The sequence below is a fragment of the Sphingopyxis sp. A083 genome (genome assembly GCF_001468495.1).
Classification (GTDB): Bacteria; Pseudomonadota; Alphaproteobacteria; order Sphingomonadales; family Sphingomonadaceae; genus Sphingopyxis; species Sphingopyxis terrae.
In genome coordinates, this window is the sequence record NZ_LNSK01000009.1 from 52,711 (window position 1) to 110,381 (window position 57,671).

Here is a 57,671-nt window from a genome sequence, read left to right on the forward strand (position 1 = left end):
GGCATGACTTTCAGGCGGGCAAAACTGCGCGGCGACGCGGCGACGTTCATGGCATCTCTCTCCAACCGTTCCTGTTTTCGGCGGCGAATAGGCGCCTTCGCCGCCGCCGAGTCAAGGCAGGCGCTCCGGCCCGCGACGGAACCACAGGCGGCGTTCGCGGGTCTTGTAGGGCGGAAGACCTGCACTCCACCCGGCCGCTCCCCCGGCCTTTCCCCCGACAGGTCAGGAGAGACGATATGAAAAAAGCAACGATGCTCACCCTCGCCCCCATCGCCGCGGCGACCGCGCTTGCGGGCTGCGCCTCGACCGGCAGCTATGGCTATGACGACGGCGGCTACGGCTATTACGACAACAGCTATCACGACCGCTACGGCCGCTACGACTGGAACAACCCCGATCCGCGCTACGGCGGCTACTACGCCGACAATTATTACCGCAACGACCGCCGCTACCGCGAACGCCGCATGTCCGACGGCGATCGCATCTATCGCGGCCGCGACGGCAAATATTATTGCCGCCGCTCCGACGGCACCACCGGGCTGATCGTCGGCGGGATCGCGGGCGGCGTCCTGGGCAACGTCATCGCGCCGGGCGATTCGAAGACGCTGGGCACGGTGATCGGCGCCATCGGCGGGGCGGTCGCGGGCAATGCGATCGACCGCGGCAGCAAGAAGGACGACGTGCGCTGCCGCTAAGCGTCTCCGCCGGGCCGGCCTGTGCCGGCCCGGCGCACTGCCTCAATTCTCGAGCGTGTGTTCGAGCGTGATTTCGCAGTTCAAAAGCTTCGAAATCGGGCAATTGGCCTTCGCATCGGCGGCGATCGCAGCGAAGCGGTCTGCCTCGATCCCCGACACCCGCGCCGTCAGCGTCAGTGCCGATTTGGTCACCGTGAAGCCGTCGCCATCCTTGTCGAGCGTTACATCGACCTTGGTATCGATCTGTCCATCGCTGAACCCTGCCCGTGCCAGTGCGAAGGACAGCGCCATGGTAAAGCAGGACGCATGCGCCGCCGCGATCAGCTCTTCGGGATTGGTGCCGGGCCCGTCCTCGAAGCGCGAAGCAAAGCCATAGGGCTGCGCATCGAGCGCGCCGCGCGCCGTCCAGATATGCCCCTTGCCGTCCTTGCCGAACCCTTCGTACCGCGCCGAACCGCTGTTGACCGTCATCGCTTTGCTCCTTCTGATGGCTCTCTCTTTGCAGGAAGCCCGCAGCGCCGCGATGGTTCCGGATCAGCGGGCAACACCGGCCTTGTCGAGTTCGCTGCCCAGCCGGCCGGTCAGCCACAGCGCCCACATGCGAAAATCGGCGGCGAGGCTCCACAAGGGATAGGTAAAGGTCGCGGGACGATTCTTCTCGACCCCGAAATGCGCCGCCCAGGCAAAGGCATAGCCCGCGACAGGAAGCGCAGCGAACAACCACCAGCGCCCGGTCGCAAGCGCGGCTACCGCCAGCAGCACGACGAGCGATGTCCCCACATAGTGGAGCGCCCGCGTACGCGGCTTGCTATGCTCGCTTAGGTAGAAGGGCCAGAATTCGGCAAAACTGCTGTAGGTGCGCGCCATGACGGCACGATGCGCACGGTCGCGGTGCGGGTCAAGCCCGGCAACGCCCTACCCCGCGCGGTTCAACCGGACGAGTGCAGCGTCGAGCGCTTGCAGGAATTGCGACCGGTCGGCCTTCGAAAAGGGCGGCGGCCCGCCGATCCCGGCGCCCATGCCGGCGCGCAGGTCGGCCATGATCGCGCGCGTCGCGATTGCCGGTCCGATCGAGGCTGTAGTGAAGGGCTTGCCATTCGGCGCCAACACGGTCGCCCCCGCCTTGAGCGCGCGGTCGGCGAGCAAGATATCGGCCGTGACGACGATGCTGAGCGCATCGGCCGCCGCCGCGATCCAGTCGTCGGCAGCATCGAAACCGTCGGACACGGTTATCCGCTCGATCAGCGGGTGGTCGGGGACGCGCAGACGGCTGTTGCTGACGACCTTCACCGGGACTTCGTGGCGCCAGGCGACGCGGTAGATTTCGTCCTTCACCGGGCAGGCGTCGGCGTCGACCAGGATCGTCGGCGCCCCGCTCATCCGGCGATCCCGTCCCACAACAGCTTCGCACCCAACAAGACCATCAACCCGTAGATGATCACATAGAAGCGCGCGCCGTCGATCCGCTTCAGCCAGCGCACCGTCAGCAGCGTCGCGACGATCGCCAGCGGCATCAGGAGCAGGGCCGCGACGATCACCTCGTGCGGGAAAGCGCCGAGCGCCAGATAGGCGGGAACCTTCATCCAGTTGACGATCGCGAACAGGATGGCGCTGGTCCCGATAAAGCTGAGGTGCGGCAGCTTGCGCGGCGTCACCCACATCTGGAACGGCGGGCCGCCGGCATGCGCGATCTGGCTGGTGAACCCCATCAGCCCGCCGAACAGTGTCCCCACCCAGCCCGGCGAGCGCGACGCCGCGACGATGCGTCCGCCGCGTTCGACCCACAGGCGATAGAGGCCAAAGGCGAGCGTGATCGCACCGAGCGCCGCCATCAACTGCGCCTCATCGACGCGGTCGGCATAATAATATCCGGCCGCAACGCCCGCCGCCGCACCGGGGAGCATCCAGCCGATGACCCAGCCGTCCCACGTCTTGCGAAACGACCATACGCTGATGACGTCCTGCACGATCAGGATCGGCAGCAACAAAGCCGCCGCGGTGGCCGGCGGCAGCACCAGCGCCGCCAGCGGTGTTGCGAGCGCGCCGACCCCGGCCAGCCCGCCCTTCGCCATGCCGAGCAGGATGACCGCGACGATCAGCACCGCGAGCGTCAGCGGATCGGCGAGGATGCTCATGCGGCCGGCGGGTCGACCGGGTCGGGCAGCCGCCAGTCTATCGCGCCCCGGCCGTGCGCCTCCAGAAAGGCATTCGCCTGGCTGAACGGCCGCGACCCGAAAAAGCCGTTATGCGCGGACAAGGGCGACGGGTGCGGCGCGCGCAGGATCAGGTGCGGGCCGTCGGCGCCCAGTCCCGGTACGTTCGCAGCCTTGCGCTGCGCATGGCTGCCCCACAGGATGAAGACCTTGGGCGCGGGGTCGGCAGCGACCGCCGCGACTGCGGCGTCGGTGAACTTCTCCCACCCCTTGCCCTGATGCGACGCCGCCTGCCCGCTTTCGACCGTCAGCACGTTGTTGAGCAGTAACACGCCTTGTTCGGCCCAATGCTTCAGATATCCGTGCCGCGCCGGCGGGATGCCGAGGTCGCTCGCCATTTCCTTGTAGATGTTGACGAGGCTGGGCGGCGTGCGCACGCCCGGCTGGACAGAAAAACACAGCCCGTGCGCCTGTCCGGGTCCATGATAGGGATCCTGACCCAGAATGACGACGCGGACATCCTGCGGCGGCGTCGCGTCGAGTGCCGCAAACCAGTCGCGGGGGCGGGGAAAGATTGTCTTCCCCTTCGCCCGCTGTTCGCCCAGAAAGGCCCTGAGCTGCGCCATATAGGGCTGGTCGAACTCGCCGCCGATGCGCGCGAGCCAGTTGGGATGCAATTTGACATCGGCCATGCGGGCGCTTGACCAGAGCCGCGCCGCCTTGTCCAGCGCCCATTCCGTCGCTAGGCGGTCTGCAACGGGCAAGGCGCCGGAGGAGTGGGCGAATGACGCAGGAACGGGATGACGCGATCGGCGATGCCTTGACATTGCTCGAGGCCGTGGTGCGCTCCCGCCTCGCCGCGGGCGACGCCGGAACCTCCTACGTCGCCAGCCTCGCCGCCAAGGGGCGCGGAAAGATTGCGCAGAAGCTTGGCGAAGAAGCGACCGAAACGGTGATCGCGGCACTGACCGAAGATGATGCGGCGCTGACCGGCGAGGCCGCCGACCTCGTCTTTCACCTGACCGTCCTGCTGGCCGAGCGCGGCATCGGCTGGGATGCGGTTGCCGCCGAACTCGCCCGCCGCCACGGCATTTCGGGCCACGCCGAAAAGGCCGCGCGCGCGCAATAGCTGTAAGCCCCAAACGGTACGAGCCCAGGAGTCCCCATGCCCATCGACGCCACCCTGCCCTATGACGAGAATAATATCTTCGCGCGAATCCTGCGCGGCGACCTGCCGTCGAAACCCGTCTATGAAGACGAATTCGCCTTCGCCTTTCACGACATCAATCCGCAGGCGCCGCTCCACATCCTCGTGATCCCCAAGGGCGCCTATGTCAGTTGGGACGATTTCTCGGCGCGCGCCAGCGATGCCGAAATCGCGGGTTTCATCCGCGCCGTCGGCAAAGTTGCGCGCGACCAGCAGCTCGTCGAACCCGGCTACCGCCTGCTCGCCAACATCGGCGGCCATGGCGGGCAGGAAGTGCCGCATCTCCACGTCCATATTTTCGGCGGTCAGTGGCTCGGCCCGATGCTCGCGCGCTGAGTTTTCCCATGCTGCTGTGACCCATGTCACAGCGATGCCCCGCCCTCCGGCTAGGCGGGACCGGTACGCGGGGCATGCTGGACAGTTGCACCTGTTTCCAGCAGGATAATGGCGGGTCCAGACGGGGAGACGACTCGATGACGACGGGATGGCGTGGGCTGGCGAACCGGCTGGCCGGCAAGATGCGATTCGCGCTCATCGTGCCCGTCGCGGTCGCGCTTGCGGCCGCTGGCGGCGACACCGTCCCGCAGGTCACGCTCGCCACGCCGGGCAGCGCCGGAAACGGCGACGGCACGATCAGCCGCTTCACCCTGCGCTTTTCCGAAGACATGGTGCCGCTCGGCGATCCGCGCGCCAAGGCACCCGCGACGAACGACTGCAAAGTGCCGTCGACCGGACGCTGGGTCGATACGCGCACCTGGGTTCTGGAATTTGCCAAATCGCTCCCCGGCGGTGTCAGCTGCCATCTCGAACTGCGCGCCGACCTGCGCACGGCGCGCGGCGTCAGCGTCGTCGGCAACGACCGGTTCGAGATCGACACCGGCGGTCCGTCGGCGCGCGCCGTCCTGTCGGGCGACCGCTATGACGGGATCGAGGAAGACCAGATATTCCTCGTCGCCACCAACGTCGCGGCCGATCGCGCCTCGGTGGGCCGCTATGGCTATTGCGCCGTCGATGGCATCGGAGAGAAGATTCCGCTCGACGTGCTGCCGCGCGAAACGACCACCGAAATCCTGACCGGCGTCGGCGACGGCGACTGGCGGCGACAGCAGTTCAGCTACGATGCCGGCCTGCCGCTGCGGCTGCCCGCAGCAGGCGCCGATCGCGAAGCGATGCTAGACCGGATCGTCCCGGTCAAATGCCGCCGTCCGCTGCCCCCCGGCCGCGAAATGGCGCTCGTCTGGGATGCCCGCATCGCCCAGCTTGGTGCGCCGAGCCGAACCGCCGGCCGCGATCAGCGCTTCGACTATGATGTGCGCCCCGCCTTCACCGCCAAGATGGCATGCAGCCGCGTCAATCCGCAAGCGGGCTGCAACCCGATCAAGGATGTCGTGCTGAGCTTCGCCGCCCCGGTCGCACGCGCGGCCGCGCTCGCCGCGACGCTGAAGACCTCTGACGGCAAACAGCTGACGCCCAAAGCGAGCGACGACGACAAGAACGATGCCTGGCTGACGCAGGTGCGCTTTGCGGGGCCGCTGCCACAGAATGTCGACGCGACGATCGTGCTGCCCGCCGACATTCGCGACCAGAGCGGCCGTGCGCTGCAGAATCAGTCGAACTTTCCGCTGAAATTCCACATCGACCGCGCTCCGCCGCTGGTCAAGTTCGCGGCCGACTTCGGCATATTGGAGGCAAGCGAGGGCGGCGTCCTGCCGGTTACCGTGCGCGGCGTGGAGGCGTCGTTGGTCCAGCGCGGGATCAAGATGCCCGCTGCGACCCTGCGCGTCGGCGATGACGACGCCGCGGTCGCGCGCTGGCTGAAGCGCGTCGAGGATGCCGGCAAGACCGACTTTCGCGATGAGAAGAACGCGAAGGGCGAGGATATCAGCGTCAATTATACCGGCACGACGTCGGTATTCGATGGCGCGCCCGCAGGCGGCGAGCGGCGCGACCTGCAACTGACCCCGCCGGGTGGTGGCAAGGAGTTCGAGGTCGTCGGTATCCCGCTCGCCGAAAAGGGCTTTCACGTCGTCGAAATCGCCAGCCCCGAACTCGGCGCCGCACTGCTAGGGCGCAAGGCGACCCGCTATGTCGCAACCGCTGCGCTCGTCACCAACATGGCGGTGCATTTCAAATGGGGCCGCGAATCCTCGCTCGCCTGGGTGACCGCGCTCGACACCGGCTTGCCCGTGGGCGGCGCCGATGTCCGGATCACCGACAGTTGCACCGGGCGCCTGCTCGCGCGCGGCACCGCCGACAAGGCCGGCCGGCTCGCCTTCCCCACCGGCCTGCCCGAGCCCGAAACCTATTCGAGCTGCGAAGAGGATGCCGACCCCGCGAACAGCGAAGGTCATGCGCTGATGGTGTCGGCGCGATCGGGCGACGATTACAGCTTCACGCTGACCGATTGGGGCGACGGCATCCGTCCCTATGATTTCGACCTGCCCTATGGCTGGTCCGAACGCGACGATCTGTTGCACACCCTGTTCGACCGCTCGCTGGTCAAGGCCGGCGAAACCGTCAACATGAAGCATGTCCTGCGCCGCCAGGTCGGCCAGGGCTTCGCCATCCCCGCGGCGATGACGGGCAAGCTGCGCCTCGTCCATCGCGGTTCGGACACCGAATTCGACATGCCTTTCGCGATCGACGCCAACGGCAGCGGCGAAAATGTCTGGAATGTGCCCGCATCGGCGCCGATGGGCGATTACGACCTCGTCTTCGTCACCAAGGACAAGAAGGGCGAGGAAAAGACGATCTGGTCGTCCGAATCGATCCGCGTCGACGAATATCGCCTGCCGACGATGAAGGCCGCGATCACCGGCCCCAAGACCGCGTCGGTACGGCCGACGCAGGTGCCGTTGTCGCTGTTCGTCGGCTATTTGTCGGGCGGCCCGGCGGCCAATCTGCCGATCGAGATCCGCACCGATTTCACCCCGCGCTGGTCACCGCCCGAAGACTATCGCGACTGGGATTTCGACGGCAAGCCGGTGAAGGAGGGCATCGTCCAGCTCGACGACAGCGGGGACGAACCCGAACCCGACATGCCGCTCGCGCGCTCGACGCCGCTCGTGCTCGATGCCAACGGCAGCGCGCAGACCAGCATCACCGTCGATCAGCCGATCGTCGAACCGACGCAGATGGCGGTCGAGATGGACTATGAGGATGCCAATGGCGAAACGCTGACCAGCCGCCGCGGCATCATGCTCTACCCCTCGGCGGTGCGCCTCGGGCTCAAGACCGACGGCTGGCTGATGCGCGACAACGACCTGCGGCTCAAATTCATTGCGCTCGATCTCGACGGCAAGCCGATCTCGGGCCAGCGCATCCAGGTCGCGCTCTACAATCGCGAGATACTGACCGCGCGGCGGCGCCTGATCGGCGGCTTCTATGCCTATGACAACCAGATGCGCACGACCCGGCTCGGCACCAGTTGCACCGCAACGACCGACAAGCTCGGCCGGGCGAGTTGCGCAATGGCGCCCGGCGTGTCGGGCGAGGTGACGGTGGTCGCAACCACGGTCGATGCCGATGGCAACGAAGCGCGCGCGGTCCGCTCGGTCTGGCTCGCGGGCGATGACGATTGGTGGTTCGGCGGCGACAATGGCGACCGCATGGACGTGATCGCCGAAAAGCCGCGCTATGCCGCTGGCGACACGGCGGTCTTCCAGGTCCGCATGCCCTTCCGCGAGGCCACTGGTCTCGTCACCGTCGAACGCGAAGGCGTGCTGTCGAGCTTCGTCGTGCCGCTGAAGGGCACCGACCCGGTCGTGAAGGTCAAGCTACCCGCGACCTATGCACCCGACGTTTATGTTTCGGTGATGGCGGTGCGCGGCCGCGTAACCGGCGGCGAAAGCTGGTTTCGCAAGATGAAGCGCGCCGTCGGCTTCAAGATCGAGAATAGCGAAGGCGCGCCGCCGACCGCGCTCGTCGATCTCGCCAAGCCGAGCTATCGCCTCGGCATCGCGCGCATCAAGGTCGGCTGGGAAGGACATCAGCTCGACGTCAAGGTCAAGGCGGACAAGGCAAAATATGCGATCCGCGACAATGCCAAGGTCGCGATCGAGGTGCGCACCCCGAACGGCAAACCCGCGGCGGGCGCCGACGTCGCCTTTGCCGCGGTCGATGAAGCGCTGCTCCAGCTTTCGCCGAACAAGAGCTGGGAACTCCTCGATGCGATGATGGGCGAACGCCCGCTCGACGTGCTCACCTCGACCGCGCAGATGCAGGTCGTCGGCAAGCGTCATTATGGCCGCAAGGCGCTGGCGCCCGGTGGCGGCGGGGGCGGCGACCTCAGCGGCCTGACGCGCGAGGATTTTCGTCCCGTGCTGCTGTGGAAGGGCCATGTCGCGCTCGACAGCAAGGGCCGCGCCGTCGTCGACGTGCCGCTTTCCGACAATCTTTCGGCCTTCCGCCTCGTCGCGATCGCGACCGACGGCGCCCAATATTTCGGCACCGGCGAAACGAGCGTCCGCACCGTTCAGGATCTGGGCGTCTTTGCGGGCCTGCCCGACCTTGTCCGCACCGGCGACACCTATGATGCGCGGTTCACGCTGCGCAACGGCACCGATCAACCGATGGAGGTGGTCGCCAATGCCACGCTGTCGCCCGCAATCGCGACCGCGCCGCCGCTCACCGTCATGATCCCGGCGGGCGGTGCGGTGCCAATCAGCTGGTCGATGACCGCGCCCGCCCAGCCCGGCCCGCTGCAATGGACGGTCGAAGCGGTGTCGAAAAATGGCAAGAAGCGCGACCGGCTCGTCTTCGACCAACAGGTCGAACCGGCGGTACCGATCGAAACCTGGGCCGCCAGCCTTGTTCGCGTCGGCCCGACCAGCAGCCTGCCGATCGGCGTGCCCGCGGGCGCTTTGCCCGGCGGCTATGTCGATGTCGCACTCGCGGGAACGCTCGCACCGCCGCTCGCCGGAGTGCGCGATTATATGGCGATCTATCCCTATAATTGCTTCGAACAATCGACCTCGCGTGCGATCGCGCTCGGCGACCTCGGTCGCTGGCAGGCGCTGGCAGGCGCCCTGCCCACCTATCTCGATAAGGATGGGCTGCTGCGCTATTGGCCGAATGACCGGCTCGAAGGTTCGGCCGAGCTTACCGCCTATGTCATGGCGGTGACCGCGGCGAACGGCTTTGCGATCCCCGAAGAGCCCAAGGCACGGATGATCAAGGCGCTGCAGGCGGTCGTCGAAGGACGGCTGACGCGCCGCGGCTACGGTCCCTATGATCTGCGCCCGGTCCGCATCGCCGCGCTGGCCGCGCTGGCCCGCAACAATGCCTCGAGCGCGCAGCTCGTCGCCGCGATCGACGTCAAGCCCGTCGATATGGCGACCGGCACGCTTGCCGACTGGCTCGTCGCGATCGAACGGACGCCGGGGGTCCGCGGCGCCGCCGCGCTGCGCACCGCGGCCGAAGCCGAACTGCACAAGCGGCTTGTCTACGAAGGCACGCGGCTCGACCTCGTCGACGATGCGAAGGCGCCGTGGTGGATGATGACCAGCGGCGATGAAATGGCGATCAAGGCGCTCGAAGCCGTGCTCAGCCGCAAGGGCTGGGAAGAGGATGCGGGCAAGATGATGGTCGGCGTCGCACAGCGCCAGCGGCGCGGCCATTGGGATACGACGCCTGCCAATGCCTGGGGCGCCATTGCGGTGCGCCGCTTCGCCGAGCTCTATCCGGCAAGCGCAATCACCGGCGTGACCCGTATCGCGCTCGGCGGCGGCAGTGCGGCGCAGAGCTGGCCGCTTCCCGCCGACGCCGCGCCGCTCAGCCTTCCGCTGGTCAGCGGCGCGATGAGCCTGAAGCAGGAAGGCACCGGCAATCCGTGGGCCACCGTCAGCGTGCGTGCGGCCGTCCCGCTCAAGGAGCCGCTCGACGCCGGCTACCGGATCAAGCGGTCGGTCAGCATCGTCAAGGCGGCGAACAAGGACCGGCTGGCCCGCGGCGACGTGATCAAGGTACGGATCGAAATCGTCGCAAGTGCGGGCCGCACCTGGGTCGTCGTCAACGATCCGGTCCCGCCCGGCGCGACGATCGTCGGCAATCTGGGCGGACAGTCCGAGATGCTCGGTGCCCAAGCAACCGGGTCGAACTGGCAGCCGAGCTATGTCGAGCGGGGCCGCGACAGCTGGCGCGGCTATTATGGCTGGATGCCCGCCGGCACCCATGCGGTGGAATATGTCCTGCGCCTCAACGGCTCGGGCCGCTTCACCCTGCCCCCAACGCGCGTCGAGGCGATGTATTCGCCCGCAATCCGCGGCCAATGGCCGAACGGTACGATGACGGTCGCGGCCGCGGCGCAGTGATGGGTCTGCAGCCCAACATGTTCCTCCCTGTCGCGCAGCGATGGGGCGGTGGCAGCGCGCAGCGCTGACGGAGGGGCTTTTGACGCACCCTTGCGGCCCCTCCACCATCCTTCGGATGGTCCCCCTCCCCATGCCCTTGGCACGGGGAGGATTTTTCAGGCGTTTCGATCGATGACGACAACCCCGAGCCGCCGCTGGTTCGATATGCTGGCGTGGGTGGCGCTCGCCGCGCTCGTCCTCGCCACCGCCGCGCATCTGGTCACGCGCCCGCCAGCGATGCCAGACTATGATGCGGTGCGCGCTGCATGGAAGCCGAGCGAAGCATGGCTTTACGACCGTGAGGGGCGATTGCTCGACAGCGAACGCGTCAATTTCGAGCGCCGCCGCCTTGCCTGGGCACCGCTGAAGGACATCAGCCCGGCGGTGCGCGGCACGGTGGTCACGGCGGAGGACAAGCGCTTCTGGTCACATGCCGGGGTCGACTGGCTGGCGATGGCGAGTGCCGTACGCGCCCGCTGGACCGGCGGACGCTCGCGTGGGGCCTCGACGTTGCCGATGCAGCTTGCGGCCTTTCTGGCGCCCGAACTCGCGCAGCCCGGCCAGCGCGGCTGGCTCGCCAAGCTGCGCCAGATGCGCGCGGGACAGGAACTCGCGGCGCATTGGACGCACGACCAGATGCTCGAAGCTTACCTTAACCTCGTCCCGCTCCGCGGCGAAATTCAGGGCATCGGTGCTGGTGCCGAAAATCTGTTCGGCAAGCGTCCGGCCGACATGAACCGAACCGACGCCGCTTTGTTCGCTGGCCTGCTCCCCAATCCGGCGGCAAGTCCCGACGCGCTCGGCGCACGCGCCTGCCGCATCGCGCATGCCGCCGATTGCGGCGCGATCCGCGCGGCGGCAGGCGTGCTGACCTCGGGCGAGCGCGCCGCGCGTTCCGACCCGGCGCTCGCACCGCACCTCGCGGTGCGCCTGCTCGACAAACCGGGCAAGCGCGTGACCTCGACCATCGACCGCGACGTCCAGACCGCCGCGACCGTCGCGATGCGCCGCCAGCTCGCCGGGCTCGGTCCCGATCGCGTCCGCGACGGCGCGGTCGTCGTCCTCGACAATGCCACCGGCGAGGTGCTCGCCTATGTCGGCGGCGTCGGCCTTAAGTCCACCGCGGCGCAGGTCGACGGCGCCAATGCGCGGCGGCAGGCAGGTTCGACCCTGAAGCCACATCTCTATGCGCAGGTGATCGAGCATGGCTGGCTGACCGCCGCTTCGATCCTCGACGACAGTCCGGTTCAGCTCGACACCGCCTCGGGCCTCTATGTTCCCAAAAATTACGATCACAGCTTCAAGGGACCGGTCAGCGTGCGCAGCGCGCTCGCCTCGTCGCTCAACGTCCCCGCCGTGCGCACGCTCGTCATCGACGATGTGCAGGAATTTCGCGACCGGCTCTGGGCGCTCGGCTATCACGGGCTGGTCGAGGACGGCGAATATTATGGCTTCAGCCTTGCCCTCGGCTCGGCGGAAGTCAGCCTTGTCGAACAGGCGAACGCCTTTCGCACCCTTGCCAATCTCGGCCGCTGGTCGCCCGTCCACTTCATCATGGGAGAACCGCGCGGCGAGGAACGCCAGATCGTCAACCCCGGTGCCGCCTTCATCGTCGGCGACATATTGGCCGACGCGTCGGCGCGCACCGATGCCTTCGGCGCCGACAGCGCGCTGCGTCTTCCCTTCTGGGCCGCGGCAAAGACCGGCACGTCGAAGGGGATGCGCGACAATTGGTGTATCGGCTTTTCGGATCGCTACACGGTGGCCGTCTGGGTCGGCAATCTCGAGGGCGATTCGATGCGCGCGGTGTCGGGCACGTCGGGCGCGGCGCCGGTCTGGCGCGACGTGATGCTCGCGCTCCACGCGGGCCGGCCGGGCAAACCGCTGGCGATGCCGAGCAATGTGGAGGCGCGGCGGATCAGCCTTCCCGGCACGCGCGAACCGCCGCGACGCGAATATTTTCTGCGCGGCACCGCGCAAAGCGAAATGGCGGCCGCCCCGGCCGCCGCGCGCCGCCCGCGCATCACCAGCCCGGTCAGCGGCAGCGTCTATGCGCTCGATCCCGATATTCCGATCGATCGGCAGCGCATGGCGGTGATCGTCAGCGGCGACGTGGCGGGGTACCGCCTGCTGCTCGACAAGGCGGTGCTCGGCGACGCCGACGCGGGCCAACAGCTTTTGCCGCGCCCCGGAAGCCATATCCTGACCCTCGTCGACCCCGGTGGACGGATGATCGACCGCGTCCGCTTCACCGTGCGATAAAGCGGACTGTCACACCTCTGAAATTAAGTTGCGCTGCCGCGAGGAGCGGTTAGTCTGCCCCGCCAGGAGACGGGCCCGTCCGGGGCCTCAAAGGGGATATTTGCATGATATTTGGTCGCGTCAAACCGCTCGACGCCATCTTGGCCACGGCCGAGAAAAAGTCGCTGCACCGAACGCTCGGTGCCTTTCAGCTCACCATGCTCGGCATCGGCGCCGTCATCGGCACCGGGATTTTCGTCCTGACCGCAGAGGCGGCGCAGAAGGCGGGTCCGGGCATGATGGTCAGCTTCGTCATCGCCGGTTTCGTCTGCGCCTTCGCCGCACTCTGCTATGCCGAAATGGCATCGATGGTCCCCGTTTCGGGATCGGCCTATACCTACAGCTATGCCGTCATGGGCGAACTCATCGCGTGGATGGTCGGCTGGGCGCTGATCCTCGAATATGCGGTCGCCGCGGGCGCGGTGTCCGTCGGCTGGTCGGGCTATGTCGTCGGCCTGATCGAGCATAGTTTCGGGATAGACATACCCGCCAAATTCGTGCTCGGGCCGTTCGACGGCGGGCTGATCAATCTGCCGGCGATGTTCATCGCGGGTGTCGTCACCTTCCTGCTGGTAATCGGAACGCGCGAATCCGCGACGGTCAATGCGATCCTGGTCGTCATCAAGGTCGCGGCGCTGACGCTGTTCATCGCGCTCGCCGTTCCCGTGATGAACATGGAGAAATTCGAGCCTTTCGCGCCGCTCGGCATCGGGGGTATCGGCGCCGCGGCCGCCTCCATCTTCTTCGCCTATGTCGGCTTCGACGCGGTCTCGACCGCCGCCGAGGAGACCAAGAATCCGCAGCGCAACATGCCGATCGGCCTGATTGGCAGCCTTGCGATCTGCACCGTCTTCTATCTGCTCGTCGCCGCCGGCGTCATCGGCTCTGTGGGCGCGCAGCCGGTCGGTATCGACGCCGCTGCGAAACATGCCCTCGAACCCGGCAGCCGCGAACTGGCCGCCGCGTGCGGCGCGATCGGCGATCAGGCCGTGGTCTGTTCGAAAGAAGCGCTCGCCTGGACGCTGCGTGAAATCGGCTGGCCCCAGATCGGCAATCTGATCGGCCTCGCCGCCGGCTTGGCGCTGCCCTCGGTCATCCTGATGATGATGTTCGGCCAGACCCGCATCTTCTTCGTGATGAGCCGTGACGGCCTGTTGCCCGCCACCTTCTCGAAGATCCATCCCAAGTTCAACACGCCGCATGTCATCACGATCCTGACCGGGATCGCAGTGGCCCTGTTCGCCGCCTTCTTCCCCGTTGGACAGCTGGCGAATATCTCGAACTCGGGGACGCTCTTCGCCTTCGCTGCGGTGTCGATCGCGGTGATGGTGATTCGTCGCACCGATCCGGGCCGCCACCGGCCGTTCCGCACGCCGTTCATCAACGTCACGGCGCCGATCGCGATCGCAGGCTGTCTCTATCTTTTCTACAACCTCGATCAGAAGAGCATCAATCTCTTCCTGATCTGGGCGGCGGTAGGCCTGGTGGTCTATTTCGCCTACAGCCGTTCGCGTAGCCACGTCGGCCGCGGGATCGTCGAGGTGCATGAGGACGACGCCGATGCGCCGCCGCCGCCGGTGCCCCCGGCGCCGTCGTTCGACTGACGCGGCATCGACAGGCTAACGGGAAAGGGGGCTTCGGCCCCCTTTCTTTTGGTTGGATCAATAAGGGCTTTTGGGGGCAGTCCCAGGCCGCGTGAACAGCTTGCCGCGCTCGGCCCAGAAGACCAGCGCCAGCCCGGCGATGCCCGACACCAGAAAGGCATACGCAAGCGGCAGGGTCGTACCGTTATAAAGCTGCCCGATCAGCGCGCCCATCACCGCGGCCAAGAGCGTCTTGCAGAAGCTCTGATAGGAGGAGGCGACCCCGGCCATATGGCCGAAATCCTCCATCGCGATCGATCCGAAATTGCTGCCGATGAAGCCGATCAGACCCACGTTGACCATCATCAGCGCAGTGAACATCCACAGCGTCTCGGCGCCGCTCAGCGCAACGACGATCTGCACCGTCGCGGTCGCCATGAAGGCAAAGACCGCGCTCTGCGACACGCGCCGCGCGCCGAAGCGCTCGACAATCGCCGCATTCGAGAAATTGGCGATCGCGATACCGGCGGCAACGCAGGCAAAGACGAGCGGAAACCAACTTTGCGCGCCGAACACCTCGGCGATGATCTGCTCGCTGCTGTTGAGATAGCCGTAAAGCGCGCCCTGCATCATCGCCGACGCGATCATATAGCCCGCCGCCCGGCGGTGCCGCGTCACCGTCGCCCAGCCCGCGATCATCGTGCGCGCATCGAGCGGCCGGATATCGTCCGGATCCAGCGTTTCGGGCAGGCGGCGCAGCCAGAGCAGCATCACGACGCCCATCACCGCCAGCACGATAAAAATCGCGCGCCAGTTCGCGACCGCCGTGATGCCGGCGCCCATCGTCGGCGCGATCGCGGGGACGATCATGAACACCAGAAAGATCATCGACAGCCGCTTCGCCATCGCGTCGCCCGAAAAGAGGTCGCGAATGACCGCGACGACGATCACGCCGAGCGCTGCGCTGATCATGCCGTGCCCGAAGCGCAGCGCGAGCAGCAGCGGGAAGCTGTTCGCCAGCCCGCAGCCGATCGAAAAGGCGACATAGGCGAACAGGGCGGGCACAAGCACACCCTTGCGGCCGAAGCGATCGGACAGCGGCCCGTAGAACAGCGAACCGATGCCGATGCCGAGCAAATAGGTCGAAATCACATATTGCCGGTCGTTCGCGACCGCGACCCCCAGCCCCTCGCCAATCGCGGGGAGCGCGGGCAGCATCGAATCGATGGCGAGCGCATTGAGCGCCATGACCATCGCCATCATGAACACCATTTCCCGGTCGCCGGGCATGCGGGACCGCGGGGCGGATTCGGTCATTTTGTGCATTGCGAAAGGCCTATGCGCCTCCGACACGGTTTTGGATAGCCCCGCGCCGCCGAAAAGCTATGCAATGCAGCAACATCGGCGCAGTGGGCGGTCTATGACGCCCCATCTGCCCACAAAAAAAGGGCCGCTCCAACAGAGCGGCCCCTCTCATTTCCGATATCCGGACGATCAGGCCTGACGGGTGCCCGTCATCGCCATCGAACCGAACGGGCCGGCCTTGATCGTGCCGGTCAGCGTGTCGCCGTCGATCGTCGCTTCGCATTCGAGCGTCATCGGCATCGGCACCTTCATGTTCATCGTCCACGTCAGCTTGTTGCCGTCGACCTTGCCATTCTCGACATCGAGCGAGCCCATCGCGCCGGCATTCTGGCCGGTGAAGCTGTCGCCATTGCTGTTCACGGTGAAAACCGACTTCTGGTCGCCCATCGGCGACTTGGTAACGCAGTCATAATTGCCATCGACCTGAGACATCGAAACTCTCCTACTGAAACTAATGTTAGTTAGCGGGCTTCGCTGTTTCCACGGGCAGGCCCAATCCGTCAAGCTGCGGTTTCACCACCGCGGCATCGCCGACGACAACATAGACGAGGTCGCCGGTGCTCAGCTCCTTGCGCGCTGCGGCATCAAGCTCTTCGGCCGTCATCGCCTCATATTTCGCCGGCAGCGTTTCATAATAATTGTCGGGCCGGTGATATTTGGCGATCGCACGCAAGCCGCCGAGCACGTCGCCCGATGTCTCGAAGCTGCCCGGCAGTTCGCGTACGCTGCCGTTCGTCGTGCGTTCCAGCTCTTCGGCGGTTACGCCCTTGTCGCCGATGAACGCGGTCAATTCCTTCTGGAATTCACGGATCGAGTCGCCGGTGCGGTCGGCCTGCACCGGCGCCACCGCCACCCAGGTCACGCGGTCGGCTTCGCCCGAAACGCGCGAGCGCACGCCATAGGACCAGCCCTTGGTCTCGCGCAGGTTCATGTTGAAGCGCGAAAGGAAGCTGCCGCCGAAAATATCGTTCGCCTGGCGCAGAACCTCCAGATCGTCGCCGCCTTTCACGTCGAGCACCTTGCCCGCGATGATGATCGACTGCGGCGACTTGGGCCGATCGACGAGCAGGATGCGCGGCTGCGGCTTGGGAATCGCGATCTCGAAATGCTTTTCGGGTTTCGCGGTCTTCGGCGCCTTCCAGTCGCCGAAAGCGGCGTCGAGCTGCTTCGTGACGTCTTTCAGAGTCGTGTCACCGACGACGAAGATGCGGGCATTGTCGGGGCGAATCCACGTCTGATGGAATGCCGCGAGCTGGTCGCGCGTCGCGGCTTTGACGGCCGCTTCGTTGCCGAGGCCCGACGGCGGGATGCCATAGGGATGATCGGCGCCGTAAAGCACCGGCATCAGCACGCGGCTGGCGATCGCATTGGGATTGTTGAGTTCGGCGTTCAGGCGGTTGAGCTGCTGCGCGCGCACCCGCTCCAGTTCCTTGCCGTCGAAGGCCGGGTTACGGATATAATCGGCGAGCAGGCCCAGCGACGCGCTGAGGTTCGGCTTGAGCGCGAACAGGCTGAACACCGTTTCGTCGGCGTTCGCCGAGCCGTCGATCTGGGCGCCGAGGCGTTCCTTCGCTTCGGCGAAGGCGATCGAATCCTTGCTCGTCGTGCCTTCGTCCATCAGGCTGAGCATCAACGACTGGGTGCCGAGCGCATTGTGCGGATCGGCGGCATAGCCGGCATCGAAGCTCACCGCGACCTGCACCGTCGGCACCGCGGCCCGGCGCGCGAAGACGACTTCCATTCCGTTCTTCAGCTTGGCGCGTTCGATTGCCGGAAATTCGAGCGCCTTGAGGTCCGTCACCGCAGGAAGCTGCGAACGATCGGCGATCGAGGTCGCCGTGCCGACACCCGTGTCGGGGCCGACATCGCCCAGCGCCGCATTCCAGTAACGGTCGGGCGATACCGCCGCCGCCGGCTTGCCGTCGGTGAAGGCGCCGCCGCGATTTTCACCGCCTTCGGTGCGCTCGCCGGGCGAGTAGGTCAGCGAGAAGGCCGGACGCGACATCCATTTGTCGGCCACCGCCTTCGCCTGCTCGGGGGTCACCTTGGCCAGCCGGTCGAGCTCGGTCTTGTAATAGGCGGGATCGTTCGAATAGAGCGCGCCTTCCGCCAGCGTCACCGCCTTGCCGCCGAAGCCGCCGACCGATTCCAGCCCCGAAATCGTGCCGCCGAGATAGCTGGCCGCGGCGCGCTGCAATTCGTCCGCAGTCGGGCCGGTCGCCAGGAAATCGGCGATCTGTGCGTCGAGCTTTTCGCCGACGACCTTCGGATCGACGCCCGGCTTCACGTCGGCCTGAACGATCAGGAAGCCTGCATCCTCCAGCGTTTGTGCGAACGCCGCGACGCTGACCGCGACCGGGTCCTTGCGGACGAGCGCATTGTCGAGCCGCGACGACGACAGCCCGCCGAGCACCGCGGTCGCCATTTGCAGCGGCACCGATTCGGGGTCGTTGAGGCCGGGGATCGCCCACATGCGATAGATGCGCGTGGTCGGGATGAGATCCTTGACCTCCTTGGCGAGCGGCGCGGGGAGCGTCGGAACTGCGGTTTGCGGTGCTTTCACTTCGGGGCCGCGCGGAATGTCGCCGAACCATTCGGCGACCTTGGTCTTTGCAGTGGCAAGGTCGATGTCGCCCGCCAGCACGAGCACGGCATTGTTCGGGCCGTAATTGTCGCTGAACCACTTCTTCACATCGGCAAGGCTCGCCGTGTTGAGGTCGGCCATCGAACCGATAGTGCTGTGATGATAGGGGTGCCCCTTCGGGAAGAGGTTTTCGAAGATTTCGTACCGCAGCAGGCCATAGGGATTATTGTCGCCCTGGCGTTTTTCGTTCTGGACGACGCCGCGCTGGTTATCGAGCTTTTCCTGCGTCACTGCGCCGAGCAGATGGCCCATGCGGTCGCTTTCGAGGAACAGCGCGCGGTCGAGCGCGCCGGTCGGCACCGTTTCGAAATAGTTGGTGCGGTCGGTATTGGTCGTGCCGTTGAAATCGGTCGCGCCGACCTGTTGCAGCGGTTCAAAGAAGTCGCCCGGCGAATTTTCCGAACCGTTGAACATCAGATGTTCGAACAGATGCGCAAAACCCGTCTTGCCCGCGGGTTCGTGCTTCGATCCGACGCGATACCAGACCGACACCGCGACGACCGGCGCCTTGTGATCTTCGTGCACGATCACGCGCAGTCCGTTGTCGAGCGTGAAGCTCTGGTACGGAATATCGACCGCCTTCACCAGTTCGGAAATCGGCGCGGGCTGCGCCTCCTTGGCTTTGGCAAGGGCGGGGCCGGCCGCGACGAGCGACGTCGATACAGCCAGGGCGACGGCAAAGCGATGGAAGCGGGTCATGGATATCCTCTTGAAACCGGGGGCACGAAACGCGCCGGTGACGAGCATGCCGGACGGCACTGTATCAACGGTTTAGGACAGCTCTGCTGCGCTTTCAAGGCCGATAGAATCGCGCTCCGCTCGCGCGAAGCGCCGCCGGATCGAAAAGCACCGGCTTCAAACGATGCGCGACGAACAGAGGCGCTTGGTCGTTGTAATGCGGACTTTCCGGTCGCGTCGTCGCGGCACCGAAGGGCTGCACCGATTCCGAATGGACGCGTCCCGCCTTGTCCCACGTCACGAACATGATGAAGCTGTCGCCGTGCCGCACCTTCAGACGGCCGTCGGGTTCGACGTCCCACAGGGTCGAGGCGCGCACCGTATCGTTGCCGCCGTCGAGCGGCAGGTCGACCCGGTGGGCGCCTTCGCCATGGCGCAGCCGCAGCACGGTCCCCAGCGCGGGGTCGAGCGTCCCGAAATATGTCTGAAGATGCGCAGCGCTGTCGCGCAGCACCGTCATCGGATCGGGGTCGGCCTTGCGCTGATAGTGGCTGCCATTCGCAGGACGCAGCACGAGCAGCGCGAGCGCGTCGCCCTGCCCCTTGCCGTCCAGATTCCAGTCCCACGCGCGCAGGAGATATTGCGCCGCCGCGATCTGCGTATCGCCCTTGGCATCGAGAGCGAGCAGCCGGTCGATCCAGACCTTGGCATAGCCGCTCTTCGCGTAGGCGGTGTCATATTTGATCGTCTTCAGCCGCGCGGCGTCGATCGGTCCTGGCGCCCCGAACAGGTCGATCAGGCGCACCGCGCGATTGGTCATGTCGTCCTCGATCCCCATCAGCGGCGAAAAGGCGGCCGGATCGAGTTCGCTGCCCGGCCCCGCCGCGACCCACGGCGTATTGTTGGCGTTCATCACAAAACCCGAGCGCGGATTGACCAGCGCTGGCACCCGTTCGAACGGCAATGTCTTGGTCCAGACGTCGGCCGATGTGTCCCCGGGCAGCACGCCGCGCCAGTTGAAACCCGCCGGGCGGTCAGGGAACATCGCGTTGTAGAACAGGCCGATATTGCCCTTGGCATCGGCATAGATGAAGTTGGTCGCCGGAACCCCCTGCCCCGCCATCGCCGCGCGCCATTCGGCGAAATCCTTCGCCTTGTTCAGCCGGTAATATTGGGTGACCATCGCCGACTGGTCCATGCCGGCATAGCGAATGGCAAAGGCACCCTTGGCATTCTTGATCACCGGGCCCTGGACCGATCGCCACACGGTCTGCGGCACCGGCAACACGAAGGGACCATATTTGACGCGCAGCCACACGCGCCGCTTTTCCAGCGGCAGCCATTTGCCATCGAAGCGATATTTCTCGCCGCTTTCGTCGAGCACCAGCTTGTACACGTCGATCAGGTCTGGCCGGTTCACCGTGTTGGTCCAGCCCAGATATTTATTGTGGCCAAGGAAAGGGTAAGGCGAACCGGGAAAGTTGGCGCCCGCAAAATCCCACCCTTCGCCCGAATGGACGACCAGTTCGTACCAGGCGACCCCGCCGGTCCACGGCTGATGCGAATTGGAAACGAGCCGCGTCGCGCCATCGGGGGCCCGGCCCGGCGCCACCGCCATACCGTTCGACCCATTATGGTCGGGATCGCGGCCGACCGGGGTCAGCTCGCGCGGGACGAGCTTGCCGGCTGCATCGAGCGCCGGACCGCCTTCGCGGAACAATGGCTTGCCTTCGGTCAGGCGCCCCAGCACCGAATCGATCCCGAAGAAGAAGGGCGAACGCAGCACGAAACCGGCAACGACGTCCTCGCCGGTCACCGGGAACAGCCCCGACAGGCGCACCTCGTCGGGGTGCTTGTCGGCATAATGGTTGAGCCCCGCGGCATAGGCGGTGAACAGCGCGCGCACGTCGGCGGGCAGGTGCGGCCAGTCGCGTGCCGCGGTCTTGCGGATATCCAGCAGTTCCGCGACATAATCGATCTTGGCGCCATCGGCACCGAGCAGCGCGCCGGTGCGCCCGCGCGTCATCGCGATCACCTCTTGCAGCGTCGCAAAATCATCCTCCGAATGGGCGTAGGCGACGCCATAGGCGACGTCGGCATCGGTCTTGCCGAAGATATGCGGCACCCCGAACTTGTCGCGCGCGATCTGCACATCGGTCGGCCGGAACGCCGGTGCGGGCGAAGCCTCGGCGGTCAACGGGTCCCACGCCGCAAGACCCACCGCCACCGCGACGAGCAGGAGGACGAGGCCAAGGAAAAATTTACGCATCCGCTTTCCCGCTCCATATACTATGGCGACTGGGCGACCTCATGGCGGAAAATTTGCGGCGCGAAAAGCCATGCTCTTGTGTTGCAAATGGGCAACACTATCTCTGGTGACGAGAAAGGGGCTTATCCACATGAACCTCGAAAAATTTACCGATCGCGCCAAGGGCTTTTTGCAGGCGGCGCAGACGATTGCGATCCGCATGAATCATCAGCGGATCAGTCCCGAGCATATCGCCAAGGCGCTGCTCGAAGACAATGAAGGCATGGCCGCGGGCCTGATCCAGCGCGCGGGCGGTGACGTGCCGCGCGCGGTCGCCGGCATCGACGCGCTGCTCGCCAAGGTTCCCGCCGTGTCGGGATCGGGCGCGCAGGCGACGCCGGGGCTCGACAATGACGCGGTGCGCCTGCTCGATCAGGCCGAACAGGTCGCGACCAAGGCGGGCGACGGCTATGTCACCGTCGAACGGCTGCTGCTCGCGATGGTGCTCGCCTCCTCGACTCCGGTCGGAAAGGCGTTTGCCGACGCGGGCGTGAAGGCCGACGCGCTCAACACCGTCATCAACGAACTGCGCCGCGGCCGCACCGCCGACAGCGCGGGTGCCGAGGACAGTTTCGAGGCGCTCAAGAAATATGCCCGCGACCTCACCGAAGTCGCGCGGGAGGGCAAGCTCGACCCCGTGATCGGCCGCGACGAGGAAATTCGCCGCACCGTGCAGATCCTTGCGCGCCGGACCAAGAACAACCCTGTGCTGATCGGCGAGCCCGGCGTCGGCAAGACCGCGATCGCCGAGGGTCTGGCGCTCCGCATCGTCAATGGCGACGTCCCCGACAGTTTGAAGGACCGCCGCCTGCTCGCGCTCGACATGGGTGCGCTCATCGCCGGCGCCAAATATCGCGGCGAGTTCGAGGAGCGGCTGAAGGGTGTGCTCGACGAAGTGAAATCGGCCGAGGGCGAGATCATCCTGTTCATCGACGAGATGCACACGCTCGTCGGCGCGGGCAAGGGCGAGGGCGCGATGGACGCGTCGAACCTGCTCAAGCCGGCGCTCGCGCGCGGCGAGCTCCACTGCATCGGCGCGACGACGCTCGACGAATATCGCAAGCATGTCGAAAAGGACCCCGCGCTCCAGCGGCGCTTCCAGCCGGTGTTCGTCGGCGAACCGACCGTCGAGGATTCGATCTCGATCCTGCGCGGGATCAAGGAGAAATACGAGCTGCATCACGGGGTGCGGATCACCGACGGCGCCATCGTCGCCGCCGCGACGCTGTCGAACCGCTACATCTCCGACCGCTTCCTGCCCGACAAGGCGATCGATTTGATGGACGAGGCCGCGAGCCGCATCCGCATGGAGGTCGAATCAAAGCCCGAGGAGATCGAGACCCTCGACCGCCGCATCATCCAGATGAAGATCGAGGAAGCAGCGCTCGGCAAGGAAAGCGACGCCGCGTCGAAGGAGCGGCTTGCCGCTTTGCAGGGTGAGCTCGCCAATCTCGAGCAGCAGTCGGCCGAACTGACGCAAAAATGGCAGGCCGAAAAGGACAAGATCCACGCCGAGGCGAAGATCAAGGAAGAGCTCGACGCCGCGCGCTCGGCGCTCGACCAGGCGCAGCGCGCCGGCGATCTCGCGAAGGCGGGCGAGCTGTCCTATGGCACCATTCCCGGCCTCGAAAAGCGGCTGGCCGACGCCGAAGCGGCGGCGGGCAATGCGATGCTGCGCGAGGAGGTTACCGCCGACGATATCGCCGCGGTGGTCAGCAAATGGACCGGCATTCCCGTCGACCGGATGATGGAAGGCGAGCGCGAGAAGCTGCTCGGCATGGAAGAGACGCTCGGCAAGCGGGTGATCGGACAGGACGAGGCGGTGCGCGCCGTCTCGACCGCCGTCCGCCGCGCGCGCGCAGGGCTACAGGATCCGAACCGGCCCTTGGGCTCGTTCCTCTTCCTCGGCCCGACGGGTGTCGGCAAGACCGAACTCACCAAGGCGCTCGCGCGTTTCCTGTTCGACGACGACAATGCGATGGTCCGCATCGACATGTCCGAATTCATGGAAAAGCACAGCGTCGCGCGGCTCGTCGGCGCGCCCCCGGGCTATGTCGGTTATGAGGAAGGCGGTACGCTGACCGAAGCGGTGCGCCGCCGGCCCTATCAGGTCGTGCTGTTCGACGAGGTCGAAAAGGCGCATCCCGACGTCTTCAATATCCTGCTTCAGGTGCTCGACGACGGACGCCTCACCGACGGGCAGGGCCGCACGGTCGATTTCACCAACACGCTGATCATCCTGACCTCGAACCTCGGCAGCCAGGCGATCGCCGCGCTTCCCGACGATGCGCCGGTCGAGCAGGCCGAACCCGCGGTGATGGAAGTGGTGCGCGCGCATTTCCGGCCCGAGTTCCTGAACCGGCTCGACGAGATCGTGCTGTTCCACCGCCTCGCGCAGGCGCATATGGGCGGAATCGTCGATATTCAGGTCGCACGCGTCCAGAAACTGCTCGCCGACCGCAAGGTCACGCTCGACCTCACCGACGCCGCGCGCGCGTGGCTCGGCCGGGTCGGCTACGATCCCGTCTACGGCGCGCGCCCCCTCAAGCGCGCGGTGCAGAAATATCTGCAAGACCCGCTCGCCGACCTGATCCTGAAAGGCGAAGTCAAGGACGGATCGACGGTCAAAGTGGACGAAGGCGACGGCGGCCTTGTCCTGACGCCGGCATAAGTCGGGTCGACCCGGCGACCTACAAATCGGTCAATTGCTTTGGTTGACGGGCGCGCGCGTCATCGCTTCGGCGGTGTCGCGCGCGTCCTGATTACCCTGCGCCCACAATTGCTTCCATTCCTCATTGGTGTGGCAAACCCGCGCCTTTTTTACCCAAGATCCAATTTCCTCAATCTTGCGGCACTTGATGTAATAGGGATGGGTCGATGCCATGCCCTGGTTGAACGCCTTGATTTCGGCGTTGGTCATCGTCGAGGCCGGGCGATCGGGAGGTTTGCGGTCGGTGTACGCATCAGCCGCCCCCGGCGCGGATGCGACTGCCATCATTATCGCAACGGTGGTCGTGAAAATCGGCATTGTACCAACCCCTGTCCCGGCGCAGCGCGCTATTTTGGCTTGATCTCGGTCATCAGGCTATCCTTCGGCTCGACCGAATTGCTCCAACCTCGGGCAAGCATTTCCATCGAATCGCGTGCATCCTGATTGCCCCGATCGGTAATCACCCGCCACTGCGCATTCGTATTGCAGATGCGGTTCTTTTTCACCAGAGATCCGGGTTCAGCGATGCGCCTACATCGGATATACTCCGGATCGTTTGCTGAGCGGCCCTCATTATATGCGTCAATCTCGGCACCGCTCATGTCCGAAGGTGCTCGCGCAAGATTGGTCGGTTCGCTGGCGCTGGCCGCACTTGCCGCACTCAATGCTGCAACCAAAGTAATCCATCCTCGCATCGCCATTTCTCCCACATAACGGCTCGTATGGGCACCAGCGTCAGTTGGAGGTGCTCCCCTTGCTCGTCATGGCTTCGGCTGTATCGCGCGCATCCTGGTTGCCGCGCGCAATCACGTCCTTCCATTCGGCATTGGTGTGGCAAACGCGGGTCTTCTTGACCAGCGAACCGAGCTCCAACGTCTTGCGGCACTTGATGTAATAAGGATGCGTCTGTGCCAAGCCCTTGTTATAGGCTTCGATTTCCGTCGGAGTCATCAACGACGGCTTCTTCGGGGGCGGCGCACGGTCGGCCAATTCCTCGGCCGCAGCTGGCGCCGCTAGCAGGCCTGCCGCCACTGCCCAAGTCATGATCCTAAACATCCAAAAATCTCCTCGGCCCTTCAAATTTAGGCATTTATCCCCAGACCATATGATGCACGTCTCTCATTCCCAAGCGAAATATGCTCCTCCACCGCTATAGCTCATCTCGGTACGGCGTAGCCTGACGAATCGGCCGATGCGAAATATCGCACCAGCAAGTCACGCTCGGCCAGACTGAGATGCGGGTTCCATACGTCGAAGATCAGCACAGCGCGCAGTTCATCACTATCGTTCCAAGCCTCGTGCTCGATGGTGTCGTCAAAGGCGAAGGCGCGGCCCTCCTCCCAACTGCGCGTCTCACCTCCCACCCGAAAGCCGCATCCAGGCGGCACGATCAGCGGCAGATGGACAATTGCACGCGTGTTGGTGACGCCTGTGTGGGGCGGGATGCGTGTGCGCGGCTTGAGCATCGAGAAAAAGGCGCTCGGCGCTCGGCCCGGGATACGAGCGCCGGGAACGGCTGCTAGCGCGGCAGCGGTTGCCGGACAGCGGTCGAGCACCACTTGGTTCGCGGCGCCATATTCCCACAAGAAGCAGGCGCCCCAGTCAAGTCGATTGTCGAGGGGGGTCCAGATCGAATCGGGGGTTCCGGCATCCATTCGCACGTAAGGACGCAACGCATCTCCCGGGTCGTCGAGCAGTGAGAGTAGTTCGCTCCGAATGGCGTCGGTATGTGCCTCAATTTCAGTGAACCAAGGAAAATGCCGCCGGTCAAAAAATTCATCGGCGGGCAAAAATGGGTAATAGATGCCCGCACATTCATTTCGATAGATTCTACGCCGACCAAGATTGCTCTCGACGAATGCTCTTCCACGTCGCATGTCGGTTTCATCGAGTATATCACCCATTGATGCGATCGCGCCGGAGGCCGCGGCAAACATAGTATCGGTCGCCTGCGCCACGAAGGCCTGTCCGTGTGCCAGGAGCGGCAAGAGCGGATCGGGCACAGGATCGAGTTGCACCGCAAGCGCGAGCGCCGCGCTCCACGCCTCCAGCGCCGCACCGCGCTCCGCTCGTGATTCATGTCGTTCGGCCTTGCGGATCCAGGCGATCAGATCGCGGCGGTCAATCGCTAGAGCCGCTGCAAGTGCATCAAGTTCACGCTCTTCCTCTCCCAGCGCTCGCCATGCCGACGCGAGATTTCTCTGGAGCGCACCGGACCTAGGATCGGACGCAATCGCTCGGCCGAAGTGCGCCGCCGCCGCCGCCGGATCGTTGGCCTGCAAAGCCGCAATACCAAGACGATTGGCTTCCACGGCGGGCGCGGGCGGTTGTGTACTGGCCATGACCGATGCTTGCCATCGACTGCAGCAATCGGCAAGGTCGAACGATGTTGCATCCCGCTTCTGCCGCTGCCTTACGTGATCCCGAATGGCTCGCGCATCGGTACGATTCAAATCACGACGCGTTTCATTTCCGCCGCGTGCCGCGCGTCATCCGCCGGGAGGTCCCCTTTCTTACAGACATGCATTTGGGCGAGGAAGCAGCACCGCTCGTCCTGTCCCGCACCGCGTCTCGTCAGAGCGTAGAGCCGGCGCCCGTTCATTTCCTCTTTCATTCGGCCTATTGTGCCTCCACCATGCTGGTCCAGGCGATTGACCAGCCGGGCATTGCGTCCGGATTGTCCGAACCCGTGCTGCTCAATGACATGGTCGGATGGCGGCGCCGCGGCGCGGCGCCGCGCGATCACGCGCGGGTTATGGACGATGCGCTCGCGATGCTCGCGCGGCCCTTGACCGCTGGTGAAGCCGTAATCATCAAGCCTTCCAACATTTTCAATCCGCTCGCGCGCGGTGCGCTAACCCTGCGTCCGGGGGCACACGCCATTCTGCTATATGCGCCGCTGCGCGTCTTTCTTCTGTCGGTCGCGCGGAAGGGTTTATGGTGTCGGCTGTGGTGCAGGGAATTGTTTGAAGGCTATCTGGCAGACGACTTCCTGCAATTCGGTTTCGATGCGCGCGACTATTTCCGCCAGTCCGACCTACAAATTGCCGCCATGGGGTGGCTTGCCCAGCAGCGGGCTTTCGCGACCCTCATAGCTTGGGCGCCCGGCCGGATAGCTTCACTCGACAGCGAGGCACTGACCCGCGACCCCGTTCGGGCAGTTGCCGGGGCAATGGACCATTATGGCCTTACCGCTGACCGAGAGGTCCTGGCAGATCATCCAGCGCTGGCACGCAATAGCAAGTCGGGGGCGCCGTTTGCAGCCGGTGAGCGTCAGCGCGATCTCGCTGCCGCCGAAGCGGCGTACGGAGACGAAATCAATCAAGTCCTCGGATGGGCAGAAGCTGTCGCCGATCAGGCCGGTATCCCGCTAGTCCTCCCAGGGGCGCTACCTATACACTGATACACTATTGCGATCGGGCACCAGTGGTCGGGTTAGCCATGCCGTCATAAGCACAGCTTGCGGAGAAGGTTGCGCGCCAAGCCCGAGGCAAGGTCTTGGCGGCCGGCCTAAATAAGGTCGGCGGAAGCTGCCGCTCCTTATGGTTCTGACTGCCAAAGAAAAAGGGGCGAGCATTGCTGCCCGCCCCCAATTTCCTTCCAAGCAGAGAGTTCTTTAGAACTTCAGCTTGGCCGAGATCGCATAGCGGCGACCCAGCGCGTCGTAAGTCGACGGGAAGGTGTTGCCGCTGTTGTAGGTCGTCGAACCGATGGTGTTGCCAACGATCGGCGGCTTCTTGTCGAGCAGATTCTGGACCGTCATGGTGATGACCAGATTGTCGCTGACGTTGAAGCGGGTAGCGAGATCGAAATAATGTGCCGCCTTGATGTGACGGAACTTCGGATCGACCACGCAACCACCATCGTCGGTCGTCGTCGGGTTCGGACAGTCGCCCGGAGCTGCCTGTGCTGCAGCGATGTCCGCCGCGAGCTGCGCCGGCTCGAAGTCAACCGAGTCCATCCAGCGCCACAGCAGCGAGACGTCGACCTTGTCGAAGCCCAGCGTAAACCGCTGCGAGAACTGGAATTCCGGCTGAATCGAACCCGTGAACGAGCAGTTCACGCTGTAGTAACCGACGCATTCGCGGTTGAGCGAAGCCGGATCGGCGACGTTGGCGTTATACTTCGAGCTGTGCGTCCAGTTGCCGACGAACGACCAGCTGAGGTTCGCGAAGCCGACATCGGTGTTGTAGTTCATCAACAGGTCGACACCGTCGGTGAACAGACGGCCGAGGTTGTTGGTCAGACCGAACAGGCCGGGGGTCGTCGACGGGTCACCGTCAAGGCCGCCGGTGATCGGGTTACGACGGATCGAGGTACAAGCCGGATCGGTCGCGCTCGAAGCCGACAGACCGTCGAAGCAAGCGTTGATGATATCGCCCGGCAGCGGCGTGCCAAGCACGTCGTTGACCTTGATGTTGTAATAGTCGACCGACATGTTGAAGCGCGGCAGGAAGTCCGGCTGCCAGACAAGGCCCAGCGTCCAGGTATCTGCCTTTTCAGGCTTCAGGTTCAGGTTACCGCCCACCGTGATGTTGGCCTGCGCCGCCGTCGGGTTGGTGATCGAACCGATCGTACCGGCAGGAGCACCCTGCGCGATACAGACCGCGCGCAGATTGGCGTCGGCCACCGGAGCGCCACCGGCGCAGGGGTCGATACCGAGGTTGGTCAGACCAACCGTCTGCGGCGTGAACAGTTCGCCGATGTTCGGAGCGCGAACCGCGCGGCTGTAATTGCCGCGAAGTTTCAGACCCGCACCCGGTTCCCAGCTGCCGCCAGCCTTCCACGTGGTGGCATTGTAGCCACCAGCGCCGCGGATGCTGTAATCCGAATAACGGATGCCCGCTTCGAGGGTCAGGCTCTCGAAGAAAGGCTTGTCCTCGATCAGGGGGGCCACAATTTCGGCATAGGCTTCATAGACATCGTAAGCGCCGTCGATGTCGGGAGCCGCACCGCCAGCGCCACCGAGTTCACCCGCCGTCTTGGCGAGGAGATCCGAAGACTGCTGCGCGGTGTATTTGCGATATTCGCCACCGATCGCGAAGCCGATCGGCTGGACCGCACCCGGCGACGAGAAGCCAAGATCACCCGAAATGATACCGCGGACCTGCGCAAGCGAAGTGCGGTTTGTCGAGGTGCTCTTTTCCGAGAGGTACCGCGCGGCTTCCGGCGTGATCGACCCTTCGGGGCCGAACAGATTGACCGGAACGCAATCAGCATTGCCGCTCTGACAGGTCACACCATCATCGGACAGCGACGCTTCGCGGAAACGCGACTGCAGCGTGTAGCCGTTGATGCTCTGGATATTTTCCGACTCGCCATAGGCGCCCTCGAGGCTCCAATCGAGCGTGTCGGTGATGCCGCCGCGCGCACCGACGCGATAATCGAAGAAGGTCGTCTGATAGTTGCTGATACGCGGGCCCACTTCGGGCGTACGACGGTTCAGCGTGACGGTGACTTCGCGGTAGTTGGGATCGCTCCGGCCAGTAGCCGTAGCTGCCGCTGCGCACTCGGCCGGCGTAAAGCGCGGCGTATAAGCAGCCTGGCCCGAAACCGGATCCCCGTTGGCATCGACGCCATTGACCACCGGAGCGACGTTGAACGCACAGAACTGGTTGCGCAGCGCCGCAGGCAGATTCGGGTTGTTCAGATTGATCGCAACCGAGCCACCGAACGAACCCGACGGTGCAATGATCGTCGACACGGTGTTCTTCGAGAACATGCCCCGGGTGTACACTTCCACCGCATCGGACACTTCATAATTGGCCTGGCCATAGATGTTGAAGCGCTCGAACGGCGTCTGGAAGATGTTGAACGGGTTGAAGTTGTAGGTTTGGAACGTGCCGACCGCCTGGCCAGCACCATTGACCTGACGAACGCCGCCGTTGGCAGCACCGCCGGGCGTCAGAGCGAGAACCGGCAGCGTCGCCGGGTTCGTTGCGCTGACGGGCTGGGTCGGGTCAAAGTTCGGATTCGGCACGGTGCCCGTCTGCGTATACTGCGCGAGGGTGTTCGGTACGCCGCCGGTAAGCGGACGCGTGCCCGAGAAGCGCGAGGGGACAGACGTACCCGAACCGATGAACGTGTCCGAATAGCTGTCGAGCGTGTTGTCCGAGAAACCGCGCGCACCCTGATAGACAGGGTCGGCCTGCTGATAGCCGATGCTCAGCACCGCATTGCCGCGGCCATCGTCGAAGTTCGCACCGATCGTCGCGTCAACACGGAAGATGTTGCCGTCGCCCTTTTCAGTGATCTGTTCCGACGCGGTCATTTCAAAGCCGGCAAAATCGCGCTTGGTGACGAAGTTGACGACGCCGGTGATGGCATCTGCGCCATAGGTGGTCACCGCCGCACCGGTCAGCGCGTCGACGCGTTCGATCAGGGCAAGCGGAATGTTGTTGAGGTCGACACGGCCGTTCACGTCCGACGGCGCAACGCGGTTGCCGTTGAGCAGGACGATGTTACGGGTCGAGCCGAGACCGCGAAGATCGACGTAGGACGCACCGCCGTTGCCGTTGTTCACCGCCGAACCGATATTCGGAACGACGCCGGGCAATTCGCGAAGAACTTCCTCAGCGACGTTCGACTGCTTCAGTTCGATCGCGTCCGAAGTGGTGACGTTGACGGGCGTCGACTGTTCGAGGTTGGGGTTGCGGATCAGGGTGCCGGTAACGACGATCTCCGAACCCGGCGCAGCGGCGCCTTCCTCGGCGTCCTGCGCGAAGGCAGGAACCGAAGCAAGGGCAACGCCGATAACGATCGGCGCAGCGCCAAGCTTCAGCTTGGAATAGTGGGTTTTCTTCACAGTGCAGTCCCTTGCTACTGGTGGTGGTTATACCCGGGCCCCTATTTTCGCAGCGCAAAGCCAGCGAACAGACACCCCGATAGCGTGCGGGATGATCGTTCATTCATGTCGAGTAAAGGGAATTCCCCGCGCATCACGCGGTTTCGCAAGCGATTGTGACGAATTTGCAACAACGCAAATGAGCGTTCACACACTTCGAATAATCAACGGCCTTGGCGTGTAATTAAATTACGCTTCAGATCGAAACCCGTCGATTATCGCGTCATCGGCCCCGCGAGCGTGCCCGGGTCAAGCCGCGCGTCGCGCCATTTGAGGCCCCAGTGCATATGCGGTCCCGTCGCCCGTCCCGTCGCGCCCACCGTGCCGAGCCGTTGCCCTTGCGTCACATGGTCGCCGACCTTCACATCGAGGCGCTGGCAATGGAGAAAGGCACTGGTCAGCCCCATGCCGTGATCGACGATCAGCAAATTGCCTTCCAGCGTGAAGGGCGCATCGGCCGCGAGGACGACGACCCCGTCGGCGGGCGCGAAAAAGGGCGTGCCCGCGGGCACGGCGATATCGGTGCCGCTATGATAGCTGCCCGGCTTGCCCTGATAGACGCGCTGCGAACCGAAGAAGCCTGAAAGCCTCCCCGTCGCGGGCCAGCGAAATTGCTGCCGCCAGCCGTCCGATTCGACATGGCTCGCGCGCGCGGCGGCGATCTGCGCCAGTTCGGCGGGGCGGCGGCGTTCGAACTCGGCATCGCTCGATGCACTGCCGCGATAGGGCGCGTTGATATTTTCGATCCGCCAATTCCCCGCCGCAATGCTCAGCGTCCGCGCGACCGTGCGCCCGTCGGAAAGGGTCGCTACCAGTTGCTGGCTCGCCGGCGCATCGCGATCGAAGGCGATCAGGAAAGCGCCATCGCCTGCGACCGGAACGGGTGCGCCGTCGAGCGTCAACGTGCGCGTTCCGCCCGGCACCTGGCCGATCAGCGTCCCGCCCTGGATCATGCTGCCGCGAAAGGCGAAATCGGCGGGACCGGGAAGCGGCTTCGGGACCGGGGGTGCGTTCGGCACCGAAGGCGCCACGGCCGCGGGCGCCGCTGCTGCCTTGGGCGCCGGGGGACTGTCGGCCACGGCGGGTACGCAGCCTGCGGCCGCAAGGGCCAAGGTCAGCGAAGCAATCGCTCGGGGCGCTGCCCCGCGCGCGATCATGCGCCGCGCGCCGCGTCCAGTGCGGCCTGCACCGAAATCGCCGCGGTCGCATAGGGCTCCTGCCGCGCGACCGACCAATAGCGCAGCTCGTCGAGCCCGATCGGCACCCCGCTTACCGCGCACAGCACATGGTCGCCCGGCGACAGGATGCGAAATCCGTTCGGGCCATATTGCAGGCGGGCAAGGCGGTTGCGGCTGGCGATCAACATGGCGGGGTCCATCAAATTATCCAAGATATCGGGGTCAATATAGCGACCTGCGCGATTTCGGCCACCCCTGCGACGCTCAGAACAGCTCGCCCTGTCCCCGCCCCGGCGCGGCGGGAGGCTTACGCGCGGGCTTTGGGGTCGGCGCTGCGGAAGGTGCGGGCGGCACATCGCCGTCCGCCACCGTCACCGGCACCTCGCCATCGGCGAAGGCAAGCCGCAGATGGCCCGCGCCCCGCGCGCGCACGGCGCTCGGCACGATCGCCCCCTCGGCATCGCGCACCATCGCATAGCCGCGAGCGAGCAGCGCGCGCGGATCGAGCGAGGTCAGCAGCCGTGCAAGCCCCGCCAGCTTGGCGCGATCGCGGTCCCAGGCGCGCGCCAGCAGCGCCGGACGCAGCGCCGCGCCGCGCGTCGCCAACCGCTCGCCGGCGATCGCGAGCCGGTGGCGCTGACTGCGGTCGAGCCGGTCGGCGGCGTCGTCGAGCCGCTGGCGCTGGGGGGCATAGAGCGCCTCGCGCTTCGGCAGATGCCGCGCGAGCGCGGTCAGCCGTTCGCCCGCGAGCGTGCGGTGGCGCGTTGCCGCGCCCGTCATCCGGCTGCGCCACGTCGCAAGCTGCGCGATCAGTTCAGCGCGCACCGGCACCGCCATTTCGGCGGCTGCGGTCGGCGTCGGCGCGCGCATGTCGGCGGCATAATCGGCCAGCGTCACATCGGTTTCGTGGCCGACCGCGCTGATCGTCGGGATGCGGCAATCGGCGATCGCGCGCACCACAATCTCTTCGTTGAACGCCCATAAATCCTCGATCGAACCGCCGCCGCGCGCGACGATGACAAGGTCGGGGCGCGGCACCGGTCCGCCGGGCGCGAGCGCATCGAAACCGCGCACCGCATTCGCAACCTGCGCCGCCGCGCCTTCGCCCTGCACCAGCACCGGCCACACGATCACCCGCGTCGGACAGCGATCGGCGAGGCGATGGAGAATGTCGCGAATCACCGCCCCGGTCGGCGAGGTGACGACGCCGATGACGCGCGGCAGATAGGGCAAGGGCTGTTTGCCTTCGCGGTCGAAAAGCCCTTCGGCGCCAAGCCGCGCCTTCAGCTTTTCGAACAACAGCATCAACGCGCCTTCGCCCGCTACCTCCAGGCTTTCGACGACGAGCTGATATTTGGAGCGGCCGGGATAGGTGGTGAGCTTGCCCGTCGCGATCACCTCGATGCCATCTTCGGGCCGGAAGGCGAGGCGCGCCGCCTGCCCCTTCCACATCACCATGTCGATCAGCGCGTTGTCGTCCTTGAGCGCGGCGTAGAAATGCCCCGATGCCGCACGCTTCGCGCCCGACAGCTCTCCGCGCACGCGGACGCGCGCAAAGCCGTCCTCGACCGTTCGCTTGATCGCCGCCGACAATTGCGTGACCGACAGTGCGGGTGCATTGTCGCCCGCCGTCGCCTCGGCTAACAGCCGCGCTTCGGTGCCATCGTCGGACGGAAAAGGGACGCTCATGAATATCCTGCTGGTCGGATCTGGGGGGCGCGAACATGCGCTGAGCTGGCAACTGGCACATTCGCCGAGTTGCGCCAAGCTCTATGCGGCACCCGGAAACCCCGGGATCGAAGTCTATGCCGAATGTGTGCCGATCGCCGCCGACGATGTCGACGGGCTCGTCGCCTTCGTGCGCACCCATGCGATCGATTTCGTCGTCGTCGGCCCCGAAGCACCGCTCGTCGCCGGATTGGGCGACCGGCTGCGCGCGATCGACATTCCGGTCTTTGGCCCGTCCGCCGCCGCCGCGCAGCTCGAAGGATCGAAGGGCTTTACCAAGGATCTGTGCGCGCGCGCCGCGATTCCCACCGCCGGCTATGTGCGCTGCGCCAGCGCCGAAGCCGCACTGGCCGCACTCGCCGATTTCGCCATCCCCGTCGTCATCAAGGCCGACGGGCTCGCCGCGGGCAAGGGCGTGATTATCGCCGAGACGCGCGCCGAGGCCGAAGCCGCGATCGCCGACATGTTCGCGGGCGCCTTTGGCGGCGCCGGGGCAGAGGTGGTGATCGAGGACTTCATGACCGGCGAGGAGGCGAGCTTCTTCGCGCTGTCCGACGGCACCAATGTCATCGCCTTCGGCAGCGCGCAGGATCACAAGCGCGTCGGCGACGGCGACACCGGCCCCAACACCGGCGGCATGGGCGCCTACAGCCCGGCCCCGGTATTGACCAAAACGCTCGAAGCCGAGGTGATGGACCGCATCATCCGTCCCACCGTGGCGACGCTCGCCGCCGAAGGCACGCCCTATGTGGGGGTGCTATTCGCCGGACTGATGCTGACCGGCGAAGGTCCCAAGCTGATCGAATATAATTGCCGTTTCGGCGATCCCGAATGTCAGGTGCTGATGATGCGTCTGACCGGCGATTTTGCCGCGCTGCTTCATGCCGCCGCAACCGGGCGGCTGGCCGACGTGCCCGCGCCGACCTTTACCGGCGGCTATGCGCTGACCGTCGTGATGGCGGCGAACGGCTATCCGGGCACCCCCGAAAAGGGCGGCGCGATCCGCAACATCGCCGCGGCCGAAGCGGGCGGCGTGCGCGTCTTCCATGCCGGCACCGCGCGCGCGGACGGCGCGATCGTCGCCGCGGGGGGACGCGTGCTCAATGTGACCGCGACGGGCAAGAGCGTCACCGAAGCGCAGACGCGCGCCTATGCCGCGGTCGACAAGCTCGATTTCGCGAGCGGCTTCTGCCGCCGCGACATCGGCTGGCGCGAGGTCACCCGCGAGGCGCGCTGAGCGGTGCTGGACGCGCCACCCCCGTCGGCTTAGGCTGACAGTGAAACAGGGAGATCATCATGACGTGGCTTCAGGAAAATTGGATCATCGCGGTCGTCGGACTGGTCGTCGCGGTGGTCCTGCTGTGGTGGTTGTTCGGCCGCAAGCGCCCCGACGAAGCAGCGCCGCCCGCGGCGATGCCGGCCGAGCCGAAGAAGCCGCTCGAAGCGGCGAAGCCCGACATCGTCAAAGCCGAACCAGCGCGTTTCAAACCAAAGGAAGCCGCGCCCGCGTCGTTGCCTCCGGTGCCGGCTGCACCGCCCACAGCCTCCGATATTCCGGCGGAACCCACCGTCCCGCCCGCGCCCGTCGCGCAAGCGCCCGAGCCCGAACCGACCGCGCCTCCACCGGTCGCCCCTGCCCCGCCGGCAGAAGCCGCTCCCGCCCCTGCCGCCGCCAAAGCCGACAATCTGCAATTGCTGAAAGGCGTCGGGCCGAAAATGGCGACGCTGCTCGGCGGTCTGGGCGTGACCAGCTTTGCGCAGATCGCCGCCTGGACCGACGCCGATATCGCCGCGATCGATCCGCAGCTCGGCGCGTTTCAGGGCCGCATCGCCCGCGACAATATCGTCGACCAGGCCGGCTATCTGGCGAAGGGCGACAAAGCGGGGTTCGAGGCGAAATATGGTGCCCTCGGCGGCGAGCTATAAGGCGAAAAGCCGCCCTATAGCTCAGGCCGCGGCAACCGCCCCGGCGTGACCGGCAATCGCATCGGCCAGCGTATCGACCAATCCCAGCGGCAAATCATGCCCCATGCCGGGGATGGTGAGCAATCGGGCGCCCGGAATATTGTCTGCGGTATCGCGCCCGCCCGCCAGCGGCACCAGCGGATCGCCCTCGCCATGGATCACCAGCGTCGGCGCGCTGATCGACTTCAGCATCGGCCGCCGGTCGCCATCGGCGACGATCGCCGCCATCTGGCGTGCGACGCCCTGCGGATACCAGCCACGTTCGAAATCGCTGCGCACGCGCCGCTGCAACCGCTCCTCGTCGGGCGGGTAGCCGGGGCTGCCGATCACCTTGGCGGCGCGCACCGAATAGGCGATCAGATCTTCGGGATCGCCGCTCATCGGCCGGCTGGTCAGCACCTGCATCGCTTCCTTCTGCGCGCGCGGCAGGCGGGGGTTGCCGGTCGTCGACATCACCGACGTCAGCGACAGCACGCGGTCCGGATAGCGCGCGGCGATATGCTGCGAAATCATCCCGCCCATCGACAGGCCGACGATATGCGCCCGCGCGATGCCCAGATGGTCAAGCAAGGCCACGCCGTCGGCCGCCATGTCGGCGAGCGTGTAAGCGCTCCGCACCGGCAGGCGCAGCAGCGACTTCACGAACATCCATTTGAGATTGGGGACACCGGCCGCGTCGAAGCGCGTCGACAGGCCGACGTCGCGGTTGTCGTACCGGATGGTCCGAAAACCGCGCGCGTTCAGCGCGTCGACAAATTCGTCGGGCCACAGCGTCAGCTGTCCGCCCAGCCCCATCACCAGCAGAATCACCGGCGCATCGCGTGGCCCCTTGTCTTCGAAGGTGATGCTGATCCCGTTTACCGCTGCCTGCTCTGTCGTCATGCCGTCGCCGCTCCCCGATGGTCAAACCGCCACTGTGCCGCTGCGCGCGGCGCGGTCAAGAGGGCGCCCGTCGGCGAAAGCGAAACCGGGCCGGCTTCGTCGGAACCGCGCCACGCCGGATGCGCCAGCCGGCGCGCGCGCGCGACAGAAGGACGCGCCGCGCCGCATGCGCGCAAAACGGCAGCGCAAAGATCACCAGCGACAGGCCGATGATCCATCGTCCGGTGTGCGCCGTGTCGTGACACGCGTCCACGCAGTCGGACGCCGCCACCCCGGCGCCGAAATGAATCAGCAATGTCTTCAAGGTCGAAACTGGTCCCCACGACGCGCCTCTCCGCGCGTCACCGGATCCTTTACAGGATCAGCGTTAAGCGAGCGTTGCGGCTCCCACTGCCGCTATTTACCGCGATTCGGGGCGCCCCCTATACGTCGGAAGCGCCAAAGACCAGCGAATTGCTGCGCCGCGCAGGACGAAACCCGATGCGGCCCCCGCGACAGCGGCGACCGAGGTTGCGACGCCGAGCCAGGTCAGGACCAGAAACAGCCCGGAGGCGAGCGCCGCCGCGGTGACATAGATTTCGGGCCGCATGATGATCGACGGCACCCCGGCCAATATATCGCGGATCGTCCCGCCGACGCAGCCGGTGATGACGCCCATCATCAGCGCGGGAACCGGCGCCACGCCCCAGGCGAGGGCCTTGGCCGTCCCGAACACCGCATAAGCGGCGAGCCCGACCGCATCGGCCCATTCCAGAAGCTGCCCCTGCCACCAGCGTTCGGGAGTCACCCACACGACCAGCGCAATCGCGATGCACACCGCGCCGATCGCGCCGTCCTGAACCCAGAAGACCGGCGCGCCGATCAGCAGGTCGCGCACGCTACCCCCGCCGACCCCGGTGACGAGCGCAAAGAAGCTCGCCGTCACCAGCGTCTGGCGCAGGCGCACCGCCATCAACGCGCCCGACAGCGCGAAGACCGCGATGCCGGTCAGATCGAGAAGGCGAACGAGCGTCTGGGTGTCCATGGATCGGCGATGCTTCTTCGTCCCGCAGGCCGGCACCGGTGCCGGCAACCGCTTCGTCATGCGATCATCGGCGGCGCGGCGCAACGGAAATGGGGCGACGTCGCCGCCGCCCCATGCCCTACCCCAGTGGACGGGTAACTCAGATGTGGATCGGCTTTCCGGTCACCGCCATCGCGGCTTCCTTGATTGCCTCGCTGTGCGTCGGGTGCGCGTGGCAGGTGTAGGCGATGTCTTCGGACGTCGCGCCGAATTCCATCGCCTGCGCCGCCTGCGCGATCATCGTGCCCGCCGGCACTGCGATGATCCAGACGCCCAGGACGCGGTCGCTCTTGGCATCGGCGATCACCTTCACAAAGCCGTCGGGTTCGTGGTTGGTCTTCGCACGGCTGTTGGCGAGCATCGGGAATTTGCCGACCTTGACGTCGCCCTTTTCCCCACCAGCCTTCTCGACAGCCTGCTCTTCGGTCAGGCCGACGCCGGCGATTTCGGGCCAAGTGTAGACCACCGACGGGATGACGTCGTGGTTCACGATGCCGGTCAGCCCCGCGATATTTTCAGCGCAGGCGATGCCTTCATCCTCGGCCTTGTGCGCGAGCATCGGGCCGGGAACGACATCGCCGATCGCCCAGATGCCGTCGACGGCGGTGCGGAAATCATGATCGGTCTCGATCTGACCGCGCTGGTTCGTGGTCAGCCCCGCCTTGTCGAGCGCGAGGCCGTCGGTGTTCGGACGGCGGCCGATCGAAACGAGGACGACATCGGCTTCGAGCGTTTCGGCGTTGCCTCCCGCGGCGGGCTCGAGCGTCAGCACGGCCTTCTTGCCCTTCACTTCGGCCCCGGTGACCTTGGTCTTGAGCTTGAAGTCCATGCCCTGCTTCTTGAAGATCTTGTTCGCTTCCTTGCGAACGTCGCCGTCCATCCCGGGCAGGATCTGGTCGAGAAATTCGACCACGGTGACTTTCGCGCCAAGCCGGCGCCAGACGCTACCGAGTTCGAGCCCGATCACGCCGCCGCCGATCACGACCATATGACCGGGTACCTTCGCAAGTTCGAGCGCGCCGGTCGAATCGACGATCACGCCCTTGTCGTTGTCGACCTCGACGCCCGGAAGCGGAGTCACCGACGATCCGGTGGCGATGATGATGTTCTTGGCGCGATAGGCCTTGCCCGCAACCTCGACGCTGTCCTTGCCGGTGAACTGCGCATAGCCCTTCAGCCAGTCGACCTTGTTCTTCTTGAACAGGAATTCGATGCCGCCGGTCAGGCCCTTGACCGCATCCTTGCGCTGGCCGTGCATCGCGCCAAGGTCGAGTTCGGGCGTCACCTTGATGCCCATCGCCGCCATCGCGCCGCCCGCCGCCGCCTCGAAATATTCCGACGCGTGCAGCATCGCCTTCGACGGGATGCAGCCGACGTTGAGGCAGGTGCCGCCCAGCGTTTCGCGCCCTTCGGCGCACGCGGTCTTGAGCCCGAGCTGCGCCGCGCGGATCGCCGCGACATAACCGCCGGGACCGGCACCGATGACAAGGACGTCGTAGTCGTAATCAGCCATTTGTTGTTCCTTTACCCCTCGGGGGATGGGGAGAAATCTCTTAGAGGTCGATCAAAAGCCGCGTCGGATCCTCGATCGCTTCCTTGATCGTTTTCAGGAAGGTCACCGCCTCGCGGCCGTCGACCAGCCGGTGGTCATAGCTCAGCGCCAGATACATCATCGGACGGATCACGACCTGACCGTTGATCGCGACCGGGCGGTCCTCGATGCGATGGAGGCCCAGCACGGCCGATTGCGGCGGATTGATGATCGGGGTCGACATCAGCGAGCCGAACACGCCGCCGTTCGAGATGGTGAAGGTGCCGCCGCTCATGTCGTCCATCGTCAGCGTGCCTTCCTTGGCGCGCTTGCCGAAATCGCCGATCGTCTTTTCGATGCCGGCGAAGGACAGGCTTTCGGCGTTGCGGATCACCGGCACGACAAGCCCGCTCGGACCGCTGACCGCGACCGAGATGTCCATATAATTATTATAGACGATCTCGTCGCCGTCGATACGGCCGTTGACCGCGGGAATGTCCTTGAGCGCAAGGCAGGCGGCCTTGGTAAAGAAGCCCATGAAGCCCAGGCGCACGCCATGCTTCTTTTCAAACAGATCCTTGTAGCGGCCGCGCGCCTCGATCACCGCCGTCATGTCGACGTCGTTGAATGTGGTGAGCATCGCCGCCGTATCCTGCGCCGATTTCAGGCGGCGGGCGATCGTCTGCCGCAGGCGGGTCATCTTGACCCGCTCTTCCTGACGGCCCGGCGCACCCGTTGCAGCGGGTGCGGCGGCAGGTGCCGGGGCAGCCGCGGGCGCGGGTGCCACATCGGGGGCGGCTTCGGCGGCCGCCAGCACATCTTCCTTGGTCAGGCGGCCGTCCTTGCCGGTGCCCTTGATCTTGCTCGGATCGAGGCCGTGCTCGAGGACGAGGCGGCGCACCGCGGGCGACAGGGTGACGACGGCATCCTCGCCGCCGGTCGTCGCAGGAGCGGGCGTCGCCGCTTCGGCCTTCGCCGCGGGCGCAGGCGCGGGGGCGACGGCCTTGCCGTCGCCGGCCTCGATCGTCGCAATCACCGCGCCGACATTGACGGTATCGCCGACGGCGACGACCTGTTGCCCCATCACGCCGGCGACGGGCGACGGCACTTCGACCGCGACCTTGTCGGTTTCCAGGCTGGCAATCGGCTCGTCGAGCGCGACGGCTTCGCCGGGCTGCTTCAGCCACTCGCCGATCGTCGCTTCGGTCACGCTTTCACCCAGCGTCGGGACTTTGACTTCGGTGCTCATTGATGCAGTTCCTTAGGGCTTAAGCTCTGGCTCAGGCTTTATTCTTGTTGCGACGGATTTCGGCGCGGACATTGAGGCCCAGCGCGTCGGCGACGAGCGCCGCCTGTTCGGTCTGGTGGCGGCTCATCAGGCCGGTGGCGGGCGAAGCCGCGGCAGCCCGGCCGGCGTAACGGGCGCGCATGCCCTTGTGGCCGGCGTCGATCAGCGATTCCTCGATCAGCGGCTCGACGAAGAACCAGGCGCCGTTGTTGCGCGGCTCTTCCTGCGCCCAAACGACCTCTTCCAGATTCTTCATCTTCTTCAGGCGGACGGCCAGCGCCTCGCCCGGGAAGGGATAAATCTGTTCGATGCGGATCACCGTCGTGTCGTCGAGCCCGGCGGCGTCGCGCGCCTCCATCAGGTCGTAACCGACCTTGCCCGAACACAGGACGACACGCTTGACCTTCGCATCTTCCGGCGGGGTGCGGTCCGACATGATGCGGCGGAAATGCGCTTCGCCGATGAAGTCCGAGCGCTGCGACACGGCCAGCTTGTGGCGGAGCAGCGACTTGGGCGTCATGATGATGAGCGGCTTGCGGAAGGGGCGCAGCATCTGGCGGCGCAGGACGTGGAAATAGTTCGACGGGGTCGAAATATTGCACACCTGGATGTTGTCGCCGGCGCAAAGCTGAAGGAAGCGTTCGAGACGCGCCGAGCTATGCTCGGGCCCCTGCCCTTCATAGCCGTGCGGCAGCAGCAGCACGAGGCCGTTGGCGCGCAGCCATTTGGCTTCGCCCGCCGCGATGAACTGGTCGATCATGATCTGCGCGCCGTTGGCGAAGTCGCCGAACTGCGCTTCCCACAGCACGAGGCTCTTCGGATCGGCCATCGCATAGCCATATTCGAAGCCGAGCACGCCATATTCGGACAGCGGGCTGTCGAGCACCTCGAACCGGCCGTGCGGCACGGTGGTCAGCGGGATATATTTATGCTCGTCCTTCTGGTCGACCCAGACGGCGTGACGCTGGCTGAACGTGCCGCGGCCCGAATCCTGTCCCGAGAGGCGCACCTGATAGCCTTCGCTGAGCAGCGTGCCGAAGGCGAGGCTTTCGGCGGTGGCCCAATCGAACACCTCGGCATCGTCCTTGTTCGCGAACATCGCGGCGCGGGCGTCGATCACGCGGCGCAGCGTCTTGTGCACCTCCAGATCGTCAGGGATCGTCGTCATCGTGCGGCCGATGGCGTCGAACAGCTTTTCCGATACGCCCGTCGAAATGTTGCGCCGGGCATTTTCGGGGTCGGCGGGCGCGTGCAAGCCCGACCAGCGACCGGCGAACCAGTCGGCCTTGTTCGACTTGTAGGTCTTCGACGCTTCGAATTCGTCTTCGAGCCGCGCGACGAACTCGGCGCGGTGCGCTTCGGCATCGCCAGCCGAAACGACGCCCTCTGCCTCCAGCCGCGTGGCATAGAGGTCCGACACGGGCGGATGCTTGCGGATGATCGCGTACATCAGCGGCTGGGTAAAGCTCGGCTCGTCGCCTTCATTGTGGCCGAAGCGGCGATAGCACCACATGTCGATGACGATGTCGCGCTTGAACTGCTGGCGGAAGTCGATCGCCAGCTTGCACGCGAAGGTCACGGCTTCGGGATCGTCGCCGTTGACGTGCAGGATCGGCGCCATCACGCCCTTTGCCACGTCGGACGGATAGGGCGACGAGCGTGCGAACTGCGGGCTGGTCGTGAAGCCGATCTGGTTGTTGACGATGAAGTGAATGCAGCCGCCAGTATTGTAGCCGCGAATGCCCGAAAAGCCGAGGCATTCCCACACGATCCCCTGCCCCGCAAAGGCGGCGTCGCCGTGGATCAGCACCGGCAGCACCTGGCTATGTTCGGCCAGATCGTCGCGCATCACCTGCTGCGCGCGCACCTTGCCCAGCACGACGGGATCGACCGCTTCGAGGTGCGACGGGTTCGGGACCAGCGACATATGGACCGACACGCCGTCGAACTCGCGATCGGTCGAGGTGCCCAGGTGATATTTGACGTCGCCCGAACCGCCGACATCTTCGGGGTTCGCGGTACCGCCCTGAAATTCGTGGAAGATGACCTTGTACGGTTTCGCCAGCACATTGGCGAGGACGTTCAGACGGCCGCGATGGGCCATGCCATAGACGATTTCCTTCACCCCATATTGGCCGCCATATTTGATGATCGCCTCGAGTGCAGGGATCATCGATTCGCCGCCGTCGAGCCCGAAACGCTTCGTGCCGACATATTTGCGCGCGAGGAATTTCTCCCATTCCTCGGCCTCGATCACCTTGTTGAGGATCGCCTTCTTGCCGTTGGCGGTGAAGTCGATCGACTTGTCGGCGCCTTCCATCCGCTCCTGAAGGAAGCGGCGCTCCTCGACATCGGCGATGTGCATATATTCAAGGCCGACGTGCCCGCAGTAATTGGCCTGCAGGATCGACACCACCTCGCGAATCGTCGCCTTCTCGAGCCCCAGCGTGCCGCCGAGGAAAATCGGTCGGTCCTGGTCGGCCCCGACGAAGCCGTGATATTCGGGCGTCAGATCGGCCGGCAATTCGCGGTGGGTCAGGCCCAGCGGATCGAGCGTCGCGGCAAGGTGCCCGCGCACGCGATAGGTGCGGATCAGCATCATCGCGCGGATCGAATCGTCGGCAGCGCGCTCGACTTCGGCGTTAGAGAGCGGGGCCCCCGCCTTCGCCGCGGCCGCCTTGACCGCGACCTGCATCTGCTGCGGGTCGAGCGCGGCGGTCAGATCATCGCTGTCGATCAGCGGCCAGTTCTTCGGCGCCCAGCTCGGGCCGGCCTGGACTTCATCGACGTCGAAGCTTTGTCGTTCGAGGTTCATCTGCGATTCCACGGGGAGGAAGGGATGGGATATTCGGGGAAGGGAAGCCCGCCGGCATCAGGCGCCGGCGGGCCGTCCGATCAGACGCGTTCCTTCAGCACTTCGGCAAGCGTCGTGCCGAGTTCCGACGGGCTGGCCGACACGGTGATGCCGGCGGCTTCCATCGCCGCAATCTTGCTTTCGGCATCGCCCTTGCCGCCCGACACGATCGCGCCGGCGTGGCCCATGCGGCGGCCCGGCGGCGCGGTGCGGCCCGCGATGAAACCGACCATCGGCTTCTTGCGGCCGCGCTTGGCTTCGTCGATCAGGAACTGCGCCGCCTGCTCCTCGGCATCGCCGCCGATTTCGCCGATCATGATGATCGACTTGGTCGCTTCGTCGGCGAGGAAGAGTTCGAGCACGTCGATGAAGTTGGTGCCGTTGACAGGGTCGCCGCCGATACCGACCGCGGTGGTCTGGCCCAGGCCGGCGTTGGTGGTCTGGAACACCGCTTCATAGGTCAGCGTGCCCGAGCGCGAGACGACGCCGACGCTGCCCTTTTTGAAGATGCTGCCCGGCATGATGCCGATCTTGCATTCGTCGGGGGTCAGCACGCCGGGGCAGTTCGGGCCGATCAGCCGCGACTTCGAACCCGACAGCGCGCGCTTCACCTTGACCATGTCGAGCACCGGAATGCCTTCGGTGATCGCAACGATCAGCTCAATCTCGGCATCGATCGCCTCGAGGATCGAATCGGCCGCGAACGGCGGCGGCACATAGATGACCGACGCACTCGCCCCGGTCGTCGCCTTCGCTTCGGCGACGGTGTCGAACATCGGCAGACCGATGTGCGTCGTGCCGCCCTTGCCCGGCGTCACGCCGCCGACCATCTGCGTACCATAGGCAAGCGCCTGTTCGGTGTGGAAAGTGCCGGTGGCACCGGTCATCCCTTGCGTGATGACTTTGGTATTCTTGTCGATGAGGATAGACATATTCTAAGTCTCCCGGGGAGAGTCGGCCCGCCCGGCCTGCTTGACCGAGCGGGCCAGAAAAGATTCAGGCGAGGCTGGGATCCAGATTCTTGCACGCGTCGAGCAGTTCCTTGACCGCATCGACCGACACTTGCAGGCCCGCCTTGTCTTCGGCATCGAGTTCGATCTCGACGATCTTTTCGACGCCGCCCGCACCGATCATCACCGGCACGCCGACATACAGGCCATCGACGCCATACTGGCCATCGACATAGGCGGCGCAGGGCAGGATGCGCTTCTGGTCTCCCAGATAGGCTTCGGCCATCGCGATGCCCGAGGCTGCGGGAGCGTAGAAGGCCGAACCGGTGCCGAGCAGCGCGACGATTTCGCCGCCGCCGCCGCGCGTGCGCTTGACGATCGCGTCGATCTTGTCCTGCGACGACAGGCCCATCTTCACAAGGTCGGGGACGGGGATGCCGTTGACCGTCGAGTAACGAACGACGGGGACCATCGTGTCGCCATGGCCGCCGAGGACGAAGGTGTTCACATCCTTCACTGATACGTCGAATTCGTCGGCGATGAAGTGGCTGAAACGCGCCGAGTCGAGCACGCCCGCCATGCCGACGACCTTGTTGTGCGGAAGCCCTGAGAATTCGCGGAGCGCCCACACCATCGCGTCGAGCGGGTTGGTGATGCAGATGACGAAAGCGTCGGGGGCGTTCGCCTTGATGCCTTCGCCCACCGCCTTCATGACCTTGAGGTTGATGCCGAGCAAATCGTCGCGGCTCATGCCCGGCTTGCGGGCGACGCCGGCGGTGACGATGATGACGTCGGCGCCTGCAATGTCGGCATAATCGTTCGAGCCGGTGATCTTTGCGTCGAAGCCGGCGATCGGGCCGACCTGCGACAGGTCGAGCGCCTTGCCCTGCGGCACGCCTTCGACGACGTCGAACAGGACGACGTCGCCCAGTTCCTTCTGCGCGGCGAGCAGCGCCAGCGTCCCGCCGATATTCCCGGCTCCGATCAAAGCGATCTTCTTGCGTCCCATGGCGCGCGGCACTCCCTTCCTGGCAAAGCCCGGCAGTGATTTCCAGACCGGCGGGGCCACGGGCCAAAGCCGCCTGCCGATCCCAAAGACTCGCGACGCCCTACGCCGATTCCGTTAACGAAACAACCGCGAAAAGGACGAAAAACCGCGTTTTTATGCAAATAGTTCGCAATAGCGTTATTGCAAGATCGGGCACGATTCAGACCCTGAGCGCGGACGATCCTAAGCGAGTCATACCGGCCGCGTGAACATCGCTTGCGCCGGCCGGCCACAGGCGTAAGACAGGCGGTGGCGATCTTGGGGCGTCGCCAGGCGGGGCCGTGCGCCCTGCGCCTGCAAAAGGATCGACGCCACCATGACCAAGAGAGCTTTTGTCCCTGCGCTGTCCTGCGCCATCTTCCTGACCGCCGCCACAACGCCGCCCGCCCATGCCGGCGAAAAGACATGGAACGAAGCGGGATCGATCACGCGCGACGCCTTGGTGATCGCCGCGTTCGGCGTTCCGCTTGCCCAGAGCGACTGGGACGGAACGCTGCAAGCCGGCGGCAGCCTCGTCGTCGCCGCAGGCGTGACCGCCGGTCTGAAGCAGGCCTTTCCCGAGCGACGCCCCGACGGCAGCGACAACAAGGGCTTCCCCTCGGGCCATACATCGGTTTCCTTTGCAGCGGCGGCGACGCTGCAAAACCGTTATGGCTGGAAAGTGGGTCTCCCCGCGCAGGCGCTTGCCGCCTTCGTCGGATTGAGCCGCGTCGAAGCCCGAAAACATCATGTCCATGATGTGCTGGTCGGCGCCGCGATCGGCGAGGCATCGGGCTTTCTGATCACGCGCCGCGCGAGCGGTCGGGTCCAGGTCTTTCCGTGGGCCGATGCCGGGGGCGGGGGCGTCGCGATGACGATGCGCTTCTGAACGATCGCTGCGGGACGGCCACAGCCGCCGCTTAACGCTTCGTTACGCCGATGTTGATAGCGCGGGCGGGTGACGCGCGCGATCATCAGCTTCGATACCGAATTGTCCGCCGGGCTTCATCGCCGCGGCGCGAGCGCGCGCGCCAATTTCGAAAGCTCGGTCCTCGGGCGCTGCCGCGACGGCGATTTCGGCATCCATTTCCAGATGGATATGCTCGACCGTTTCGGCCTGAAGGGCGTCTATTTCGTCGACCCCATGCCCGCGCTCGTCCACGGCCCCGCAATCATCGATGCGATCGTCGGTCCGATCCTGGCGCGCGGGCATGAAGTGCAACTGCACCTCCATACCGAATGGCTGGAGTTTGCGCGGTTCAATCCGGTCGGCAAGCTGCGCGGCCGCAATATTGGCGATTTCCCGTTCGCGGCGCAAAAGAAGCTGATCGCGCTCGCCCGCGACATTTTGACGGGCGCCGGGGCGCCGCGGCCGACCGCGTTTCGCGCGGGCAACTTCGGCGCCAACGACGACACGCTGCGCGCCCTCGCCGCGCTGGGTTTCCGCTTCGACAGCAGCTTCAACGCCGCCTGGCAGGGACTGGGATGCGACATCACGCTCGATCCGGCCAATCTGGGCATGCGCGTCCATCATGGCATTTGCGAAGTGCCGGTCAGCGGCCTGCGCGACCGCGCGAACAGCTTCCGCCCCGCGCAGCTATGCGCCATGTCCGAAGAGGAAATGCGCGACGCGCTCGATCATTCGGCGGCGAGCGGCGCGATCCAGTTTTCGGCCTTCAGCCACAGTTTCGAATTGCTCAGCCGCGACCGTCAGGTTCCGAACGGGCTCGCGATCGCGCGGATGGAGGCGCTGTGCCGGGCAGTCGCCGACGATCCGCGAGTCAGCAGCGGGGGCTTTGCAACCCTGCCCGCGCCGCCGACCCGCCCCGGCCGCATCCCGGCCGCTGCTCCCAAGCCGCTCCGCACGCTGCGGCGCGTCGCAGAGCAGACGGTCGGACATATCGCGCACGAAATCCGCTATGTCCGCGATGTCGTCGCCCTGACGATCAACTCGTCACGGTGGGGCAAAGTGCTATGCGGCGTCATCCTGGCCGTGGCCTAGCGCCAGATATTCGCCGGACTGCATTTCGGCGAGGCGGCTCGCGGTGCGCTCGAACTCGAAGGCGCCGTCGCCGGCCACATAGAGCGCATCGGGCTCGGCCGCAGCGCTGGCGAGCAGCTTGACCTTATATTCGTAGAGCGCGTCGATCAGCGTCACGAAGCGCGCGGCCTCGTTGCGGTTCTCGGGCCCCATCCGCGGGATGCCGACGATGATTACCGTGTGAAAATGCCGCGCGACGGCCAGATAGTCCGATGCGCCGCGCGCCTCCGCGCACAGGCGCTTGAACGAAAAGACCGCCACGCCCTTCAGCGCCTTGGGTACATGTAGCGTCCGCCCGCCGCCGACGTCCAGATCGAGCGAGGGCACATGCGCGCGGTCCTCGGGCGGATAATCGGTCAGGCGAAAGAAGGCCGCCGACAGCGCCTCGGTCGCCGCCGCGTCGGCTGGCACGAACCAGCGCTTGCCGTCGCCGAGCCGGTGGCGCCGGTAATCGGTCGGGCCGTTAAGGCCCATCACATCGAGCCGTTCCTCGATCAGTGCGATAAAGGGCAGGAAATGCTCGCGGTTGAGGCCGTCCTTGTAGAGATCCGCGGGCGGACGGTTCGACGTCGCGACCACCGTCACCCCATGCGCGATCAACGCGGTAAACAGGCGCGAGAGGATCATCGCATCGGCGCTATTGTTCACCACCATTTCGTCGAAGGCGAGGCAGCGGACATTTTCGACCAGAGAGGCCGCAACCTGCGGGATCGGATCGCCGCTCTCGCTCTTGCGCACCTCGCGCATCCGCGCGTGGACGTCGAGCATGAAGGCGTGGAAATGGACGCGCCTTTTGCGCTGGATGGCCAGATGGTCGTAAAACAGGTCCATCAGCATCGACTTGCCGCGGCCGACGGCGCCCCACAGATAGACGCCGCGCGGCGCGTCGGGTTTGCGCCCGGCGATCCGCCACAAGATGCTGCCGCGCGGCGGCGCCGCCTGCAGATCGGATTGCAGCGCGGCGAGGCGTTCTGCCGCCGCCCGCTGTTCGGCGTCGGGCTTCAGCTCGCCCGCAGCGACCAGCGCGTCATAGGCGGCAAGCAATCCTGTCACTTGCGGCTTGCCTTGCGGATCGTCCCCGCAAAGCTCAGCACGATATGCTCGTCGTCCGGTCCCTGAACGACCAGCCCGCGCAGGAAGATCAGCCGCCCCGTCTCGCGCACTTGCTCGACCACCGCATCGAGCGGTTCGTCGAGGCGGCCGCCGCCGACGAACTGCGTCGACAGGTCGAGCGTCACCGAATGGCCGGCCTCGAGCGATCCGAACTGGTGCGAGGCGGCGAAGAGAGCAATGTCGACCAGCGCCAGCGTTACCGCGCCATGGACATTGTCGCCCAGATTGCTGTGTTTGCGCGTCGGCAGCATCCGCACGCGAGCGCGCGGCCGACCGTCCTCGGTCGGGCTTTCGAGGCGCACCGACAGCGGTTCGATAAAGGCGTTGAACCGGCTCGCGTCCTTGAGGTTCCAGCTGATCCAGCCGCCCTCCAGCGCCTCGGCACTGAAATGATCCGCGCGCTTGGGGTCCTCTATTCCGTCGTTCATGCCGTGCAATATCCGTCCAGTTTCCCCGAGCGTATCTGCTCGGCATAATAAATCGCCATCGCCTCGGCGCGCGAGGGGTCGGGGCCGATCCAGCGCGCCGCGTCCTTCAGCCAGCCGCCCGAACAGGCCTCAAGCGCGCCCTGCCCCTGCGCGCAAGCGATAAAATCGGTGAAGGCGCGTTTCCATCGGCCGAACTCGGCGATGCCCATGACCGGGCCGTGTCCGGGGACGACCTGGCGGGCGCCCGACGCCGCGACGTCGCCCAACGCTTTCAACCAGCCGTCGGGACAGGCGGTGTCGAGGAAGGGCACCGGCACGGTAACGAGGTCGCCAACTATCGCGCGCTTCTCGGCGGCATCGTAAATCCACAGGTCGCGCTCGGTGACCGCGTTGTGCGCGACGCGCAGCGAGAGCGGGCGCCCGGCGATCGTCATATCGCGCGATTCGTCGACGATCACGTCGGGCCGCAGCTCGGCGCCGCGCGCGATGGTCGCGAGGTCGCCCTCGATGTCCGCCCGCGCGCCGACCGGAATATTGCCCTCGGCGATCGCCTTGCGATATGTGTCGGCCGTCCGGGCGAGGAAGCCCGCCAGCGCCCCGTCGATCGCCGAGGTGCCATAGACCTTGATCCCGGGAAATGCAGCCTTCAGCGCCGGGTTGCCGCTTACATGATCGAGATGCCAATGGGTGTTGACGATCGCGACGGGCGTCATGCCGATCCCGCTCAACCCCTGCTTGACCGCGATGACATGGTCGGCGTGCCGTCCGGTGTCGATCACGAAGGCGCCTTCGGGCCCATAGAGGATCAGACTGTTGCCGTCGGGCTGGCTGAAGGGGTTGAAGTTGCCGCCGATCAGGAAGGTCGCACCGCCGATGCCATGCGCATAGGTGCGCGGCATTTCGGCATATTCGACCTTCGGATTAGCAGCGCAGCCGGCCAGCGCCAGCGCGACCAGCGCCGGCAGCCAGCGCTGCATCAAACCTGCCGCTCGGCTTCCAGCTTCTTGATCTCGGCGATCGCGCGTGCGGGGCTCAGCCCCTTGGGGCACGCGTTGGCGCAATTCATGATCGTGTGGCAGCGATAGAGGCGGAACGGATCTTCGAGATCGTCGAGCCGTTCGCCGGTATATTCGTCGCGGCTGTCGGCGAGCCAGCGATAGGCCTGAAGCAGGATCGCGGGCCCAAGGAACTTGTCGCTGTTCCACCAATAGCTGGGGCAGCTCGTCGAACAGCAGGCGCACAGGATGCACTCGTAAAGGCCGTCGAGCTTCTCGCGCTCTTCAGGCGACTGAAGCCGCTCCTTGCCGCTGGGCGTCGTCGACTTGGTCTTCAGCCACGGCTCGATCGAGGCATATTGCGCATAGAAATGGGTGAAATCGGGGACGAGGTCCTTGATGACCTCCATATGCGGCAGCGGCGTGATCTGGATGTCGCCCTTCAGATCCTCGATCGCGGTGGTGCAGGCGAGGCCGTTCTTGCCGTTCATGTTCATCGAACAGCTGCCGCAAATGCCTTCGCGGCACGAACGGCGGAAGGTCAGCGTCGAATCCTGCTCGCTCTTCATCTTGATGAGGGCATCGAGCACCATCGGGCCGCATTTGTCGGTGTCGATCTCGAACGTGTCGAAATGCGGGTTCTGGCCGCTGTCGGGATTGTAGCGATAGACCTTGAATTTTTTGACGTTGCTCGCGCCCTCGGCCTTGTGGACCGTGCCGCCCTTCTGGACGCGGCTGTTCTTGGGCAGACGAAATTCGGCCATATCGCGGGCTCCCTATGCAATCGCGGGCTGCGTAGCCCCATTGAACCGCCGCGACAAGGGGGTGTGCGGCGGCGCACGCGCGAAAGCGGTGGCAGCACGCCCTGCGAGCGGCTAGGCCCGATGGCGATGAGCGACGCCGCCGCCTCCTTTCGCCTTGCCGTCTATGATCTCGACCGCACCGTGCTGCGGACGCCGACGTTCACGCTCTTCCTTCTGTGGGCGGCCGCGCGCAGCGCGCCATGGCGCCTTCTGCTAGCGCCCGTTTTCCTCGGGCTGCTCGCGGGGCATGCGCTGGGCCTCTACAGCCGCGATGCGTTGAAGCCCGCGGCGATCGGATTGATGCTCGGGCGGCGGGTGCCGGCGGAGCGAATGGCGCATCTGGCTGCGGACTTTACCGCCTGGCGCGTTCCCGCCGACGTTCAACCGGGGGCCAGAGCGGCGATCGCCCGCGACCGCGCCGCCGGCTATCATTTACTGCTGGCAACCGCGGCCCCCGAATTCTACGCCGCTGCCTTGGCCGAGGCGCTGGGCTTCGATGCCTGCATCGCCACCCGGCATCGGCGCGCCGCCGACGGAAGCTGGCTCGCGGCGCTCGACGGCACCAATTGCTATGGGCCGGAAAAGGCGCGCCGCGTCGCCGAATGGCTTGCCGCCGACCCGCAACGCGCCGCGCACCATATGCGCGCCTATTCGGATCATGCGAGCGACGCCCCCTTGTTCGCGCTCGCCGACGAAGCCTTTGCGATCGGGCGTGGCGGCCGCATTGCCAAAGCGGCACGCGACAACGGCTGGACGCTGACGGATTTCGGGACGGGCTAGCGCCCCTCGACGAAGGCCTCCAGCGCCGCGGCGCCCCGCGCAACCGACGTCTCGCCCGCCCGGTGGTCCATCGTGTAGGCGAACAACCGATCCTGCTCGGCGCGGTGCAGCGCGGCACTTTCGCGCCAGTGCGGAATCCGCTCGGCAAGCTCAGCGGGGCCGTACAAGACCTCCCCGTTGCGCCAGAATTCATAGCGCTCGGCCACGCCGTCGGCGGGCTTGCCGTTCGGATCGAGAAAATAACAGGCGCCGCGGTGCAGCAGAAACTCGTAAACCTGGCTGCTCACATCGCCGATGTAGACGTCGGCCGCCATCGTGTAGCTCATGTCGAAGAGATTGGGGCCGTCGACGTCGATCAGGATATTGTCGGCGGCGCGGAAGCGGTCGGCGATGTCCGGCCGGAGCTTGGCGGTCCGATATTCGAGCGAATAGTGCAGCCGCTTGCGGAACAGCATCACATGCGGCGCGACGATCAGATTATAGTCGCGATGCGCGAGGAAAAAATCCATCACCGCCTCGCCCATGCCGTACCAGGACGACAGGTGCGGATCGAAGTGCGGATTATAGAGAAAGACCGGGCGATCATTGTCGAAGAAGCGCTTGCGCACCGCCGGATCGATCGTGTCGAATTTGGGATAGCCGATGACGCGGCATTTGTCGGCGGTGGTGATGCCGTGGCGCACCATTTCGTCGACCAGCTTCGGTCCGCTGAGCAGCATCAGGTCGAACTGCGCGAGTTCGGGGTGATAGGCGACATTCCGGTCGCCCGATCCGTGCGGCACATAGGCAAAGCGCGGCCCCGCCGCCCCCAATCGGCGGCGGACGCGCAGACAGGTGCGTTCGGTCGATACCACCAGGTCGACGCCGCGGAACAGATCGAGATGCCGGTAAAGACGCGCGACGCGCAGCACCGGCGCCACCTTGTTGATCGGCGCCAGCAACCGCTGCTCCGCCGTCGGCAGGTCGAGCATCCGCCATTCGATACGGTCGTGCGCCGCCGCCGGAATGATCTCGGCCACCTTGTGCCGGATCGCCTCGACGCCGCAGGCGACGACGACCTGAACCGTCGGCGCGTGCAGCGCGAGTTCGCCCGCTATGCCTGCGATATGCGCCGCCTGATGCGCCGCATCATGGTTGAACAGGAACAAGATACGCTTCGTCATGACGGCATCCGGCTTTCGCGAAGGATCAGGAAGCTGGCGCTGAACAGCAGCAGCAAGGTCACGGTTTCGGCCAGCACCTTGGACCAGGCGGCGCCGATCGCGCCCATCGTCGGCAGCATCAGATAAATGGCGGCGATCAGCGTGGCGGTGCCCGCCAGCCTGATGCCGATGATCAGGCGCGATCGTCCCGCCGCCATCAGCATCGGTTCGCAGCTGACCGTCGCCATTTGCAGGCAGGCCGCGAGGCCGAGAACGAGCAGGAACGGATAGGCGCCCAGAAACGCCGGACCCGACATGAGCAGCAGCAGCGGCTTGCCGAGCAGCACGATCGCGGGCGCGAGCAAAAGAAACAGGCCGAGCGCGATCAGCGTCAACCGGACATAGAGCGACGCCACGCCGCGCAGCCCGTGTTTGACGTAGATATTCGTCATCTCGGTGTAACTGGCGAGGCCGATGAAGCCGGCCATGATCGTGATCGACTGGGTCAATTGATGCGCAAGGCGATAGATGCCTGCTTCGGTAGCGCCCGCGAAGGAGCCGACCAGCAAGACCGGCAGTTGCTGCGCCACCGTATAGGCCATGGTTCCGAAATTGGATGCGACCATCAATTCGGGAAGACCCTTGTTCTCGCGCCACACGCGCCACCAATGCCGGCCGTCGGGTCGGCCATAAGCGCGGCGGCACGACCGGTTGGCGAGCCACCAGAAGACGAGCGTGCTCGCCATCTCCGAACCCGCCCACACGATCAGGAAAATCTCGAGCGACGGGTGCGTGAAAAAGGCGACAACGGCACCCAGCGTCTTCAGCGTGGGCACCACCGCTTCGGCGAGGAAGGTTTGCGAAAATTCGGAGTGAAGCCGCAATATCCCGCGCGGCACATTGCGGATCGACAGCATGAACAGCACGACATAGGCGAACGCCGTCCAGACGAGTTCGGCCGGCATGCCCAGCAACCCTCGCCCCAGCCAGAGGATCATCGCCGCCGCGCCAATGCCGAGCAGCGCCATCGCCAGATCGACCGCGGTGCAAAAGCGGATGAGGCGCGCCAGGGCCGGATGATCGCCGCTGTGGATATGTTCCTGGCCATATTTGACCAGCACCTGCCAGATGTTAAAATTGAGGATCGCCTGCAGCACCAGCGTCGAACTGAGGATCAGGGCAAAGGAGCCATAGGCGGCCGGCCCCAGACCGCGCGTGACGATCGCAAGATAGAAGAGGCTGAGGATCGCGCCATAACCCTTGCCCCCGAGAATCCAGCTCAGGTGGGTCATGATGCGCCGGAAAGGCCGCTGATCGCCCGTGTCGGCAGCCGGTGCGCCGAGGCGCCGTACCGCCGCAATACCCTTATCGATCCAGGTGCGATAGAAGGGGGGCCGGCGGTCGGCCGGGGGTGGAGCGGGTTCCATGCGCGCGGCCTATATCGCCTTTGGCGTCGTTTTCCATCCATTTGCACAGCCAAATCGACGGAAAAACGACTTCCCTTTCGCCCAGCTGATCTAGTAACGCGGGGCGGGGCAGAGGCGTTCGGGAATTGAAACGGGAATGCGCGTGGGTCTGTCCGCACAGGTGGAAGGGGGAACCGCAGGCGGTGCGCCTTGCAGCGAGCCCCCGTGGCTGAGCATCCTGATCCCCGTCTATAATGTCGAGCCTTATCTGCGCGATTGCCTCGCGTCGCTGTTGCCGCAGCTTCCGCCGCACGGGGTAGAAGTGATTCTGCTCGACGACGCGTCGACCGATGGCTCGCTCGGGCTATGCAGCGAAATCTGCCCGCAGTCGCACCCGCAAGTCCGGCTTATGCGCCATGCCAGCAACGCGGGACTGAGCGCGGCGCGCAATACGATGCTCGACGCGGCGCGGGGCGACTATATCTGGTTCGTCGATTCCGACGATGAAGTCCTGCCGGGTGCGATCGCCAGGCTCCGGGCTATCGTCGAGCGCCATGCGCCCGATCTTGTCCTTTGCGATTACGAGCGCGGCGGCCGGCATCTCAGCAGCTTTTCCGGCCCGGCCGGTCAACCCAGCGACGACCGCGAGGCGTTGCTGCAGGGCGTTTTTGCGCGTCGGCGGCTGCACAGTTGGAGCAAGATTGCGCGCCGTTCGCTCTGGAACGAGGACTTGCGTTTTCCCGCCGGGCGATGCTTCGAAGATATTGCGACGACGCCGTGGCTGCTGCTTCGTGCCCGGACCCATTATCACGCGGCCGAGGCCTGGGTGCGCTATCGCGACCGTCCCGACAGCATCATGGGGGCGCTGCGCCGGTCGCGGGGACGCTTCGACGATTGCCGGAACGACGATCTGGCAATGAGCCTGGCCGGCTTCGACGCGGCGACGCGCGAGGCGCTCCCCGCCATGAGCGACGTCACCCGACACCATATCGCGCATTTCTGGGCGAAGGAGTTCACCAAAATCTGCTGGCGGCTGCTGTCGAGCAGCGCCTTTCGCATGCCCTGGCGCGACCTGCGCCGCAAGCTCGCCCGCTACCGCGGCCTGATGGACGCCGAATCGCCGATCGCTTTTGCGGCGCTCGCGCGCCTTTACCGAAGCCGCGGGCGCTTGCCGCGCGCGGCGATACTCTCAGCCTGCCTGTGGTTGGCACAAGCGGACGATGCCGGGTGAACGACGACGCGGCGGACAGCAAAGAGCCGTGGCTCAGCATTCTCATGCCGGTCTTCAACGTCGCGCCCTATCTGACCGAGACGCTTGCCTCGATCGTCGCGCAGCTTCCGGCGGCGGGAGTGGAACTGCTGCTTCTGGACGATCGGTCGACCGACGGATCGGACGCCATCGGCGCGCGGATCTGTGCTGAGATCGGCCCCGCGGCAAGCTTGCATCGGCAGGCAGAAAACGGCGGCGTCGCCGCAGCACGCAATCGCCTGCTCGACTTGGCGAGGGGCGATTATGTCTGGTTCATCGATGCCGACGACCTGCTGCTTCCTGGCGCGATCGCCGCGCTGCACGCGATCGTCATGCGCGATGCGCCCGATCTGGTCCTTTGCGATTATCGCAAGCGGGGCCGCGACGAGGCGGCTTTCACGGGAACTGCGCGCCGCATCGTGACCGACCGCGAAGCGTTGCTTCACGGCCTGTTCGCTCGCCGCCGGATGCATTTATGGACCAAGATCGCGCGCCGCAACCTATGGCATGATCTTCGCTTTCCGCCCCTCGCCTGCTTTGAGGATATGGCAGTCGTCCCGCATCTGTTCTTGACGGTGCGCAGTCATTATTACGAGCCCGCGCCGTGGATCGACTACCGTGTGCGGGAGGGCAGCCTGACCGGGCTCGCGACCCGCACGGCAGGACATTTCGACACGGCTGGCAATGACGCGCTGACAGCGGTCCTGGCGGACATCATGGCGGCGGTGACGGCCGGTCTGCCCGCCATGCACGATGACATGCGCTACTGCCTCGCCCAATTTTGCGCGAAGGAATATACGAAAATCGGCTGGCGTCTCGTCAGCACGCGCGCCGGCCGGATGCCGTGGCAGGCGCTGCGCCGCGAGCTGCGACGCTACCGCGATCTCACCGAGGCGGCGTCGCCGCTGCCTTTTGTGGCGCTGCTCCGCACGCACCGACAGCATCGAAAATTCGGGCGCTGGTTCGTTCTGGCGCTTTTTGTGCGTCTGGCAGCTTAGGAGCCCGGCCCTAGCCGCGCCGGGCCAGAATGCGCTCGATCAGCGTCACGTCCGACGGCTTGTCGGCGTCGATACAGGCTTCGGCGTCGGACATCGGCACCACGCGCGCGGCGAGGCCGAAGCGGCGTCCGGCGCGGGCGACGCCGCCCTGGATCGTGAACAGTCGCAGCAATGCGCCCGCAAGCAGCCACGGTCCGAAGGCGGCAACGATCTTCAGCCCCTTCTTGCGGTCGCGTTCGATCCGTCCCCAAAAGTCGAGCAGCGGCAGCACGCGCTGCCCGCGCAGCCGAAAGAGATTGGCGCCCGACCACCAGCCGCGACGAAATTTGAGCCAGGTCCGCCGCGATTCGGGGTAGCGCGCGAACAGCACGCGCCGCTCGACCATCGCAACTGCGACATCGCTGCCCGCTGCGCCGGCGAGGAATTCGGCGATCATCGCGGGCGTCAGCAGCACATTGTCGGCCGTCGTCACCAGCACCGGCGCGTCGCCTTCGGGCAGTGCAGCAGCGAGCGAAGCGCTGATCCCCTGTCCCGAATCGGCAAAGTGCAGGTCGGGCACGGCCGCCAACATGGGCTCGCGCGCCAGTTCGGCGCTGTTCTGCGCAAGCACCCGGATCGCGCCCACCTCGGGCGCGGCACGCAGCGCGGCGATGACATGAACAAGCATCGGCCGTCCGCCGACCGGCAGCAGCGCCTTGGTCGATACGCCGCTGCCGGTCAGCAGCGGGTCGGGACCGGGGCGGCTTCCGGCGAGGACGATGGCAGAGATCGGACCGGGCGTCGGAGCTGTCATGGCGCCCCCGCCGCAGGCGCGACCCGGCGCGCCGTCACGCCGCGCAGAAAGTCGGTGGCCTCGTCGAGCACCGGGCCTTTCGCGCGAAAGGGTGCCGCAAGCGCCATGACGATGCCGGTGTGGCCCATGCCCGGATAGACGCGCAGCGTCGCCGATCCGCCCAGCCGTTCGATCGCCGCGGAAAGGTTCCGGCTGTTGCGCGGGCGCACCGTTTCGTCCTCGTCGCCGCTCGCCAGCCATAGCGGGGGCGCATCGCCGCGCGCATAGTGGATCGGCTGCGTCTTTTCGCGCGGGCGCACCTTGCCCATCGCGCGGTCGGCCATGCCGCCCTTTTCGAACGGCAGGAAATCATAGGGGCCCGCGAGGCCCGCAACGCCGCGGATCACCGACGCGTCGCTCTTGGCCGCGCGCATCCATACCGGATCGAGCGCGAGCATCACCGCATTATAGGCACCCGCCGAATGGCCCATCAGCGCGATGCGATCGGGATCGCCGCCCAGTTCGCCGACGTGGCGGTGGGTCCACGCGACCGCCGCCGCGGCGTCCTCCAGAAAGTCGGGCCAATGCGCCTTGGGGACCAGCCGGTAATCGGGGATCACGACGACGAAGCCCTGGTTGG

Annotated in this window: 49 protein-coding genes (2 of these 49 only partly in view); 15 read left to right on the forward strand and 34 right to left on the reverse strand. The window is 65.6% G+C overall.

Going from position 1 to position 57,671, the window contains the following annotated elements:
- On the reverse strand, positions 1-50 hold the 5' end (the start) of the coding sequence (locus tag ATE59_RS14210) for a TauD/TfdA dioxygenase family protein (RefSeq protein ID WP_058812979.1). The gene continues 817 nt to the left of window position 1, outside the view; the window shows 50 of its 867 coding nt (coding positions 1-50); the start codon lies at positions 48-50; its stop codon lies beyond the left edge, outside the window.
- A gap of 186 nt (positions 51-236) precedes the next feature.
- Between ATE59_RS14210 and ATE59_RS14215 the strand changes: the two genes are divergently transcribed.
- Positions 237-695: a glycine zipper 2TM domain-containing protein gene (locus tag ATE59_RS14215; protein ID WP_003041043.1), complete on the forward strand. Its 459-nt coding sequence runs from the start codon at positions 237-239 to the stop codon at positions 693-695.
- Positions 696-737: 42 nt separating this feature from the next.
- Here ATE59_RS14215 and ATE59_RS14220 read toward each other — a convergent pair whose 3' ends face one another.
- From ATE59_RS14220 to ung, 5 genes are all read right to left on the reverse strand, one after another.
- The gene (locus ATE59_RS14220; RefSeq protein WP_058812981.1) at positions 738-1,166 is read right to left on the reverse strand and encodes an OsmC family protein; all 429 of its coding nucleotides are present in this window, start codon (positions 1,164-1,166) and stop codon (positions 738-740) included.
- Positions 1,167-1,229: 63 nt separating this feature from the next.
- Complete coding sequence (locus ATE59_RS14225) at positions 1,230-1,562, reverse strand: DUF962 domain-containing protein (protein ID WP_058812983.1); 333 nt, start codon at positions 1,560-1,562, stop codon at positions 1,230-1,232.
- A gap of 48 nt (positions 1,563-1,610) precedes the next feature.
- The gene (locus ATE59_RS14230; protein WP_058812985.1) at positions 1,611-2,075 is read right to left on the reverse strand and encodes a YaiI/YqxD family protein; all 465 of its coding nucleotides are present in this window, start codon (positions 2,073-2,075) and stop codon (positions 1,611-1,613) included.
- Positions 2,072-2,830: a sulfite exporter TauE/SafE family protein gene (locus ATE59_RS14235; protein ID WP_003041054.1), complete on the reverse strand. Its 759-nt coding sequence runs from the start codon at positions 2,828-2,830 to the stop codon at positions 2,072-2,074. The genes ATE59_RS14230 and ATE59_RS14235 overlap by 4 nt, the downstream gene beginning before the upstream one ends.
- Positions 2,827-3,540, reverse strand: a complete 714-nt coding sequence (gene ung / locus ATE59_RS14240) for a uracil-DNA glycosylase (protein WP_058813053.1) — start codon at positions 3,538-3,540, stop codon at positions 2,827-2,829. The genes ATE59_RS14235 and ung overlap by 4 nt, the downstream gene beginning before the upstream one ends.
- Positions 3,541-3,632: 92 nt before the next feature.
- On the opposite strand from ung, the gene ATE59_RS14245 reads away from it, so the two are divergent.
- The 5 genes from ATE59_RS14245 (at position 3,633) to ATE59_RS14265 (ending at position 14,310) form a co-directional block, all read left to right on the forward strand.
- Entirely contained in the window at positions 3,633-3,977 is a 345-nt protein-coding gene (locus ATE59_RS14245; protein WP_058812987.1) for a phosphoribosyl-ATP diphosphatase, read from the forward strand.
- A 36-nt stretch (positions 3,978-4,013) separates the two neighbouring features.
- A complete protein-coding gene (locus ATE59_RS14250) occupies positions 4,014-4,391 on the forward strand; it encodes a histidine triad nucleotide-binding protein (RefSeq protein ID WP_058812989.1) in 378 nt (125 codons plus the stop codon).
- A 137-nt stretch (positions 4,392-4,528) separates the two neighbouring features.
- On the forward strand, positions 4,529-10,366 hold the full coding sequence (locus ATE59_RS14255; protein WP_058812991.1) for an alpha-2-macroglobulin family protein: 5,838 nt from the start codon (positions 4,529-4,531) through the stop codon (positions 10,364-10,366).
- Between the two features lie 171 nt (positions 10,367-10,537).
- The gene (pbpC, locus tag ATE59_RS14260; RefSeq protein WP_058812993.1) at positions 10,538-12,667 is read left to right on the forward strand and encodes a penicillin-binding protein 1C; all 2,130 of its coding nucleotides are present in this window, start codon (positions 10,538-10,540) and stop codon (positions 12,665-12,667) included.
- A 104-nt stretch (positions 12,668-12,771) separates the two neighbouring features.
- Entirely contained in the window at positions 12,772-14,310 is a 1,539-nt protein-coding gene (locus tag ATE59_RS14265) for an amino acid permease (RefSeq protein ID WP_058812995.1), read from the forward strand.
- 57 nt (positions 14,311-14,367) lie between these two features.
- Here the strand turns inward: ATE59_RS14265 and ATE59_RS14270 are convergent, their stop codons facing one another.
- From ATE59_RS14270 to ATE59_RS14285, 4 genes are all read right to left on the reverse strand, one after another.
- A complete protein-coding gene (locus ATE59_RS14270) occupies positions 14,368-15,579 on the reverse strand; it encodes a multidrug effflux MFS transporter (RefSeq protein WP_231292860.1) in 1,212 nt (403 codons plus the stop codon).
- Positions 15,580-15,783: 204 nt separating this feature from the next.
- On the reverse strand, positions 15,784-16,086 hold the full coding sequence (locus ATE59_RS14275) for a hypothetical protein (RefSeq protein WP_003041076.1): 303 nt from the start codon (positions 16,084-16,086) through the stop codon (positions 15,784-15,786).
- Positions 16,087-16,111: 25 nt separating this feature from the next.
- Positions 16,112-18,997 (reverse strand): M16 family metallopeptidase, encoded by a 2,886-nt coding sequence (locus tag ATE59_RS14280; protein WP_058812996.1) that lies wholly within the window; start codon positions 18,995-18,997, stop codon positions 16,112-16,114.
- Positions 18,998-19,091: 94 nt separating this feature from the next.
- The gene (locus ATE59_RS14285; RefSeq protein ID WP_058812998.1) at positions 19,092-21,245 is read right to left on the reverse strand and encodes an acylase; all 2,154 of its coding nucleotides are present in this window, start codon (positions 21,243-21,245) and stop codon (positions 19,092-19,094) included.
- A 130-nt stretch (positions 21,246-21,375) separates the two neighbouring features.
- Here ATE59_RS14285 and clpB point away from each other — a divergent pair, with 130 nt between their 5' ends.
- Entirely contained in the window at positions 21,376-23,955 is a 2,580-nt protein-coding gene (gene clpB, locus ATE59_RS14290) for an ATP-dependent chaperone ClpB (RefSeq protein WP_058813000.1), read from the forward strand.
- A 30-nt stretch (positions 23,956-23,985) separates the two neighbouring features.
- On the opposite strand, the gene ATE59_RS14295 is transcribed toward clpB, so the two are convergent.
- The 4 genes from ATE59_RS14295 to ATE59_RS14310 form a co-directional block, all read right to left on the reverse strand.
- Positions 23,986-24,282, reverse strand: a complete 297-nt coding sequence (locus ATE59_RS14295; protein ID WP_231737391.1) for a hypothetical protein — start codon at positions 24,280-24,282, stop codon at positions 23,986-23,988.
- Between the two features lie 59 nt (positions 24,283-24,341).
- Complete coding sequence (locus ATE59_RS14300) at positions 24,342-24,689, reverse strand: hypothetical protein (RefSeq protein WP_081611137.1); 348 nt, start codon at positions 24,687-24,689, stop codon at positions 24,342-24,344.
- A gap of 40 nt (positions 24,690-24,729) precedes the next feature.
- A complete protein-coding gene (locus ATE59_RS14305; protein ID WP_058813004.1) occupies positions 24,730-25,050 on the reverse strand; it encodes a hypothetical protein in 321 nt (106 codons plus the stop codon).
- A 101-nt stretch (positions 25,051-25,151) separates the two neighbouring features.
- Complete coding sequence (locus ATE59_RS14310) at positions 25,152-26,336, reverse strand: aspartyl/asparaginyl beta-hydroxylase domain-containing protein (protein WP_058813006.1); 1,185 nt, start codon at positions 26,334-26,336, stop codon at positions 25,152-25,154.
- A gap of 44 nt (positions 26,337-26,380) precedes the next feature.
- On the opposite strand from ATE59_RS14310, the gene ATE59_RS14315 reads away from it, so the two are divergent.
- The gene (locus ATE59_RS14315) at positions 26,381-27,397 is read left to right on the forward strand and encodes a hypothetical protein (RefSeq protein ID WP_058813008.1); all 1,017 of its coding nucleotides are present in this window, start codon (positions 26,381-26,383) and stop codon (positions 27,395-27,397) included.
- A 213-nt stretch (positions 27,398-27,610) separates the two neighbouring features.
- On the opposite strand, the gene ATE59_RS14320 is transcribed toward ATE59_RS14315, so the two are convergent.
- From ATE59_RS14320 to xseA, 4 genes are all read right to left on the reverse strand, one after another.
- Positions 27,611-30,799 carry a TonB-dependent receptor domain-containing protein gene (locus tag ATE59_RS14320; RefSeq protein WP_058813010.1) on the reverse strand — a complete coding sequence of 1,063 codons (3,189 nt, stop codon included), beginning with the start codon at positions 30,797-30,799 and terminating at the stop codon, positions 27,611-27,613.
- Between the two features lie 254 nt (positions 30,800-31,053).
- Positions 31,054-31,995, reverse strand: a complete 942-nt coding sequence (locus ATE59_RS14325) for a M23 family metallopeptidase (RefSeq protein WP_082657438.1) — start codon at positions 31,993-31,995, stop codon at positions 31,054-31,056.
- Entirely contained in the window at positions 31,992-32,204 is a 213-nt protein-coding gene (locus ATE59_RS14330; protein WP_003041102.1) for a DUF2093 domain-containing protein, read from the reverse strand. Before ATE59_RS14330 ends, ATE59_RS14325 begins: the two co-directional genes overlap by 4 nt.
- Positions 32,205-32,280: 76 nt before the next feature.
- The gene (gene xseA / locus ATE59_RS14335; protein ID WP_058813012.1) at positions 32,281-33,705 is read right to left on the reverse strand and encodes an exodeoxyribonuclease VII large subunit; all 1,425 of its coding nucleotides are present in this window, start codon (positions 33,703-33,705) and stop codon (positions 32,281-32,283) included.
- On the opposite strand from xseA, the gene purD reads away from it, so the two are divergent.
- Both purD and ATE59_RS14345 read left to right on the forward strand, forming a co-directional pair.
- Positions 33,704-34,981 (forward strand): phosphoribosylamine--glycine ligase, encoded by a 1,278-nt coding sequence (gene purD, locus ATE59_RS14340; RefSeq protein WP_058813014.1) that lies wholly within the window; start codon positions 33,704-33,706, stop codon positions 34,979-34,981. The two genes, xseA and purD, sit on opposite strands and share 2 nt — an antisense overlap.
- A gap of 59 nt (positions 34,982-35,040) precedes the next feature.
- Entirely contained in the window at positions 35,041-35,670 is a 630-nt protein-coding gene (locus tag ATE59_RS14345) for a hypothetical protein (protein ID WP_058813016.1), read from the forward strand.
- 21 nt (positions 35,671-35,691) lie between these two features.
- On the opposite strand, the gene ATE59_RS14350 is transcribed toward ATE59_RS14345, so the two are convergent.
- The 8 genes from ATE59_RS14350 to mdh form a co-directional block, all read right to left on the reverse strand.
- Positions 35,692-36,591 (reverse strand): alpha/beta fold hydrolase, encoded by a 900-nt coding sequence (locus ATE59_RS14350; RefSeq protein WP_058813018.1) that lies wholly within the window; start codon positions 36,589-36,591, stop codon positions 35,692-35,694.
- 55 nt (positions 36,592-36,646) lie between these two features.
- On the reverse strand, positions 36,647-36,895 hold the full coding sequence (locus ATE59_RS14355; protein WP_003041116.1) for a hypothetical protein: 249 nt from the start codon (positions 36,893-36,895) through the stop codon (positions 36,647-36,649).
- Between the two features lie 96 nt (positions 36,896-36,991).
- A complete protein-coding gene (locus ATE59_RS14360; protein ID WP_003041119.1) occupies positions 36,992-37,615 on the reverse strand; it encodes a trimeric intracellular cation channel family protein in 624 nt (207 codons plus the stop codon).
- A 139-nt stretch (positions 37,616-37,754) separates the two neighbouring features.
- On the reverse strand, positions 37,755-39,167 hold the full coding sequence (gene lpdA / locus ATE59_RS14365) for a dihydrolipoyl dehydrogenase (protein ID WP_058813020.1): 1,413 nt from the start codon (positions 39,165-39,167) through the stop codon (positions 37,755-37,757).
- 40 nt (positions 39,168-39,207) lie between these two features.
- The gene (gene odhB, locus ATE59_RS14370) at positions 39,208-40,434 is read right to left on the reverse strand and encodes a 2-oxoglutarate dehydrogenase complex dihydrolipoyllysine-residue succinyltransferase (RefSeq protein ID WP_058813022.1); all 1,227 of its coding nucleotides are present in this window, start codon (positions 40,432-40,434) and stop codon (positions 39,208-39,210) included.
- Positions 40,435-40,465: 31 nt separating this feature from the next.
- A complete protein-coding gene (locus ATE59_RS14375) occupies positions 40,466-43,288 on the reverse strand; it encodes a 2-oxoglutarate dehydrogenase E1 component (protein WP_058813055.1) in 2,823 nt (940 codons plus the stop codon).
- Positions 43,289-43,368: 80 nt separating this feature from the next.
- The gene (sucD, locus tag ATE59_RS14380) at positions 43,369-44,259 is read right to left on the reverse strand and encodes a succinate--CoA ligase subunit alpha (RefSeq protein ID WP_058813024.1); all 891 of its coding nucleotides are present in this window, start codon (positions 44,257-44,259) and stop codon (positions 43,369-43,371) included.
- Between the two features lie 64 nt (positions 44,260-44,323).
- Positions 44,324-45,286, reverse strand: a complete 963-nt coding sequence (gene mdh / locus ATE59_RS14385) for a malate dehydrogenase (protein WP_058813026.1) — start codon at positions 45,284-45,286, stop codon at positions 44,324-44,326.
- Between the two features lie 355 nt (positions 45,287-45,641).
- Here mdh and ATE59_RS14390 point away from each other — a divergent pair, with 355 nt between their 5' ends.
- Positions 45,642-46,193 carry a phosphatase PAP2 family protein gene (locus ATE59_RS14390; RefSeq protein WP_058813028.1) on the forward strand — a complete coding sequence of 184 codons (552 nt, stop codon included), beginning with the start codon at positions 45,642-45,644 and terminating at the stop codon, positions 46,191-46,193.
- Positions 46,194-46,262: 69 nt separating this feature from the next.
- Positions 46,263-47,306: a polysaccharide deacetylase family protein gene (locus ATE59_RS14395; RefSeq protein WP_058813030.1), complete on the forward strand. Its 1,044-nt coding sequence runs from the start codon at positions 46,263-46,265 to the stop codon at positions 47,304-47,306.
- Here ATE59_RS14395 and zapE read toward each other — a convergent pair.
- From zapE to ATE59_RS14415, 4 genes are read right to left on the reverse strand one after another with little or no spacing between them, the layout of a single operon-like run.
- Positions 47,277-48,398 (reverse strand): cell division protein ZapE, encoded by a 1,122-nt coding sequence (gene zapE / locus ATE59_RS14400; RefSeq protein WP_058813032.1) that lies wholly within the window; start codon positions 48,396-48,398, stop codon positions 47,277-47,279. The genes ATE59_RS14395 and zapE overlap by 30 nt on opposite strands.
- Positions 48,395-48,886 carry a PaaI family thioesterase gene (locus tag ATE59_RS14405; RefSeq protein ID WP_058813034.1) on the reverse strand — a complete coding sequence of 164 codons (492 nt, stop codon included), beginning with the start codon at positions 48,884-48,886 and terminating at the stop codon, positions 48,395-48,397. The genes zapE and ATE59_RS14405 overlap by 4 nt, the downstream gene beginning before the upstream one ends.
- The gene (locus tag ATE59_RS14410) at positions 48,883-49,863 is read right to left on the reverse strand and encodes an MBL fold metallo-hydrolase (protein ID WP_156416801.1); all 981 of its coding nucleotides are present in this window, start codon (positions 49,861-49,863) and stop codon (positions 48,883-48,885) included. Before ATE59_RS14410 ends, ATE59_RS14405 begins: the two co-directional genes overlap by 4 nt.
- Positions 49,863-50,645, reverse strand: a complete 783-nt coding sequence (locus ATE59_RS14415) for a succinate dehydrogenase iron-sulfur subunit (RefSeq protein ID WP_003041149.1) — start codon at positions 50,643-50,645, stop codon at positions 49,863-49,865. The genes ATE59_RS14410 and ATE59_RS14415 overlap by 1 nt, the downstream gene beginning before the upstream one ends.
- Positions 50,646-50,771: 126 nt before the next feature.
- Here ATE59_RS14415 and ATE59_RS14420 point away from each other — a divergent pair, with 126 nt between their 5' ends.
- Positions 50,772-51,464, forward strand: a complete 693-nt coding sequence (locus ATE59_RS14420; protein WP_231737394.1) for an HAD-IB family hydrolase — start codon at positions 50,772-50,774, stop codon at positions 51,462-51,464.
- On the opposite strand, the gene ATE59_RS14425 is transcribed toward ATE59_RS14420, so the two are convergent.
- Positions 51,461-52,627 carry a hypothetical protein gene (locus ATE59_RS14425; RefSeq protein WP_058813040.1) on the reverse strand — a complete coding sequence of 389 codons (1,167 nt, stop codon included), beginning with the start codon at positions 52,625-52,627 and terminating at the stop codon, positions 51,461-51,463. The genes ATE59_RS14420 and ATE59_RS14425 overlap by 4 nt on opposite strands.
- Positions 52,624-54,033, reverse strand: a complete 1,410-nt coding sequence (locus tag ATE59_RS14430; protein ID WP_058813042.1) for a lipopolysaccharide biosynthesis protein — start codon at positions 54,031-54,033, stop codon at positions 52,624-52,626. Before ATE59_RS14430 ends, ATE59_RS14425 begins: the two co-directional genes overlap by 4 nt.
- Positions 54,034-54,175: 142 nt before the next feature.
- On the opposite strand from ATE59_RS14430, the gene ATE59_RS14435 reads away from it, so the two are divergent.
- Together ATE59_RS14435 and ATE59_RS14440 are read left to right on the forward strand one after the other, a co-directional pair.
- Positions 54,176-55,243 (forward strand): glycosyltransferase family 2 protein, encoded by a 1,068-nt coding sequence (locus tag ATE59_RS14435; RefSeq protein ID WP_197409182.1) that lies wholly within the window; start codon positions 54,176-54,178, stop codon positions 55,241-55,243.
- Positions 55,240-56,259, forward strand: coding sequence for a glycosyltransferase family 2 protein (locus ATE59_RS14440; RefSeq protein WP_058813045.1), 1,020 nt, complete (start codon positions 55,240-55,242; stop codon positions 56,257-56,259). The genes ATE59_RS14435 and ATE59_RS14440 overlap by 4 nt, the downstream gene beginning before the upstream one ends.
- A gap of 10 nt (positions 56,260-56,269) precedes the next feature.
- Here ATE59_RS14440 and ATE59_RS14445 read toward each other — a convergent pair whose 3' ends face one another.
- Both ATE59_RS14445 and ATE59_RS14450 read right to left on the reverse strand, forming a co-directional pair.
- Complete coding sequence (locus ATE59_RS14445; protein ID WP_058813046.1) at positions 56,270-57,052, reverse strand: nucleotidyltransferase family protein; 783 nt, start codon at positions 57,050-57,052, stop codon at positions 56,270-56,272.
- Positions 57,049-57,671, reverse strand: part of the annotated coding region (locus tag ATE59_RS14450) for an alpha/beta hydrolase (RefSeq protein ID WP_058813056.1) (this coding region is incomplete at its 5' end). The annotated region continues 130 nt past the right edge of the window; 623 of its 753 annotated nt are in view. The genes ATE59_RS14450 and ATE59_RS14445, both read right to left, overlap by 4 nt.

Bases quoted from the DNA above. Each gene is read 5' to 3' on its own strand.
- ATE59_RS14360 (WP_003041119.1), bottom strand. From the start codon at position 37,615: ATGGACACCCAGACGCTCGTTCGCCTTCTCGATCTGACCGGCATCGCG.
- ATE59_RS14310 (WP_058813006.1), bottom strand. From the start codon at position 26,336: ATGGCCAGTACACAACCGCCCGCGCCCGCCGTGGAAGCCAATCGTCTT.
- ATE59_RS14275 (WP_003041076.1), bottom strand. From the start codon at position 16,086: ATGTCTCAGGTCGATGGCAATTATGACTGCGTTACCAAGTCGCCGATG.
- ATE59_RS14345 (WP_058813016.1), top strand. From the start codon at position 35,041: ATGACGTGGCTTCAGGAAAATTGGATCATCGCGGTCGTCGGACTGGTC.
- ATE59_RS14265 (WP_058812995.1), top strand. From the start codon at position 12,772: ATGATATTTGGTCGCGTCAAACCGCTCGACGCCATCTTGGCCACGGCC.
- ATE59_RS14255 (WP_058812991.1), top strand. From the start codon at position 4,529: ATGACGACGGGATGGCGTGGGCTGGCGAACCGGCTGGCCGGCAAGATG.
- ATE59_RS14390 (WP_058813028.1), top strand. From the start codon at position 45,642: ATGACCAAGAGAGCTTTTGTCCCTGCGCTGTCCTGCGCCATCTTCCTG.
- ATE59_RS14235 (WP_003041054.1), bottom strand. From the start codon at position 2,830: ATGAGCATCCTCGCCGATCCGCTGACGCTCGCGGTGCTGATCGTCGCG.
- ATE59_RS14250 (WP_058812989.1), top strand. From the start codon at position 4,014: ATGCCCATCGACGCCACCCTGCCCTATGACGAGAATAATATCTTCGCG.
- ATE59_RS14215 (WP_003041043.1), top strand. From the start codon at position 237: ATGAAAAAAGCAACGATGCTCACCCTCGCCCCCATCGCCGCGGCGACC.
- sucD (WP_058813024.1), bottom strand. From the start codon at position 44,259: ATGTCTATCCTCATCGACAAGAATACCAAAGTCATCACGCAAGGGATG.
- ATE59_RS14410 (WP_156416801.1), bottom strand. From the start codon at position 49,863: ATGCAGCGCTGGCTGCCGGCGCTGGTCGCGCTGGCGCTGGCCGGCTGC.
- ATE59_RS14295 (WP_231737391.1), bottom strand. From the start codon at position 24,282: ATGATGGCAGTCGCATCCGCGCCGGGGGCGGCTGATGCGTACACCGAC.
- ATE59_RS14245 (WP_058812987.1), top strand. From the start codon at position 3,633: ATGACGCAGGAACGGGATGACGCGATCGGCGATGCCTTGACATTGCTC.
- xseA (WP_058813012.1), bottom strand. From the start codon at position 33,705: ATGAGCGTCCCTTTTCCGTCCGACGATGGCACCGAAGCGCGGCTGTTA.
- ATE59_RS14420 (WP_231737394.1), top strand. From the start codon at position 50,772: ATGAGCGACGCCGCCGCCTCCTTTCGCCTTGCCGTCTATGATCTCGAC.
- ATE59_RS14225 (WP_058812983.1), bottom strand. From the start codon at position 1,562: ATGGCGCGCACCTACAGCAGTTTTGCCGAATTCTGGCCCTTCTACCTA.
- ATE59_RS14280 (WP_058812996.1), bottom strand. From the start codon at position 18,997: ATGACCCGCTTCCATCGCTTTGCCGTCGCCCTGGCTGTATCGACGTCG.
- ATE59_RS14300 (WP_081611137.1), bottom strand. From the start codon at position 24,689: ATGCGAGGATGGATTACTTTGGTTGCAGCATTGAGTGCGGCAAGTGCG.
- mdh (WP_058813026.1), bottom strand. From the start codon at position 45,286: ATGGGACGCAAGAAGATCGCTTTGATCGGAGCCGGGAATATCGGCGGG.
- ATE59_RS14405 (WP_058813034.1), bottom strand. From the start codon at position 48,886: ATGAACGACGGAATAGAGGACCCCAAGCGCGCGGATCATTTCAGTGCC.
- ATE59_RS14305 (WP_058813004.1), bottom strand. From the start codon at position 25,050: ATGTTTAGGATCATGACTTGGGCAGTGGCGGCAGGCCTGCTAGCGGCG.
- purD (WP_058813014.1), top strand. From the start codon at position 33,704: ATGAATATCCTGCTGGTCGGATCTGGGGGGCGCGAACATGCGCTGAGC.
- ATE59_RS14285 (WP_058812998.1), bottom strand. From the start codon at position 21,245: ATGCGTAAATTTTTCCTTGGCCTCGTCCTCCTGCTCGTCGCGGTGGCG.
- ung (WP_058813053.1), bottom strand. From the start codon at position 3,540: ATGGCCGATGTCAAATTGCATCCCAACTGGCTCGCGCGCATCGGCGGC.
- ATE59_RS14270 (WP_231292860.1), bottom strand. From the start codon at position 15,579: ATGCCCGGCGACCGGGAAATGGTGTTCATGATGGCGATGGTCATGGCG.
- ATE59_RS14315 (WP_058813008.1), top strand. From the start codon at position 26,381: ATGTTGCATCCCGCTTCTGCCGCTGCCTTACGTGATCCCGAATGGCTC.
- ATE59_RS14415 (WP_003041149.1), bottom strand. From the start codon at position 50,645: ATGGCCGAATTTCGTCTGCCCAAGAACAGCCGCGTCCAGAAGGGCGGC.
- ATE59_RS14350 (WP_058813018.1), bottom strand. From the start codon at position 36,591: ATGACGACAGAGCAGGCAGCGGTAAACGGGATCAGCATCACCTTCGAA.
- pbpC (WP_058812993.1), top strand. From the start codon at position 10,538: ATGACGACAACCCCGAGCCGCCGCTGGTTCGATATGCTGGCGTGGGTG.
- ATE59_RS14445 (WP_058813046.1), bottom strand. From the start codon at position 57,052: ATGACAGCTCCGACGCCCGGTCCGATCTCTGCCATCGTCCTCGCCGGA.
- ATE59_RS14220 (WP_058812981.1), bottom strand. From the start codon at position 1,166: ATGACGGTCAACAGCGGTTCGGCGCGGTACGAAGGGTTCGGCAAGGAC.
- ATE59_RS14325 (WP_082657438.1), bottom strand. From the start codon at position 31,995: ATGATCGCGCGCGGGGCAGCGCCCCGAGCGATTGCTTCGCTGACCTTG.
- ATE59_RS14330 (WP_003041102.1), bottom strand. From the start codon at position 32,204: ATGTTGATCGCCAGCCGCAACCGCCTTGCCCGCCTGCAATATGGCCCG.
- lpdA (WP_058813020.1), bottom strand. From the start codon at position 39,167: ATGGCTGATTACGACTACGACGTCCTTGTCATCGGTGCCGGTCCCGGC.
- ATE59_RS14425 (WP_058813040.1), bottom strand. From the start codon at position 52,627: ATGACGAAGCGTATCTTGTTCCTGTTCAACCATGATGCGGCGCATCAG.
- ATE59_RS14375 (WP_058813055.1), bottom strand. From the start codon at position 43,288: ATGAACCTCGAACGACAAAGCTTCGACGTCGATGAAGTCCAGGCCGGC.
- odhB (WP_058813022.1), bottom strand. From the start codon at position 40,434: ATGAGCACCGAAGTCAAAGTCCCGACGCTGGGTGAAAGCGTGACCGAA.
- ATE59_RS14430 (WP_058813042.1), bottom strand. From the start codon at position 54,033: ATGGAACCCGCTCCACCCCCGGCCGACCGCCGGCCCCCCTTCTATCGC.
- ATE59_RS14230 (WP_058812985.1), bottom strand. From the start codon at position 2,075: ATGAGCGGGGCGCCGACGATCCTGGTCGACGCCGACGCCTGCCCGGTG.
- clpB (WP_058813000.1), top strand. From the start codon at position 21,376: ATGAACCTCGAAAAATTTACCGATCGCGCCAAGGGCTTTTTGCAGGCG.